Consider the following 55,904-nt stretch of genomic DNA (forward strand, 5'->3'; position numbering starts at 1 on the left):
CGCGGCTGGAGCAGCGGCGCGGCCCGCAGCCCAGTGAGCACATGCTGGCCTCGCTCGCCCGCGCGCTGCGGCTCACGAACGACGAGCGGGACTATCTGTACCGGGTCGCCGGGCACAACGCGCCGGCGTCGCTGTCGGCTCCGGACCACGTCGCCCCGGCGCTGCTGCGGGTGCTGGACCGGCTCGACGACACTCCGGCGCTGATCCTGAACGACCTGGGCGAGACACTGGTGCAGAACAGGATGGCCGCCGCCCTGTACGGGGACGCGTCGGCGTACACGGGCTGGGCCCGCAGCGCGGTCTACCGCTGGTTCACCGACCCCGCGGCGCGTTCGGTCTACCCCGAGTCCGACCGGGACCGGCAGAGCCGCGCCCAGGTCGCGAACCTGCGCGCCGCCCACGGGCTGCGCGGCCCGCGGTCGCAGGCCGGTGAACTCGTCCGGCGGCTGCAGCGGGTGAGCGAGGAGTTCGCCGAGTTGTGGGCGCGGCACGAGGTCGCCCAGCGGTTCGAGGACCACAAGACGCTCGTCCATCCCGAACTCGGGGAGATCGAACTGGACTGCCAGGCGCTCTTCACCGAGGACCGCCTCCAGACCCTGCTCGTCCTCACCGCTCCCCCGCGGACCGAGGCCCACGAGAAGCTGCGTCTGCTGTCCGTCCTCGGACTCAACCGCTTCACCGGGGCGGAACGCAGCGACACGCGGGGCTAGGGCCTGCCGTCACATTCCCGTCGTCCGCCCGAAGGGCGGGCCAGGCGGCGTCAGGTGCGTGCTCTGGGGGTCCCCCCCGGCCGGAGGCTGGGGGAGTGCCGGGCGTCGACCGACGTACTGGTTGTACGTGGTCGGCGCCCGGTGCGGCGAGTGGGGGCACCTCCCACGCCCTTAAGGCAGTGGGGGAGCGTGCATGGCGCCGCCGGGCAGACGGGAATGTGACGGCGGGCCCTAGGGGGCGTCGGGCGCGGGGAACAGGCAGAACTCGTTGCCCTCGGGGTCGGTCAGCACCAGGTGGTCCGGGTGGGAGCCGCGGACGGTCGCGCCGAGGGCGGTCAGGCGCCGGGCCTCCGCCTGGAGATCCGCGGCGAACAGGTCGGGGTGCACGCGGTTCTTGACGGTCTTCGCCTCCGGCACGAGCTGGAACCACAGGCGCGGCCCCGGGCCCGCCGGTTCGACGAGCACGGTGGGGTCGCCCTCGGTGCTCGTGATTCCGAGCGAGCGCAGCCGGGCCAGTTCCGCGTCGTCGTAGGGGGCGACGGCGTAGCCGTCCACTGCCGCCGCCCAGAAACGGGCCGTGGCCGCGGGACGGGCGCAGTCGAAGACGAGGTCGCCGAGTCGTGCCATCCGCCCATGCTTCCCGGCCGGGCCGGCGGTGTCACGGGTCCGCCGGGGCCTCGCGAAATGGCCTCGCCCGGCGCGGGTCAGGTGGGGCAGCCTGCCTGCATGACCACACCGCCGTTCGTCCCCGGCCTGGAGTTGTCCCGCCGTTTCCACCTCGAAGCCGTCCGTCTCCGGCGCGGGGAAACGTCCCGGCTGCCGCCCCCTTTGCGGCTGCCCGCCTCCTTCTCACGTTTGTCGAAACGGGCCGCGGCATCGTGACCTTCTCCGGGTGCCGGGCGCGGTGGATGTCCCGGCGCGCAGGGGGACGGTCCGCCGCAGGTGTGCGGGCCTCGGGCGGCGGCCGTCGGCGGCACCGGGCGCGCCATGCGCGACCCGCCGGTGCTCCGCGGCTGGTATGCATGGGGCGCATGGATGTGACCAGTACGGGCCTGCGGGTCCTGCGGCAGATCGCCGAGTCGGGCAGCTTCACCGCGGCGGCGGCCCGCCTCGGGTACACGCAGTCGGCGGTGTCGCGCCAGGCCGCGTCGCTCGAACGGAGCGCGGGCGTCGTGCTGTTCGAGAGGCACCCGGACGGCGTCCGGCTCACCGCCGCGGGGCTGGCCCTGCTGCGGCACGCGCGCACCATCCTGGAGTCCGTCGCGGCGGCCGAACGCGACATCGGCGGCGCCGACGCACCGCCCGAACCCGTACGGCTCGGGGTGTTCCTGAGCGCCGGCGCCCTGCTGCTGCCCGCGGCGCTGGCCCGGCTCGCGGCGACCGACCCGCAGGTCGCGGTCACGACACGCGAGGGCACCACACCCGGTCTGATCCGGGCCCTGCGGGCGGGCTCCGTCGACCTCGCGGTGCTGACGTCCCGTCCGCCGCACCGTCCCACGGACGGCGAGTCGCCGCGCCTGCACCTCGAAACCGTCGAGGAGACCGAACTGGTCGTGGCGGTCCCGGCGACCGGGGCCTTCGCCGGCCGTACCGAGGTGTCCGCGGACGAACTCGTCGGCGCGCCCTGGATCGCCACCCCCTCGTCCGGTGCCGAGCCGCTGCTCGGCGTCTGGCCGGGGCTGCCGGGACGGCCGCGCGTCGCCCACCGGGCCCGCGACTGGCTGACCAAGCTGCACCTCGTCGCGGGCGGCTTCGGCGTCACGACCGTACCGCTGCGGATGGCGCCGCTGCTGCCGCCCGGGGTCGGCCTCGTGCACGTCGGGGGCGTACCCAGGGAGATCCGCCGGATCCTGGTGGCGCGACTTCCCGGCCGTCCCGCCCCGGCCGTCACGGCCGTCGCCCGGGCGATCGCCTCGGCCCGGTGAGGGGCTAACGGCCCACGATGCCCTCGACGATGCTCATCAGGCGCTCCCCCGCCCGGTCGATGCTGCCGTTCTGCGTGCTGACCTGCGCGCCTTCCAGGACGAACGTGATCTGCGCCGCGGCCTGTTCGGGGTCGGGCAGTGCGGCCCGTACGCACATGCCGGTGAGCCGGCGGGTCTGACGGGCCTTGTGCTCCTCGATCACCTGCCGGGCGGGGTGGGAGCGGTCGGGCAGTTCGGCCAGGGAGTTGATGAAGGGGCAGCCGCGGTGCGAGATCGCCGGCAGCCCTTCGGCGATGAAGCGCGCCAGGCCGAGGATCTGCTCCCGGGGGCGGTCCGGGAAGTCGGCCTCGACCCGGTCGAAGGCTGCCTGGTAGTCGGCGGCGACGATGCGCAGCCACTCGGCGACGAGCTCGTCCTTGGTCCCGAAGTGCCGGTAGATCGCCATCTTGGTGGTCCCGGCCCGCTCGGCGATCGCCTGGACGCCCACCCCCCGGATCCCCTCGCTCCGGAAGAGCTCCTCGGCCGCGTCGAGGATGCGCTCGCGCGGTGGCAGCTTGGCCACCCTGCTCGGCCTTCTGACGGGCGCTGTCATCGACTCCTCCGTGGCGTCCGGTTCCGTGGCGCCCGGTCGGCCGGGGCGCCCGCACCCCTGTTACGGTACCAGTCCGTCCCACACAATACCGAGCGGTATCGTGTGGGACTGATAGGTATCACCGAGTGGTGTGTTCCCGTCTCTGAGGAGTGGCAGTGGAAGTGACCGAGTACGTACGCCAGGACGCGGTCGGCCTGGCGCGGCTGGTGGCCGACGGCGAGGTGAGCGCGGCGGAGGTGGAGTCGGCCGCCCGGGAGGCCGCGGCGGAGGTCGCGGGGCGGGTCAACGCCGTGGTGGAGACCTGGCCGTCCGACGACGCGCCCGTGCCGGGCAGTTCCCCGCTGGCCGGGGTCCCCTTCCTGGTCAAGGACATCGGAGTCGCCGTGGCCGGGCGGCGGACGGAACTCGGCAGCCGCCTCGCGGCCGGGCTCGTCGCCCCGGCCGACTCCTTCCTGACGCGGCGGCTGCGCCGCGCCGGACTCGTGACGTTCGGGCGGACGGCCACCCCCGAGCTGGCCTACAGCATCACCACGGAACCGGCGCTGTACGGGCCGGTGCGCAATCCGTGGGACCCGACGCGCAGTGCGGGCGGGTCCAGCGGGGGCTCGGGCGCGGCCGTCGCCGCCGGGGTGGTCCCGCTCGCCCATGCCACCGACGCCGCCGGTTCACTGCGCGTCCCCGCCTCCTGCAACGGGCTCTTCGGGCTGAAGCCCAGCCGCGGCCGCGTCTCCATGGGCCCCGACGCGGACGAGGTCTTCAGCGGCCTGGCCGTGCAGGGCGGCCTCAGCCGCACCGTGCGCGACAGCGCGGCGCTGCTCGACGTCATCGGGGGCCCGGAGCCGGGCGACCCCTACGCGGCACCGCGGCCCGACCGTCCCTACCTGGAGGAGGTCACCCGCCCTCCGGGGGTCCTGCGCGTCGGGGTCCTCGCCCAGGCCTGGGGCGGGCGCCGCACCACCGCCCCGGTGGCCGACGCCCTGACCCGTACCGTGCGGCTGCTCGAATCCCTCGGTCACCGGGTGGAGGAGACCGCCGTCGGTCTCGGGACCGACTGGGAGGGGTTCGTACGGGCCCATGCCCGTGTGTTCACCGCGAACCTCACCGCCACGGTGGACGCGCTGGCCGCCGCGCTGGGCCGGCCCGTCGACTCCTCCACCCTGGAAGCCCCGACCCTGGCCGCGTACCGCTACGGGCAGGAGGTGACCGGACCCGGGCTCCTGGCCGCGCTCACCGTCCGCAACACCGTCGCCCGGAGCCTCGCGGAGTACTTCGGCACGTACGACGTCCTGCTCACCCCGACCCTCCCGGAGCTGCCGATGCCGCTCGGGGCCTACACCGAGGGCGGAGAGGCGCTGGACGGCGCCGGCTGGATCGAGCGCCTCCTCGACCGCTCGCCGTTCACGACGGTGTGCAACGTGGCGGGCACGCCGGCCATGTCCGTGCCGGTGACGGCCGACGCGGCGACCGGGCTGCCTGCGGGCATGCAGTTCGCCGCCGGCTACGGGCGCGAGGACCTCCTCTTCCGCCTCGCCGGCCAGCTCGAACGCGCGCTGCCCTGGGCGGGCCGCACCCCCGGCGTCCGGGCCGGCGCGGACTCGGGCCGGTAGGAGGCCGCCACGGCGCGGCGCGGCAGCAGCAGGGGCGTCGCCAGCAGGAGGGCACCGGCCAGGCCGACGGCCGTGCGCGGGCCCAGTACACCGCCCAGCACACCCCAGCCGGCGGTGAGGAACGCGGTCGACGCCTTGGTCGTCACCGACCATGCGGTCAGCGTGCGGGCGACCCGGTCGGCCGGGGTGCGCCGGAGGCGGCAGGTGGCCTGCACCGGGTTGAAGACCGCGCAGCAGAAGATCAGCCCCAGCTCGACGCCCATCACCAGCAGCAGCCCGGCGGTCCCCGGCCCCACGAAGACCAGTCCCACGGGCCAGACCGCGCGCAGCGCCCCGGCCCCGACCAGTACCCGGTGCTGTCCGTACCGGGTCACGAGGGGACCGGCCAGCCGCGCGCCGAGCAGCCCGGCGAGGGAGGGCGCGGCGAAGGCCAGGCCGTACTGCCACGGCGCGAAGCCGAACCGCCCCAGCATCAGTACCGCCAGCAGGGGTGTGGTCGCCATCAGCAGGCCGTTGAACAGGGCGGTGTTGAGGAACAGGGGGCGCAGCACCGGGTCGGCGACGAGGTGCCGCCAGCCGTCAGTCAGGTCCCCGGCCCGCAGGCGCTCGCCCATCGGTCGGGCGGGCGACGGCTCCTGCCCGCCCGTCGTCCCGACGGCCAGCGCCGAGAGCAGGTGGCTGAACGCGTCGGCCGCCACCGTCACCACCGGCCCGAGGAGCCCGATCGCCGCGCCGCCCAGCGGCGGTCCGACGACCGTGGTGGTCCAGGTGGTGGTCTCGAAGCGGGAGTTGGCGACGAGCAGGTCCTCGGCCGGCAGCAGCGTCTTCAGGTACGCGCCGGAGGCGGCGCGGAAGGCGATGTCGCAGGCGGCCACGACGACCGAGACCAGCAGGAGCTGTACGTAGGTGAGCACGCCGAGCAGGTGGGCGGCGGGGACCGTCAGCAGCGCGGCGAAGCGCGCCAGGTCCGTCCCGACGAGCACCCGCCGCTTGCGGCGGAACTCCACCCACGGGCCGAGCGGCACCGCCACGGCAGCGCCCACCGCGGCTCCGGCCGAGGAAATGGCCGCGACCCCGGCGGGTCCGGCGTGCAGCACCTCGATGGCGATCAGCGGGAACGCCCCGAAGGCCAGCCACGTGCCGAGCGCACTGGTCCCGTACGCCGCCCAGAGCCGGTCGAAGGGCCGCCCCAGGCGGTGCCCGTCCCCCATGTTCCACCCCTTGTGTCCGCCGCCTCGTACAACCGGTCCGCGACCGGAAGCATCAAAGCGAGCGCCCCGCCCCGAGATCAAACAACCGCAGCGCCGCCGAGCCACAACCGGAGGTTGTACCGCTAGGGTGCCGCCATGGATCTCGACACCGTCCGGACCTTCGTCGCCGCCGCCGACGCGGGGCAGTTCCGGGAGGCCGCCGCCGAGCTGGGGGTCACCCAGCAGGCCGTGTCCAAGCGGGTCGCCGCGCTGGAGCACGGTCTCGGGGTACGCCTGTTCGCCCGCACGCCCCGCGGCGCCGAACTCACCATCGACGGCCAGGCATTCCTGCCGCACGCCCGGGAACTGCTGCGCGTCGCCGAACGCGCGGTCGCCTCCGTGCGCGCCGGCCGCCGACCGCTGCGCGTCGACGTGATCGCCTCCCGCGGTGCGGCGACGGGACTGATGCGCGACTTCCACCGCGCGTACCCCGGCACCGACCTCGACGTGGTGATGCTCTTCGGCATCGAGACGGCGCTCGCCGCCCTCCGGTCGGGCACGATCGACGCCTCCTTCCGGGCCGTCGCCATGCCGGGCCGGCCGCTTCCCGAGGACATCGAGTCGGTCAGGGTGCTGGACGAGCCGCTCCAGCTCCTCACCGGCCCCGGCCACGCCCTGGCGGCCGCCCGGTCGGTGACCGTCGCCCAGCTGGCCGGGCACCGGATCTGGATGCCCGGCATCGCGCCGGGGACCGAGTGGGGCGCGTACTACGACGACCTCGTGGCCGAGTTCGGCCTCACCATCGAGGCGACCGGGCCCAACTTCGGTTCCGACGTGCTCATCGACACGGTCGCCGACACCCCGGCCCTGGCCACCTTCATGAGCGAGCGGACCCGGCTCGTCTGGCCCGCCGGTCACGGGCTGCGCCGCATTCCGGTGACGGACCCGATGCCCGTCTACCCGCACTCGCTCCTGTGGCACCGCGACAACCCGCACCCCGCGCTGGCCACGCTCCGTGCCCACCTGGCCGCCACCGGCGCCGGGCACGACGCGGCCGGGACCTGGCGACCGGGCTGGGTGCTTCCGCGCTGATCACCACCGGTCGCCGCCGGTACGCGCCGGTGGGCGCCGTCCACGCGCCTCTTGCCGGGCCGGGTCGCGCACGTAGGTACCGAGTAGGTACCATCGCGGGTATGCCATCGCTCAATGTGACCTTCACCGAGGACGAGATGGAAGGCGTGCGCGCGGCCGCGGCGGCCGAGGGCAAGAGCCTGAAGCAGTACATGCACGACCTCGGTGTCCGTGAGATGCAGCGCAAGCGGTTCGTCGTCGGCGCCGCCTCGTGGGCGGACCGGCTGCGCGCCGAGTTCGACGAGGCGTTCCCCGACGAGATCCCCCCGTCCCAGCGCGGTGGAGGAGTCAGCGCCGCCTGATGAGCGAGCCACTGCACATCGACGTCCCCTGGCTCCTGGACGTCCAGGACGCCGCCCTGGGCAGCGAGGACGTGTCGGTCACCGACTACTCGGCACTCGTGGCGGCCGTCGCGCGGCACAAGACCCGGATGCCGACGCTGGCCACGTCCAACCCCGACCCCGCGTGGCGGGCGGCCGCCCTGCTGCACACCGTCGTGCGCCTCGAACCGCTCCCCCACCGCAACAGCCTGTTCGCGGCCTTCGTCACCGGCCAGTACATGGACCAGTCCGGCGAGGGCATCGACCCGCCCTACGGGGCCCTTTCCGAGCTGATCAGGAAGGTCCGTGAGACCCGGCTGAGCATCTACGCCATCGCCGACGTGCTCCGCTCCTGGCGGATCTGACTCCCCGGACTCCCCGGACTCCACGGACGGCCCGGCGGGCTATCCGGGGACGGCGGTCCGGTCGCGTTCCGCGGCGTGGCGGAGGCAGGAGGCGGCGACCACCAGGGGCCACAGGGACTGCACGAACGTCACCACCCGTTCCGCGATCCCGGCGTCCCCGTGCCGGCCCATCGCGACCAGGAACCATGCTCCGCCCGCCGCCATCAGGGCCGTCACCGCGAGCGAGGGTGCGAGCCGCAGCGCCCAGGGAGCCGCGGAACCGCCGTTGACGGCCAGGACCGGCCACACGGCCAGGAGCGTGAACCCGACCACCGTCACCGCACCGTGGCGCAACGACCCCCCGCTGCTCGGCGCGGGCAGCACCGCCACGGCCAGCGCCGCGAGTCCGCCGCCCGCCAGCGCGGCACGGCCGGCGGTGGCGGCGGCCCGCAGCCCCCAGGCGGTCAGCAGGTGGCAGAGGCCCAGAGCGACGAACGCCAGTGTCATGACCCAGAAGCCGGGAGCTCCGTACGCCCCCAGGACGCTGATGGTCTGGGTGACGGGATCGTAGGACGGTCCTTCGAACAGAGCGGCGCCCGTCCAGCCTCCGACCAGCACGACGGGCGCGCACCCCGACGAGAGCAGGGCCCATTTGGGGACAAGTCGCATCGGGCCACAGTAGATCGCCCGGTCGCCTCCCCCAGCGCCCCCACGCGGGGCGCCGGCGTCAGGGGTCCCGGCGCCGGTCGCGAGTCTCGGGCTGCTGCTCGAACCCGGCCGAGCGGTAGGTGGCGACTGCGGCGGTGTTGGAGCTCGGGGTACTCACGACGGCGCTCGACGCACCCATCCGCCGCAGTGCGCCGGCCGCGGCGACGGTGATCGCCCTGCCGTACCCGTGGCCGCGGTGTTCCCGGGCGACGCCCATGGGTTCGAGCAGTCCGGGCCTGCCCGGGCCCGCGGACCAGACCGTGACGACCGCCACCGCCTCGCCCCGGGCGTCCCGGGCGACCAGGCAGCGGGCGTCGGTGTAGAGCGGTCCCGCCGCCATGGCGTGCCAACGGTCCGGTGTGAAGGACGAGTTGTCGAACGCCGCCCGCTGCACGGCGGCCCGTACCTCCGCGTGTTCCGGGCCGGCCACCTCGACGCGCACGCCCGGATCCCCGACCGGCTCCGTGAGGTCGCGGCGCAGCGGGGTCCACGACTCGTCGGTGCCCCAGCCGTTCCCGGTCAGCGTGTCGTGGAGCAGCGCGTCCGCGGGAACCTCGGCGTACGCCGCCCCCTCCGGCAGGACGCCGCGTCCCGGGTCACCGAGGTCCTCGGCGAGCACCCGGGCCAGCTCCTCGTCCCGGCGGGCGTCCGGCGCGGTCGTCAGGCGCAACAGCCGGGGGCCGTCCAGCAGTCCGACGGCGAGGATCCGGCCGTCCCGGCCCCAGGTGCGGACCGCGGCGGCCGTCGCCTCGGCTCCGAACCGCCGGAACCAGCCGATGTCCCCGGGGTGCAGCTGCCAGGGCACCCCTTCGTCCTGCCACGCGCGCAGCGCGCCCGCGGCCGCGTCCAGTCCGTCGACTCCGGGTCTGCTCAGCGTGGTCCGCATCGCTCCATTGCACCAGGAACTCCGGGCGCCGTCACGCCTGTTTACATCGATGTACATCCGGCTCTAACCTGACGCGGATCCCTCCCCCCCCCAGCGTCCTCCCAGGAAGGAAGGCCGTGGTGATCTCCCGCCTGCACCACCTCTTCAGACGTGTGTCCGCACGTGCCGCGCTGTGCGGTCTGACCGGCGCCCTGTGCGTCGCACTGGCCGTGCCGGCGACGGCCGCCGGTGCCCCGCAGGCCGCGCCCGCCGAGGCCGCCCCCGCGGCCACCGCGGCCACCGGAACGCCGTTGCGCGACGACACGGGCTTGTACCCGCGCGCCGTTCGGCTGGAGCACAACGGCGCGGCCGACGGACGTGTCCTCGCGAGCGTCGTGACGTTCGACGGCGACAACGGCATCGGCGCCATCCACGAGAGCACCGACTCCGGCGCGACCTTCCGCGAGGTCGGCCGGGTCGCCGACCCCGACTCGGCGGCCGGCCAGGGGCTGTGCTGCGCCACGCTGTTCGAACTGCCCCGGCAGGTGGGCGCGTTGCGGGCCGGGACCCTGCTGTGGGCGTCGTCGGCCGGACAGAGCGAGCAGGAGCGCCGGATGGCGCTGCGGATCTGGCGCAGCGACGACGTGGGGCGCACCTGGTCGTACCTGTCCTCGTGCGCCGTCGCGAACGGCACGGGCGGCCTGTGGGAACCGGAGTTCTCGGTCGCCGCGGACGGCGCGCTGGTCTGCCACTACGCCGACGAGACGGACGCCGGACACAGTCAGAAACTGGTCGCGGCGCGCAGCTACGACGGCGTCCACTGGCAGGACCACCACGACACCGTGGCGAGCGGCTGGTCGGAGGACCGGCCGGGCATGCCGGTGGTGCGTGAACTGCCGGACGGCACCTACTTCATGAGCTACGAGATCTGCAACCCCGGCGGCCAGTACCAGTGCGTCGTGCACTTCAGGACCTCGGCCGACGGCTGGAACTGGGGAGACCCCACCTTCCTCGGGTACCGTCCGGAGACCGTGGACGGCAAGTACTTCCGCGCCGCGCCGACCATCGCCTGGGCGCCGTCGCCGGACGGCGCTCCGAACGGCCGACTGCTGCTGATCGGCCAGCGGCTCCTCAACAAGGACGGCACGGTCGCGGCGGACAGCGGACGCACGATCCTCGCCAACACGGAGGGCGGCAGCGGTCCCTGGTACGAGATCGAGGCACCGGTGACGGTCCCCGCGCCCGAGGTGAACCCCTGCCAGAACTACAGCTCCCCGCTGCTGCCGTCGGCCGACGGCAGCAGCGTCCTGGAGATCGCCACCGACTACGACGGCACGGTGTGCAAGGCGTACTTCGCGACGGGGAGCGTCACCGGGAGCGGGAACGCGGCGGGTGTCGCCGACGGCGCCGGGTACCGGCTGGTGAACGCGGGCAGCGGGCAGTGCCTGGACGTCGCCGCCGACTCGCGGGACGCCGGGGGCAACGTCCAGCAGTGGACGTGCAACGGGCTCGCCCCGCAGGAGTGGACGCTGCGGGCCCGCGACGGCGGCCACTTCACGCTGACCGGCCGGAACAGCGGGCACTGCCTGGACGTCGAGAACGGCTCCGCCGCGCCCGGTGCGAACGTCCGGCAGTGGTACTGCAACCAACTGGCGGCGCAGGACTGGCGGCTGGAGAACGTGGGACGGGGCTACTACCGGCTCGTCGCCCGTTCCAGTGGGCAGTGCCTCGACGTCGCGCAGGGATCGCGGGAGCCGGGCGCGAACGTCCAGCAGTGGACGTGCAACGGGCTGCAGCCGCAGGTCTGGCGGCTGCAGCAGGCCTGACCCGGACTGCGAGACTGTGTGGATGACCGTCAGACTCGCCGGGGAGCAGGACGTACCGGGTTTCCTCTCACTGGCCGCGCAGGTCGAGCACTGGTTCGGCCCCATGGTCGAGGACGCCGGCTTCCACGCGGCGTTGGCGGACCACCTCCGCCGGTCGCAGGCGCTGGTGGCCGCCGCCGCGGGAGGAGGTCTCGCCGGCGGTCTGCTCTTCGGCACGGGGACGCGGACGCACCACGTCCACTGGCTGGTCGTCGGCGAGCAGTCGCGCGGTACGGGTGTCGGCCGCGCACTCATGGACGACGCGATCCGCAGATGGGTGCGCGGCCCGGCCGCCGTCGAGGTGGTCACCTTCGGCGCCGATCATCCCGGAGCGTCCGCGAGCGGAGCACGCGCGTTCTACGAGCGCCTCGGCTTCGTCGCGGGCGAGGCCGCGGCCCCAGGACCGGAGGGCGGTTCCCGGCAGGTCTTCCGCCGCACGATCGGCTGAACCGCGAAGAGGCAGGAGCGGGACCGTCGCAGCGGCGCAGCCGCCCCTCCCCCCCCTCAGCTCTCAGGCCCCGTCACCGGGTCCGCCGCCGTGCTCGACCCGTGCCAGCCAGGCGGTGAGCAGGGCCTCCAGGGCGGCGGCCTCGTCCCGGCTCAGGGCGCTCATCAGCCGGTGCTCGTTGTGCATGTGCTCGGTGAAGGCCCGGTCGATGAGTTCCCTCCCGGCCGGGGTGAGCGCGACGACGCGGCCCCGTCCGTCCCCGGTGGCACGGCGCCGTGTGACCAGACCGGCCCGTTCCAGCCGGTCGATCCGCTTGGTCATCGCCCCCGTGGTGACCATGGTGTGGGCCGCCAGCTCGCCCGGTGCCCGCTCGAAGGGGTCACCGGCCCTGCGCAGGGCCGCCAGGACGTCGAAGTCGCCCTCGCCGAGTCCATGGCGGCGGTAGACGACACACAACTCCTCGGTGAGCAGCGCGGCCAGCCGGTGCAGCCGGCCGATGACGGCCTGGGGAGCGACGTCGAGGTCGGGCCGCTCCCGCCGCCAGGCGGCCTGGACGGAAGCGATGCGGTCGGGCGCCGGAAGGCCGGCCGGAGTACTGGTCTCTGCCACGACGGCCAATATACCTTCTACGGAAGCTATATTGACTTCCATGGAAGGTTCTTTTCGCTGGGCGGCGCTGACCGCCGTGGCCCCCGTCGCCTGGGGCGCCAACTACTACGTCACCCGGCAGTTCCTCCCGGCCGACCAGCCTCTCTGGGGCGCGGCGCTGCGCGCGCTGCCCGCCGGGTGCCTGCTGCTCCTCGCCGCCCGGCAACGGCCGCGAGGCGTCTGGTGGGGCCGCTCGGCGGCCCTCGGAATCCTCAACACCAGCGCCTTCTTCGTGTTCGTCTACGTAGCCTCGCAGACCCTGGCCACGAGCACGGCGTCCATGGTCATGGCCCTGTCGCCGCTTGCTCTGACGCTCGGCGCCTGGCTCCTGCTCGCCGAACGGCCCAGCCCGGCGCACCTGGTGGCGGCGGCGGTCGGACCGGCGGGAGTGGTGCTCATGCTGGGCGGGCCCGGTGCGCAGACGCGACCGGCCGGGATCCTGGCGTCCGTGGCGGCCATGCTCGTCTCGACCGCCGGCTACCTGCTGAGCAAGCGGTGGGACTCCGGGCCGGGCGTCCTGTCCGTCACGGCCTGGCAGCTCACCTGCGGGGGCCTGGTCCTGCTGGTCCTGGCGGCGGCCACCGAGGGAGCGCCGCCCCCTGTCGGCGGTGCCGCCGTGGCGGCGTACGCCTACACCTCGCTGGTCGCCACCGCCCTCGCCTTCCTCGCCTGGTTCACCGGCCTGCGCCGCCTTTCCGCGGGGACCGTGGGACTCCTGGGCCTGCTCAACCCGGTCACCGGGGTCCTGCTCGGCCTCTCACTCGCCGACGAGCGACTCGGCGTGCCGCAGGTGGCCGGCATGGTGCTGGTCCTGGCCGCCGTCCTCTGCGGCCGCCCGCGGACCGCCGCACCCGGCGGGAGGACGGGGAAGGCGCCGCAGACCCGGGCGGCGGGCCGGCCGGGCGGCCTCGCGGACTGATGACGAGCGGAACCTGGTGCGGCACGCACGGGAGATCCGCCTGGACGTGAATGTGTTCCGGCGGGACCTGGCGCGTCGGCGGGGTGCCCGCAGGAACGCCGGGGACGTGGACTTTGCCGGCCTCGGCGGGGTGTCGGGCACGCCGGCCTTCTTCGTCAGCGGCAGACGGCACCACGGCGCCCGCGACGTCACTGCCCCGACCGGGCCGTGGAGCAGGCCCGCCGCCGCGCCCCGGCCGGCCGGGCGGCGGTGCGCCGGGGCGTCAGGTCCCGGACCGGGCGCGGCGGGTAGGGCGCCGGCGGCGCTGCACGGCTCCGTAGGTCGCTTCGAGCGCGTCGGTCGCCGCGTCGTAGGAGCGCTGGGCGACGCCGACGAAGAGGCAGTCGACGACGGCGAGCTGGGCGATGCGGCTGACGGTGGCGCCGGACCGGAACGGGGTCTCGCGGGCGCAGGTCGTCAGGACCAGGTCGGCGGCCGCGGCGAGGGTGGAGGCGGCGTCGTTGGTGAGGGCGATGGTGGTGGCACCGCGTTCGGCGGCGGCCTGGAGGGGTTCGGTGGTGTCCTCGGTCTCCCCGGAGTGGGAGACGGCCACGGCCACGTCGCCGGGACCCAGCAGGGCCGTCGCGGTGAGGGCCGCGTGCCGGTCGCTCCAGACGAAGGCGAGGTGGCCTATGCGGTGCAGCTTCTGGTGCAGGTCCTGGCCGACGAAGGCGCTGGCGCCGACGCCGAAGATGTCGATCCTGCGGGCCTTCGCCACCGCGTCGACCGCCCGGCCCAGCGCCTCGACGTCGAGGGCGGCACCGGAGTCCTCCAGCGCCCGGACCTCGTTGTAGATGATCTTGTCGACTATCCGGTCCAGCGGGTCCGTCGGGCTGATGTCGGCGCCCTGCGTGGCGCGTTCGCCGCCCCGGGCGTGCTCGCGGGCTGCGGCAGCGGCCAGCGCCAGGCGCAGCTGCGGGTAGTTGCCGGTGCCGATGGTGCGGCAGAACCTCATCACGGTCGCCGCCGACGTGCTCGCCCGCTCCCCCAGCGCGTTGATGGACAGCTCCGCGACCTGCCCGGGGTCGGCCAGCACGGCGTCGGCGACCCGGCGTTCCGAGGGGGCGAGGGAGGGCCGGGCGGCCCGGACGCGCGCCAGGATGTCGGCGGGCGGGGCGTCGTGGGCGGACTGGTCCGGCGGACCGGACGGCGGCTGACGGACCATGGCCCCTCCTGGGTGTGGTGCGCACACGTTAACGGGGCGACCCTGGTTGGTCAAAAATTTACGTACCGCCTCACCGCACGTCACTTGTTGACATCCGGAGGAGGGCGTTCCCATACTCGGACCGCCTCTCCCCACGCCGGCGACCCCACCGGCCCGTGACTAGGAGCAAGTGTGCGCCAGCTCGACCTCGTGGTCATCGTGGTCTATCTGATCGGGATCGCCTGGATCGGCCTGCGGAAGGCAGGCCGGCAGAAGTCGTCGAAGGACTACTTCGTCGGCGAGGGCCACATGCCGTGGTGGACCGTCTCCTTCTCGGTCGTCGCCACGGAGACGAGTGTGCTGACGGTGATCAGCGTTCCCGGCGGCGCCTACAGCGGCCAGGCCTTCGGCAACGTCGAACTCGCCCTCGGCTACGTCGTCGGACGCGTCGTCGTCGCCACGGTCCTGATCCCGCTCTACAAGCGCGGCGGATTCGTCAGCGCCTACCAGTACCTCGGCGACCGCTTCGGGCTGAAGCTGCAGGGACTCGCCTCGGTGACCTTCGTCTTCACCCGGCTCCTGGCCGAGGGTGTCCGGCTGTTCGCGTCGGCCATCCCGATCAAGCTGCTGCTGGACGAGTTCGGCGTGCACGCGAGCTACCGGGTGATCATCATCGTGCTCACGCTGATCACCGTGGTGTACACCTACCTGGGCGGCATCAAGGCGGTCATCTGGACCGACGCCATCCAGATGGTGCTCTACCTGGGCGGCGCGGTCCTGGCCGTCGCGGTGCTGTCCGCGCACGTCGGCGGGGAGGGCTACGCGCGCGCCCTGGACGCCGGACGGTTCGCGCTCTTCGACACCGACTTCGACCCGGCCCACATCCTCACCAGCCCGTTCGCCCTCCCCACCGCCATCGTCGGCGGCGCCATCTTCGCCATGGCCTCGCACGGCTCCGACCAGCTGATCGTCCAGCGTGTGCTGGCGACCCGGACGCTGCGCGAGGGCCAGAAGGCCATGATCGCCTCCGGTGTCTTCGTGACCATCCAGTTCGCGGCCTTCTCCCTGGTCGGCGCGCTGCTGTGGTCGTACAACCAGGGCAAGTCCTTCTCGGAGCTGGGGCTGTCCAGCTCGGACAACCTCTACCCGGACTTCATCCTGCACGGGCTGCCCGTCGTGGTGTCGGGACTGCTGGTGGCAGGCATCCTGGGCGCCGCGATGGGCTCGCTGTCGTCGGCGCTGAACTCCATGTCGAACTCGACGGTCGCCGACATCATCCACAGCTTCTTCCGCACCACGCCGTCCGAGGAGTTCCTGCTCAGGCTCGCCCGCTGGACGACCCTGGTGTGGGCGACGCTCATGGCGGTCTTCGCCTGCGCGTTCAGCGAGAGCACGGGCAACGTGTACCTGACCGGTCTGACCATCGCCGGCTACACCTACGGAGCCCTGCTCGGCGCCTTCCTCCTCGGGCGGCTGGTGAGCCGCGCGAACGAGACCGACTCGATCGTGGCCTTCCTGGTCACCCTCGGGGTGATGACCTACATCGTGCGCGCGGTGAAGATCGACGTCACGAGCGGCGGGACCGCGGTGCCGCAGGCGATCGCGGCGCAGTGGCTGGTGCCCATCGGTGTGCTGATCACCCTCGTGGTCGGCGGGGTGCTGAGCCTGTTCCACCGGGCGCCCGAACCGCGGGACGCCGCTCCGCGGGACGAGGAACCGACTGTTGGGCCGGACCGGCTGTCGGCCTCGTCGGCCGACGGGAAGTGACCAGGCCCCCGCCCGACCTCCGGCAGGAGAAGCCATTGCGTGTGATCGGCCTGATGTCAGGCACCTCCTACGACGCCGTCGAGGCGGCCGCCGCGGACCTCGTGCTCGCGGGCGACGTCCTGCGGATGCGCCCGCTCGGCCACCTCTCCGCGCCCTACCCGGGCCGCCTGCGCGACCTGATCGCGGGCGCTCTGCCGCCGTCCGCCACGACGGTCCGGGCCGTCACCGAGCTGGACACCGGCGTCGGGCAGGCCTTCGCCGAGGTGGCGGTGCGGGCCGTGCGGGAACTGTGCGACGGCACCGCCGACCTGGTGGTCTCCCACGGGCAGACCCTGTACCACTGGGTCGAGGAGGGCACCGTCCGCGGCACCCTGCAACTCGGCCGGCCCGCGTGGATCGCGGAGGCGACCGGTCTGCCCGTCGTCTCCGACCTGCGCAGCGCCGACGTCGCGGCCGGCGGCCAGGGTGCTCCGCTGGTGGCCATGACCGACGTGCTGGCCCTGTCCGCGCTGCCCGGCGTCCCCGCGGCCCTCAACCTGGGCGGCATCGCCAACGTCACCGTCGTCGCCCCCGGCACGGCGCCGTCGGCGTTCGACACCGGGCCCGCCAACGCCCTGATGGACGCCGCCGTACGGCACTTCACCGGCGGTGCCTGCGAGTACGACGAGGGCGGGCGCCGGGCCGCGGCGGGCCGGGTGGACCAGGCGCTGCTGCGGGTGTTGCTGGCCGACCCGTACTACCGCAGGCCGGCGCCCAAGAGCACCGGCAAGGAACTCTTCCACCTGCCCTACCTGTTGGACGCGCTCGCCGCGGCGCCCGTACCCGAGCCCGACGACGTGCTGGCGACCCTGGCGCGCCTCACGGCCGTCACGGTGGCCGACGCCTGTCGTGCGCACGGAGTCACGCGGCTCGTCGTCTCCGGCGGCGGCGCGCACAATCCCGTGCTGATGAACATGCTCGCCGGGGAACTGCCCGGCGTACCGCTCGGATCCAGCGACGCGCTCGGGCTGCCCCCGGATGCGAAGGAGGCGCTGGCCTTCGCCCTGCTGGGCTTCCTGACGGTCAACGGGCTGCCCGGCGCGGTCCCTTCGGGGACGGGGGCGCGCCGGGCGACACTGCTCGGCTCCCTCACCCCGGGCCACGCGCCCCTGCTCCTGCCCGAACCCGCCGCCGCACCGCCCCGGCTGCTCCACGTCACCGACGAGCCCCTGGTGTGACGGTGTCACCGGGCCCGTGCGGCGCGGGCCGGCCGCCGGCCGCGCCGAACCACCGCGCCAGCCCTTCGTCCAGCCCCTCGTCCAGCTCCCGTTGGCCGTCGCCGGCCCAGGCCACGTGGCCGTCCGGCCGCAGCAGCAGCGCGGGCACGGCCGCCTCCGGGTCCTCGTCGACGACGTGGTCGACCCGGTCCGACCACCCCGTCACCGACAGCCGGCCGGTGCGGTCCAGGAGCAGTCCCCGGCCGGAGTGCATCCGGTCGTACAGGCGTCCCCGGCCCAGTTCGACGTCGCGCATCCTGCGGCCCAGCAGTGCGTGTCCGGCACCGAAGTCGTAACGGACGTCCAGCGCGGTGACCTTCTCGGTCAGGTGGCGGCTGACGTCCTCGAACCGCATCAGTTCCGCCAGCAGCCGGCGCACCGCACGGGGGCCGGGCCCGGTGGACAGCAGCTCCATCTGGGCCCGGGTGTTCTCCAGCACGTCGGCGGCGACCGGGTGCCGTTCCGCGTGGTAGGTGTCCAGCAGTCCCCCGGGCGCCCAGCCGTTCACCTCGGCGGCCAGCTTCCAGCCGAGGTTGAAGGCGTCCTGGACGCCGAGGTTGAGACCCTGTCCGCCGACGGGCGGGTGGGTGTGCGCGGCGTCTCCGGCCAGCAGCACCCGGCCGGTCCGGTACCGCTCCGCCAGCCGGGTGCCGTCGCCGAACCGGGACAGCCAGCGCGGCGAGTGCACGCCGAAGTCGGTGCCCGCGCAGGCCCTCAGCTGCCGTTTGAACTCCGCGAGGGCCGGCGGGGCCGACCGGTCCTCGGCGACGCCGTCGGCGGGCACGACCACGCGGTACACGTCGTCCCCGACGGGCCCGACACCGAACCTCTTGTGGGTCCGGCGGATCTCGGTCACCAGCGCGGCCACCGTCTCCCGGTCCGCGCTCACGCGCATCTCGCCGATCAGCGTGTCGGTGCCCGAGGGTTCGCCGGGGAAGCCGACGCCGAGCAGTCCGCGCACCGTGCTGCGGCCGCCGTCGCAGCCCACGAGGTAGCGGGAGCGCAGCCGGGTCCCGTCGGCGAGTCCGGCGGTCACCCCCTCGTCGTCCTGGCCGAGCGCGACCAGCTCGCGGCCGCGGGCGAGTTCGGCGCCGAGTCCGGTGGCGCGCTCGGCGAGCAGGCGCTCGGTGGTGGGCTGCGGGATGCCGAGGACGTAGCCGTGCGCGGTGTCCAGTTCCCGCGGCGCGGGCTTGTCGATCGCGGCGAAGGACCCGCCGACGGGGTGTCGCCGGCCGTGGGCGAGGAAGCGCTCCAGCAGGCCGCGCTGGTCCATCACCTCGATGCTGCGCACGTGCAGGCCCAGTGAGCGCACCACCCGCGTCGGCTCGGTCTCCTTGTCCAGCACCCGAACCCGTACGCCGTGCAGGCGCAGTTCACCGGCGAGCATCAGGCCGGTCGGTCCGGCGCCGACGACGAGCACGTCGATCATGAGTCCCCCATGGTGCGGAATCGTCAGGTGCGGCCGCCCGCCGTGCGCGGGCGGCGGCCGAGGGCGACGATTCTGCGCCACGGACGGGCCCTTGCCGCAAGGCCCCCCGTGCGCTATAGGTTGAGAGTGGCGGGAGGAGAGTGTTCCTTCTGCCTTCTCTGTTGCCGTTCCTGTCGCCGGCTCACGTTGGTCGTTCCTGCTGCCCGCTCCTGCTGTCGCTGGTCAGGGCCGCGCCAGAACGAGGGAGGAGCCGCCGGCCCGGATGCCCTCCGCCGCGGCATCCGTCAGGTCGGCGTCGGTGACGATGGTGTCGAAGGCCGTCAGCGGCGCGACACGGTAGCGGCCGAAGGTGCCGTACTTGGAGGAGCCGGCCACCAGCACCGAGTGCGCGGCGGAGGCCATGGCCGCCTGTTTGACGTCCACCTTGGACTCCGAGGGAGTGGTCGTGCCCCGCAGCAGGTCCCAGGAGCTGGTGCTGATGAAGGCGACGTCCAGGGCGAGCCGGCGCAGGGTGTCGGCGGCGAGGCGGCCCACGCTGGAGCGGTTGGAGACGTCGACGCGGCCGCCGACGTGCACGAGTTCCAGGTTCTCGGCGTCCATCAGCCGGCCGATGGTGGTGAAGTCGTTGGTGACCACGGTGAGGTGCGGCAGCCGGGCGAGTGCGGGCGCCATGGCGAGCAGAGTGGTGCCGGCGTCGAGGTAGACGGTCATGCCGTCCTGGACCAGGCGCGCGGCCTCCGCCGCCATCGCCTGCTTCTGCGGCTGCTCGACCTCCGACTTGTCGAGGAAGCCCGGTTCGCTGCTGATGGTGCTGGCGATGCGGACTCCGCCGGGGACGGAGAACACCAGGCCGCCGCGTTCGAGTTCGGCGATGTCGCGGCGCACGGTCATGTGGGAGACGCCGAGCAGCCGGGTGATCTGCTGCACGCTGAGCACGCCGTCGCGCCTGAGGTGCTTGAGCAGCTGTTCGCGGCGCTGATCGGGGATCAGCGGGGGGTGCTCGCCGTCCGAGGTCATGGTCCGGTCTCCCTTCGACCGTGTTGACGTTAGCCGATGATCATGCCGGTGGTGGCCCCGGACGGACCACCACCGGCACGCGGGGTCAGCCGTGCACGACGGTGCTGAGCAGCAGCACGCCGCCGAGGCTGATCAGCGACTGGATGGACAGCATCAGCGTCCAGGTGCGGAAGGTCTGCGCCACCGACAGCTGGAAGTACTCCTTGAAGAGCCAGAACCCGGAGTCGTTGACGTGGGAGAGCATCACCGCTCCCGACGCCGTGGCCAGCACCATGAGTTCCGGCGAGGTGCCGGGCGAGGCGCTGAGCAGCGGCGCGACGATGGCGGTGGCCGCGGCGGTGGCGACGGTCGCCGAGCCGAGGCAGATCCGCAGCAGGGCGGCGACCAGCCAGCCGAGCAGCAGCGGGGGTATCGCCCAGTCCACCGCGTAGTCGGAGATGAGCTGGTCGATCCCGGTCTCCGTCAGCATCGCCTTGAAACCGCCGCCGGCGCCGAGGATCAGGATGATCGCGCCGACCGGAGCCAGTCCCTTGGACGCCATCTTCTGCAGTTGGCCGAGGCCGAAGCCGGACCGTACGCCGAGGGCGAAGAAGGCGAAGATCACGGCCGCCAGCAGGGACAGCACGGAGGAGTTGCAGGCGTCGAAGAACTGGTACGGCAGCGTGCCCTCGGCCGTGTTGGCGGTGCCCAGGGTGCCGATGAGCATCAGGCCCGGCGGGAGCAGCACGGTGATGAGCGCGAGGGTGAAGGAGGCCGGCTTGCGCCGGTGCTCCGGCTCGGTGCTGACGGACTGGACCGGGCCGCGGTCGAGGTCGGGCGCGGGGCCGAACCAGCGGCTGATGACCTTGGTCAGCACCGGTCCGGTGAGCACGGCCATCGGGATGCCGATGACCAGGCCCCACAGGATGGTGAGGCCGGTGTTGGCACCGTAGGCGGAGACGGCCAGGGTCGGCGAGGGGTGGGGCGGCAGCAGGCCGTGCGAGACGTACAGGCCGGCGGCCATCGGCAGGCCCACCCAGAGCAGGTGGGTGTTGCTGCGCTTGGCGACGGTGTACACCAGCGGCACCAGCATGACGAAGCTGACGTCGAACAGGTGCGGCATGCCGATCAGCAGGGCCGCGGCGGTGATGGCCGCCGGGATCCACTTCACCGGCCGGGAGCCGATGAACACGGTGGCGATGCGGTCGGCGCCGCCGGAGCCGAGCAGTATGCCGCCCAGCAGGGTGCCAAGACCGATGGTGGGACCGCTGCCGCCCAGCGTGTCGCCGAAGCCGTCCTGGAAGGCCTCGACGGCACGCACCGGGGCGATGCCGGACGCGACGCCGAGCCCGAGGGCGGAGAGGGCGAGCGCGAGGAAGGGGTGCAGCTTGGTCTTGGTGATCAGCAGGACCAGGACGACGACGGCCGCGGCCCCGAGCAGGAGGTGCTGGAGGTCGGTACTCATGCGGCGGGTGTTCCTTCCGTGCCGGCCGGGAAGCCGCGCGAGGCGCGTCCGGCCCGCCAGGCGCCCAGCAGCCCCGGGTCCGGGTCGGCCAGGTCGGCCACCCGGATCGGCTCGCCGGCGGCGACCGGCCGGGCGAGCGTGGCGTGGGCGGCGAGGTAGAGGGGCGCGATGTCGTCGGGCGCCTCCTCGCCGCGCAGCAGGACGGCCTGGACGCCGGTGACGTCGTGGTGGTGGCCGCCCATGGCGAGGGCGGTCCCGGCGGGCAGGTCGGTGCGGGCACGGCCGGCGAGCACAGCGTACGAGCGGGGGTCGGTGCCGCCGGAGGGGCGGTGGTGCAGCACCGCGGACAGCAGGCTGACCGGGGTCTCGACGCCCATCAGGTGGTAGGGCAGGTAGATCGCGGCGTACTTGCCGTCCTTGCTGAGGACGTGGCCCTTCTCGCGCAGGGTCTCCCAGGTCACCGGGTCGTCGGTGCGCACGACGACGAAGACGCCGCCGGCGAAGGAGGCCTCGCCGGGCAGGCGCAGGGCGCTGAAGACGTCCACGACTCCGTCGCGGGCGAGCAGGCCGCCCTCCTCGCGGGGGCGGTAGACGTCGGCGAGTTCGGCGATGCGGGCGACGGGGTAGTGCAGGCGTTCGGTGTCCGGGCCGAAGCCGGTGTTGTTGGCGACGACGGCCATCTCGCAGTAGTCGGCGGTGGCTCCGGTGGGCAGGTCGGCGACGGCCGCGGCCCGCGCGTCGAGGGTGGCGCGCACGTCGTCGCCGAGGGTGAGCAGCCCGGCGAGCTGAGGGGCGGGCACCGTGGTGTCCAGCTGCGTGACGGTCCCGGCCTCGGGGTCGAGGACGAGGTCGTACTCGGTGGACTTGCCGATCGCCACGATGTCGAGCCCGAGCAGCTCGGCCCAGGTCACCAGGCCGATGAGGTTGGCGGGCTGGTCGCCGTCGGCGGTGGTGTAGACGAGGCCGCGGGCGGCGGCGAGGTCGGCGAGGTGGAGCCCGGCGACGGAGTCGACCTCCTTGCTCACCATCGCGACATGGCGGTCGGCGGCCAGCGCCGCCTCGGCCATGGCGAGACCGTCCGCGGGGCTGCCGGTCGCTTCCACGAGGATGTCCCAGGGCGCCGCGGTCAGCAGGGCGGCGTCGGCGACGAGGGCGATGCCGCCGCGCGCGACGGTCTCCGCGACGGCGGTGGCGTCGGGGCACTCGGCCGGCAGCGCGGCGTCGTATCCCAGTCCGTCCAGCATCGCGCGCAGCCTGGGCAGGTCGCGGTCGCACAGGACCGCCGGGACGAGCCCGGGCAGCCGGCGGCTCTGGGCCAGGAGGGTGCGCGCGAATCCGCCACCGGCCCCGGACAGTGCGTACCGCACCGTCCGGCCGCCGCTGTCGGCGAACAAGTGATGCAGGTTCATGAGGCCCTCCTGAATGAGCGCGCAAGGTCGTGACTGGGGCTTCTCACGCGGTCGACGGGCGACTGGAGTGCTGTGGGACGCGCGTTCTAGAAGCAGCGAATGAACAACGTGTATCACCAGATCCCATCTGGGTAAAGTCTGGTAACATAATTTCACAGATCATCACGGGTGGCCGTCGGCCGCACCAGGAACCCGGACAGCAACGCAGGAGCACTTGATGCCGACCCTCGGGGCCATCGCAGACGATTTCACCGGCGCGACCGACCTTGCGACGATGCTGGTCGCCCGCGGTTTCCGGACCGTGGTCGCGGTCGGCGCCGACGCGGTCTCCTCCCCCGCGGACTCCGACTCACCTGCGGGCTCCGACTCCGCCGCGGAGTCGGACGCGTCCGGCAGGTGGGCGGACACGGACGCCGTCGTGGTGGCCCTGAAGTCGAGAACGGCGCCCGTGCCGGAGGCGGTGGAGGACTCGGTGAGGGCACTGCGCGCCCTGCGGGCGATCGGCTGCCGGCGCTTCTACTTCAAGTACTGCTCGACGTTCGACTCCACACCCCGCGGCAACATCGGACCGGTGACCGACGCCCTGCTGGCGGAGCTCGGCGAGCGGCGCACGGTGGTCGTGCCGTCCTTCCCGGCAACCGGGCGGACGGTGTACCGGGGGCGGCTCTTCGTCCACGACGACCTGCTCGACGAGAGCCCCATGCGCCACCATCCGCTCACGCCGATGCTCGACTCCCGCGTCGACCGGCTGCTGCGCCCGCAGACGGACCACGCGGTCACCCGTGTCGGCCTGGACGCGGTGCGGGCCGGCACGGACGCCCTCCGCGCGGCCCTGGGCGAAGCGGCCCACGCCGACGCGCTCACCGTCGTGGACGCCGTCGACGACGAGGACCTGCGCACCGTCTCCGCCGCCACCGAGGACTTCGGCCTGGTGACCGGCGCCGCCGGGCTCGCCGTGGGCCTGACCGGCCCGCATCCCGACCAGGCCCGCGCCCGTCCCGCGTCGCGTCCGGGGGACGCGGGGGTGGTCCTCGCGGGCAGCGCCTCCGCCGCCACGCGCGCGCAGGTCGCCGACGCGCTGGGCAGCCTGCCGCACCGGCGGCTCGACCTGGCCCGGCTGCGCGCCGACTTCGACAGTGCGGTGGACGGCCTGACCGCGTTCGTGCGCGAGTGCTGGGAGGGCGACCCCGCCACACCGCCCCTGATCTACGCCGTCGCCACGCCCGAGGACGTCGAGACCGACACCCCGCCCGGAACGGAGCCGCCCTCGTCACTGGTGGAACGGGCTCTCGCCGCCTGCGCGACGGCACTCGTGGACGCCGGGGCGCGCCGGCTCCTGGTGGCGGGCGGAGAGACGTCCGGTGCGGTCGTCACGGCACTGCGGGCCCGCACGCTCGCCATCGGGGCGCCCATCGCCCCGGGCGTCGCCTGGGCCCGTACCGAGGTGTGCCCGACCGGCACCGCCCACACCGTCGACCTCGCCCTCAAGTCGGGCAACTTCGGCGGCACCGACATCTTCACGCAGGCATGGGAGCAGCTCGTATGACCGCCCTCGAACACGAACTCGTCGCGGCGGCGGCCCACCTGGCCGGGCTCGGGCTGAGCCCCGGCTCCTCGGGCAACATCAGCGCCCGGGACGGCAACCGCGTCCTGGTCACCCCGACCGGCACGGACCTCGCGGCGCTGGACCCCGCCGGCCTGTCGGTGCTCGACCTCGACGGCAACCACCTCGACGGCCCGGCGCCGTCCAAGGAGTACCCGCTCCACCTGGCCTTCTACCGGCGTGAGCACGCCACCCGCGCGGTCGTCCACCTGCACTCCCGGCACGCCGCCGCGGTCTCCTGCCGCGCCCCCTGGTCCGAGCGCAGCGCACTGCCGCCGATCACGCCGTACTTCGTCATGCGGGTGGGCCAGATACCGATGCTCCCCTACGCCCCGCCCGGCGACCCCGCCCAGGCCTCGGACCTGGAGCTGCTCACCTTCCCGTGCCGCGCCGCGCTGCTGCAGAACCACGGTCCGGTCGTCGCGGGCACGTCCCTGCGGGCGGCGACCGAGGCCGCGATCGAGGTGGAGGAGGCCTCGGCGCTCCTTTTGCTCCTGGGAGAGCAGCCGGTACGCCATCTCACACCGGCCGAGGCCACCGCGCTGGCGCGGAAGTACGGCACCCCCTGGCAGCCGGCGCACTGACCCGGTCCCGTGCGGGCGGGCCGCCGGGGTTCAGGTCGAGATGCTGGTGACCGCCTCGACCCCGTAGGTGCGCGCGTAGCCGTTCTCGGTGCCGACGAGAAGGTCGACGACCTCGAAGTACCGGTCCCAGAACGGGGTTTCGCGCAGGGCGTCGACGAGGAGCTGGTAGGCGCGGTGGTCCTCCGCCTCCCAGACCCAGACGTCGGTGACCCGGGCGGAGTAGAACTCCGTGTCGTAGAAGCGCGACCGGACACCGGTGGTCCCGGCCTCGACGGCGGGGACGACCTCGGTGGTGAAGGCGCGCACTCGCTCCTCGACCGTCATGGCGAGCCATTCGGGCGTGGTCTTGACGAGCATGAACGCGGTGACCGGTGCTTGGGCGGTCTCTGCGGGCATGGTTGCTTCCTGTCCTGGGTGGAGGGGGGCCGGCGCAGTGGGGCTGTCCGGACGGGGCTTCATCGGGTCCCGGCGAGGACCGCGGGCCTGAGGGTTGCGGCGGCCCAGTGCGCGAAGGTGGTCGGGGTGGCGGTGTCCGGGGTCCGGGCGACACCCGCGTCGAGGCCGTCGTCCTTGGCTCGCTTCATGTCGACGACGCCTTCCACGAACGTCTTGTCGAGGCCGTGGCCGGCGAGGGCCGCACGCAGGTCGGCGAGCGCCTGGCGCTCGTAGCGGACGGGGCGTCCGAGCTGTTCGGTCATGATGCGGGCCAGGTCGTTGGGCGACAGGTCCTGCGGGCCGAGGACCGGGACGCTGCCGGTGCCCTTCCAGGACCGGTCGAGCAGGAGCCCGGCGGCGACGGCGGCGATGTCCGCGACGGCCACGAGGGGGGCCTTGCGGTCGGCGTCGACGGTGTCGGTGAACCGGCCCTCGTCCCGGATGGCGTCGGCGTCCTCCAGGAGGTTCTCGAAGAACGACGGGCAGGCCAGCGCGCGGAAGGCGACGCCGGAGCGCGCCAGGAGGTCGTCCATGGCGAGTGAGGCGGTGACGAGTCCGGCGCGGCCGGCGACCGGGGTGCCGCGGCCGAGGGCGGAGACGCCGACCACGTGGCCGACGCCGTGCGCGGCCAGCGCGTTCGCGGCGGGGCGGGTGAATTCCAGGTACGCCTCGTCCGGGGTCCGGGAGGAGTCCGGCGGGACCAGCCAGAAGACGGCGTCGGCGCCGTCGAAGGCCCGGTCGACGACCGCGGGGTCGCCGTGCGAGCCGGTGACCACCTCGACGCGCTCGCGCACCGCGTCGGGGAGCCGTGCCGGGTCGCGCACGATCACGCGCAGTGCCTCGCCGCGGGCGGGGGCGGAGTCCAGGAGCAGCGGCAGCAGCCGACGGCCGACGTTCCCGGTCGGAGCAGTGATGACGATCATGAACACCTCGTTGGTCCGTGCCGTTTCGATGAGCCCTCATCCTGTGGAGCCGCGAGGTGTTGCCACAATGGGAACTTCAGCAAGGGATTGTTGTCACGAATGGAATGATGCTGGTGAACAGCGTGGAACCGGTGTCGCCGGTCATCGACGCCAACCTCGTCGTCGCTCTCGACGTGCTGCTCGCCGAGCAGAGCGTCACCCGGGCCGCCGCCCGCCTGCACACCTCCCCCGCGGCCATGAGCCGCACCCTGGGCCGGCTGCGCCGTCTTCTCCAGGACCCCTTGCTGGTCCGGGCCGGGCAGCGCATGGTGCCGACCCCGCGTGCCCTCGCCCTGCGGGACGAGGCGGCCTCCGTGGTGCGCAGGCTCGGCGCCCTCCTGACGCCGGCCGCCGGCGTGGACCCCGCCACGCTGCGCTCCACCTTCACACTCCAGACCGCCGACCTGGTCGGCGCCGCCCTCGCCGCCGGTCTGCTGGCCCTGGCCGCACGCGAGGCGCCCGGGGTGTCGCTGCGGTTCCGGGCCGAGGAGCTGGAGGCCGGACCGGCCCTGCGGGACGGCCGGGTCGACCTCGAAGTCGGGGCGATCGACCACGTGGATCCGGAGACCCGGGTCGAGGACCTCGTCGCCCTGCGGATGACGGCGGCCGTCCGGCCCGGCCACCCGCTCACCGAGGGGCCCATGACCCCGGCCCGGTTCGCGGCAGCCGAGCACGTCGCGGTCAGCCGTCGCGGGAGGTTCGACGGCCCCGTCGACGTCGCTCTGGCCGAACACGGCCTGAGCCGCCGGGTCGCCGTCGTCCTGCCGGGCCACCTGGCCGCGCTGTCCCTCGCCGCCCGCACCGATGCCGTCGCCCTGGTCCCGGCCGTGCCGGAGGGCGCGGGGGCCCCGCCGAGTCCGCTCACCGAGCAGGCCTCGGCCCTGGGCCTGCGCCTCCTCGACATCCCGCTGGCGCTGCCGCCCGTGGCCATCGGCATGGCCTGGCACCCCCGGCACACCGCCGACGGCGCACACCACTGGCTGCGCGGCGCCGTCCGCAGGGTGCTGTGCGACTGACTCTCGCTCCGACACAGGCAACATGTTCGCTCACGATGGGTCTATGAACTGTCCCGCGTGGATGGCTCACCACCATAAAGAACAGTCAGCGCAGCGCGTTTCGGCTTGCAGCGCAACACACATCCATCCATCCCACTCAGAAATAGGCGACACCATTATTGACGGTCGACTCACCTGAAGACCATTCTGTTGCGGGCGTTCCACGCCTGAGACCCGCACCGGTTCTCGGCGTCCCCGACAGAGAGGTCGGACAGTGCGACTGAAACGTGTGACGACTGTGCTCGCGGCGCTCCTGATCACCGCCACGGCCGGAGGGCCGGCCGCGGCCGGTGGATCCGGCGGACCCGAACGGGTGTCGCGGCCCGGGGAGTACGCGGGCTACTCGCCCGTGCTCTACGACGAGTGGGTGCGCACCTCGCAGTACCTGCCCACGCGCGACGGCACCCGCCTCGCCGTCGATCTCTACCGCCCGGCCGTCGACGGCAAGGCGGTCGAGCGGCCCTTCCCCGTCGTCTGGGAGCACCAGCTCAGCCGGGCCTCGCGGGCCGGGGACGGCGCGGTCGACCTGCGTGGTGTCACCAGCGGCATGGCCGAACTCACCAGGTACGGCTACACGGTGGCCTTCGTCGACCGCCGCGGCAACGGCGCCTCCTTCGGCACGATGACGGGTTACCACTCCCGCACGGAGGCCTCCGACGCGTACGACGTCACCGAGTGGCTGGCCGCGCAGTCCTGGAGCGACGGCCAGGTCGGCGTGTTCGGCTGCTCCAACACGGGCGACGCCGCGATGCAGGCGGCGACCGTGGGGGCGCCCCACCTCAAGGCCGTCTTCGCGGGCAACTACTCGTTCCACAAGTACGACGCCTTCCAGCGCGGCGGCATCCGGGCCAACTGGGGCGTCGGCCCCAACCGCACCCGCGAGGAGGACCTGCGCAACCTCCCCGTCGACGCGGACGCCGACGGCGCCCTGCTGCGGCAGGCGGTGGAGCAGCACCAGGCCAACACCTCGCTGCGGGACATGTGGCGCAAGGCGCCCTACCGGGACAGCGAGGTCGCCTCGGTCGGTACACAGCCGTGGCCCGAGTACAGCGTCGCCACCTACAAGGACGCCATCGAGCGCTCCGGCGTCCCCATCTACAGCTACGACGGCTGGGACGACGACTTCCGCAAGGAGAGCCTGGTCAGCGCGGCGACGCTCAGCAACCCGCACAAGGTCCTCGTCGGCCCGTGGCTGCACTGCGAGAACCAGGGCTTCGACATCGTCGCCGAGCGGCACCGGTTCTTCGACCACTGGCTCAAGGGCGTGGACAACGGCATCATGCGGGAGCCCGAGGTGCACTACTACACCGGCTCCTCCGACGGCACGGGGCAGTGGCGCGACGCCCGGCAGTGGCCGCCGAAGCCGTCCGCCCGCCCGACGCGTTACTACCTCGGCGGCGGCACGAGCGGCACGGTCGACTCGGTCAACGACGGCACTCTGGGCCGCTCCCGGCCGCACGGGAAGGGCGGCGGCGACGCCTACCCCGTCGACTACTCGGTGAGCTGCCCCGGTCCGATCGACCAGGAACAGACCTGCCCGCAGGACGAGAAGGGGCTGACCTGGACGACGGCTCCGCTGAAGGACGACGTCGAACTCACCGGCCATCCCGAGGTCTCGCTGCGCCTGTCCTCCACCGCGCCCGACGGCAACGTCTTCGCCTACCTGTCCGACGTCGCCCCGGACGGCACCGTGCGCATCCTCACCGACGGCCGGCTCCGGCTGGCGCTGCGCGGCACGCAGCGGGCGCCCTACGACGTGCTCGACACGCCGTGGCACCGGGGCAACGCCGAGGACGCCGAGGCGATGCCCGAGGGCCGCGCGGAGCGTGTCGACTTCGACATGCTGCCCCTGTCCTCGGTCGTGCCCGCCGGGCACCGGCTGCGGGTGACCGTCACCGGGGCCGACGTGCGCGAGAGCGACCGCACCGAGGTGAGCCCGGCTCCCGTGTACACCGTGCACCGCGAGCCGGCCCGGGCGTCGTCGGTCGTCCTCCCGGTCGCGCGGTGAGCGCCGTGCCGACGAGGAGGACGGGACGGACGGGACGGACCGGGCGGACACGAGTACTGCGCGATGCCGTCGCGGTGTGCCTCGCGGTCGTCGGGGTGGCGGCGCTCGCCGCCCCGGCGGCGGGTGCCGCGCCGCGCGGCACCGGACCGTGCCCCGAAGGGAGCCCTGTTCACGTGACCTGCACCGGCGGCGAGTTGGCCGACGGCACGCCGTACCGGTTCGTGGTGCCCGACCGCTGGAACGGCATCGTGGTCGTCGACCTCGACTTCGTGAGCCGCGCCGCCGACGAGCCGCTGACCGCGGAACTCACCGGGCGGGGTTACGCCGTGGGCGGCACCACCCGCGACGTCACGGGCTGGCGCATCGCCGACGCCATCGACAACCAGGCATCCGCGCTGGGGAAGTTCGAGGAGGCCGTCGGACCTGCCCGGTGGGCCATCGCCTCCGGACGCTCGATGGGCGGTTTCGTGTCGGCGGGCGTCGCGCAGGTCCACCCGGACGCCTTCGACGCCGCCGTGCCCTTCTGCGGCGGCCTCGGCGGCGCCGTGGGGCAGTGGAACCAGAAACTCGACACGGTCTTCACGCTGAAGAACCTGCTCTTCCCCGACAGCGCGCTGCCCGTCACGGATATCCCCGCGGACACCGAACGGGCCACCGCGGACTGGAGGTCGGCGCTGGCCTCGGCGCAGGCCACCCCCGCGGGCCGGGCCCGGATCGGGCTGGCCGCGGCGATCGGCCAGCTGCCGGGCTGGGGCCTGGCCCCGGACGGCGCGGCGACGCCCGTGCCCGACCCGGACGACGCGGACGCCGTGCAGGAGGGCATGTACCTCGCCCTCTCCGGCGGCTCGCAGCCGTACATCGGCCAGGCCATGAGCAGCCGGCGGTCCATCGAGACGCTGGCGGGCGGCAACCCCTCCTGGAACACGGGCGTCGACTACGCCCGCCAGTTCGCGGCGGCGGCCCCGGAACAGCGGCGGACGGTCCGGGAGCTGTACGCCCGTGCGGGCCTGGACGTCCGTGCCGACCTGGGGGCGCTGTCCCGCGCGCCGAGGATCGAGGCCGATCCGCACTCGGTGGCGTACCTGGAGAGGGGCATCGTCTTCGACGGCGACCTGGAGATCCCGGTGCTCACGGTCAGTCCGGTCGGCGACCAGATCTCCACCGTCGCCCAGCAGCAGGCGTACGGGGAGGCGGTGCGTACGGCCGGCAAGGCGGCGCTGCTGCGCCAGAGTTACCTGCGGACGGTCGGGCACTGCACGTTCACGCCCGCCGAGCAGATCGCGGCGCTCACGGCGATGACCGAGCGGCTCACGACCGGACGCTGGTCGGACTCGACCACGCCGGCCGGCCTGAACCGGCTGGCGGACGGGGCCGGGAAGGACCCCGGCCGTTACGTGCGCTACCGGCCGCCCGTCTTCAACCGGCCGTACTCCGGCTGAGCCGCACGCACCGAAGGGCCCGCCGGACGAGCGGGCCCTTTGCGCACTGCCGGCAAGGCTACCGGCGCGTGTCGAGCGGGGTCTCGCGGGTCAGCGTGACCGCGGCGAGGGCGGCCGCCGCGAGGGGGACGGCCACCAGGAAGACGGACGCGAGACCCGCGGTGTAGGAGGTCCGTACGGAGTCGGCGAGTTGAGCGGGCAGTTCGGCGACGCGCTCCGGGGTGCCGAGCAGAGTGTCGGGATCCTGGCCGGAGGGGAGTCCGGAACGCAGCCGGGCCGAGATCATCGCGCCGAACGCGGCCACGCCGACCGCACCGCCGAGCGTGCGGCTGAAGGTGGCCGCCGCTCCCGCCACTCCGACGTCGCCGGCGCCGACGGCGTTCTGCGCCACCAGCACCAGCACCTGCTGGGTCAGCCCCGTGCCCAGGCCCAGGACGGCCATGGCCCCGGCGAGCCACCACGCGGAGGTGTCCGGCGCGAGCGGCGACAGCAGGACGGCGCCGGCGGTCACCAGGGCGCAGCCGACGACCGGGAACACCTTCCAGCGGCCGGTCCGGTTGATGAGGTACCCGGAGAGGGTGGAGGCCGCGATCATCGTGCCGACCTGGGGCAGCATCAGCAGTCCGGCCCCGGTGGCCCCGTGGCCCCGCACCACCTGGAGGTACTGGGGCAGGTAGATGACGCCGCCGAACATGACCGCGCCGACCAGGAAGCTCGTCGCGCAGGCCACGGCGAGTCCGGGCCGGGCGAACAGGCTGGGCGGCAGGATCGGGTCGGCGGCGCGGCGTTCGCGGTGCACGCATCCCGCTGCCAGCACGAGCACCGCGCCGCCGAGCGCGGCCGTGGGCCAGGACGGCCACGGCCACGCCCGGCCACCTGCCGACAGCAGCAGCACGAGAGTGGACGCGCAGGCCGCGAGCAGGGCGCCGCCGAGGACGTCGACGCCGCCGCGAGGGGCGTCGGGGACGCGGTGCGGTGCGAGCCGCACCAGCAGGGCGGCGGCCAGGGCGACGGGGATGACGCCGAGGAAGCACCAGCGCCAGCCGAGCCCGGGCACGCCGACGAGGAGCCCGCCGACCAGGGGTCCGGCGACGGAGGCGGTGCCGAACGCCACGCCGAACCAGCCGGTGTAGAGGCCGCGTCGGCGTGCCGGGACGAGTCCGGCGACGAGGGCGTTGGTGAGCGCGAGGACGCCGCCCGCGCCGACGCCCTGCAGTGCGCGCCCGGCGATCAGCACGCTCATCTCCGGTGCGCAGCCGGCCACCAGTGAGCCCGCGACGAAGACGCCGAGCGCGGCCAGGAGCAGCGGCCTGGGTCCCTTGCGGTCGGCGGCCTTCCCCCACAGCGGCGTCGCGACCGTCATGGTGAGCAGGGCCGCGCTCGCCACCCACGGCACCTGATCCTGGCCGCCCAGCTCGCCGGCGATCGTCGGCAGCGCGATGCCGACGATCGTGTTGGTGAGCGAGCCGACGAACAGTGCGGCCAGTGCCCCGGAGAGCACCGTCCGCATGGCGGGCGCCGGGTCGGCGGGCGGCGAGGACGCGTCGGCCGGGTCAGTCACCGGCGCGCACGCGCCGGTCGAGCCAGTCGCCGACCGTGCGGGTGAGGGCGTCGCCGTCGGCGCTGCGCGCGTCCACGTTGTCGGCGTGCAGTTCCAGCACCGGGATGCCGGCGGCCTCCAGGGCGCGGGTCGTGAAGTAACTGCCGCGCGCGTCCTCGGAGACCAGGTGCACGACCCCGTCGACGCCGTGGTGGCGGGCCTCCTTCACGTACCACTCGGCCGACCAGGGCGGGGTGTAGAGCTGGTCGGAGAAGGCGGCGAAGCGGGCGGCGAGGGCGCGCAGCGGGTCGCCGCCGTAGCGCAGGTAGCCGTCGGCGGCGATCGCGAGGTACATGGACCAGACGAACACCGCGCCGTGGCTCTGCTCGAAGCGCCGGTAGAAGTCGAGGTCGAACCAGAGCCCGCGGCCGATCCACATGAGCCTGGCCCGTTCTTCGGGGCAGACGGCCGCCCCGGTGGAGACGCGCTCGGCGACCTCGTCGTGGAAGGCGCGGGCGGCGTCGCGTGCCCAGGTGGTGCCGCGGTGCCACTGCGGGATCATCACGCTGGGGATGCTGTCGTTGACCGGCAGCGGGCAGGGGCGGGCGCGGGCGATCAGGTCGCGGGTGCGGCGGTTCCACTCCTGCTGCTCGTTGACGAGGTCCATGACCTCGGCGAAGCGGGTCTCGGAGAACACCCGGCCGGTGGTCTGCTCCAGGAACCGGATGAGTCCTTCGAGTTCACCGGTCATCAGGTCCAGGCGGTCGCTGCCGACGGCCCGTTCCCAGTCGCGCGGCATCAGTTCCCACCAGCGGGCGGGGACGTCGTTCTCGGCGGCGCTCTCCAACGGGTAGAAGGAGACGCCCGGTTGGGTGTCCCAGATGTCGAAGATCTTGCGGGAGGCGTCGCCGGTGGTCTCCGTGAGCACGATGGTGGGCCGGGGCAGGCCGCCCCAGGGCGCGTTCGCCGGGTCGGGGTCGAAGGCCGAGGCCAGGGGGATGGAGCTGTACTGCTCGCTGTCGTCGGGGTAGCCGCGCTCGCGCAGGAGCCCGAGGTAGTCCTGGGCGCGTCGTTTGGCCGTGACGATCGAGGACCACCACTGGTTGACGACGTACGGGATGCCCATGGCGCGGAAGATCTCCTGCGGGGCGTCGGCGTTGACCAGGGCGAGGTCCCCGCCGGCGGCCACTTCCTGGTGCAGGTCGGCGAACCACTGCCGCTGGTGGGCGGTGGCCGCCGACGCGGAGGCCAGTCGGGCGGCGCTCATCGGGCCGGCTCCGCGGGGACCCGCAGGGGTCCCGCCAGTGCGGCCAGCGCCTCGGCCGCCTCGTCGCCGAGCGCGCCGTACGGCTGCCGGCTCAGCCGCACGGACGGCAGCCCGGTCGCCTCCCGCTGGGCCGGGTAGTCCCAGCCCGGGGCGTCGTCGCGTATCCGGGCGTAACTGACGAGGGCCTGCGCGCCGCACTCCCGGGCCGCACGCCGGGTGTGCGCGGCGCGGGCGCGGATCGAGGCGCGGGGCGCGGCGGGGCCGTTGTACTGGTAGCGCTCGGCGAGCGCGGCCTCGGTGGGGGCGGCGGTGCGGCGCAGGAAGAGCAGGTCGCCCCAGTCGTGGTCCTCGCCGACGACGAGCAGGCCGCTGTCCTCCAGGGCGGTGTAGACGTGGTCCGTGTCGTGCGGGCTTCCGGTGAGGAACACTCTGAGTCCTTCGTGCTCGGGCAGCTGGTCCGCCTCGGTGAGCAGTGCTTCGAGGAGCGCGGTGGCGCGGTCGACGGGCAGTGCGGTGGTCGCGGCCACGACGGTCAGTGCCTGGGTGCCGGTGAGGCGGGCCGGGTGCGACCGCCGCAGGGCGGCGGCTCCGGTGAGCAGTTCGCGGAGCCTGTCGTGGGCGGTGATGGCGTCGGCGAGCGCGCTGTCGCCGATCGACCGGCCGGCCCAGGTCTCGACGGTGGCGCGCAACTGGCCGAGTTTGGCCCGCACATAGCGGGTGGTCGTGCGGTGCGGCAGGTGCAGTACGTCGACCAGGTGCACCGGTGGCAGGGCCAGGGCCGGGTCGACGCGGCGCAGTTCGCGCAGTGCGTAGAACAGCCGCAGGGACGCCTCGCAGTCACGGGAGACGACGACGCCGTCCAGGGGTCCGAAGTCGCCGTCGAGCAGGCGGGTGAGGACCGAGCGGGCCGCGGGGTCGAGCCCGGTGCCGAGGCAGCGGTCGCCGGCCGCGCTCGGGGCGCCCGGGGTGCCGGACAGGCGCAGGGGCAGCAGGCCGGCCGCGGTGATGTACTCCACGGGCACGTCGGCGCCGACGTAGCCGATCACCCCGCCGTGGTGGCGCGCTCTGAACTCGTCGGCGGCCGCGCGGCGGTCGGTGCCGTGGGAGGTGAGCCGCGCGAGGGCAGCGGACATGGGGTTCCTCCAGGTGGTACGGGTGTGCGGTGGGGCGGCGACCCGGGTGCGGCGGGATCAGATCACCGACTCGGCGGCCAGCTCGGCGATCTCCTCGGGGCTGTAGCCGAGCTTCTCGCGGTACACCGCGTCGTTGTGCTCGCCGAGCGCCGGGGCGGGCCGGTCGAAGCCCGCGCGGGCGGCGGAGAACCGGATGGGGACGCCGGTGGTGGCCAGGCCCTCGACGGGGCCGTGCGTCGGGTGGACCACCGGAACGACCTCCTCGCGCCGCTGCACGAGCGGGTCCCGTACGGCGTCCCGGGGTTCGCGCACCTCGGCCGCCGGCACGCCGTGCTCGGTGAACGCGTCGAGCGCCTCGGCCGTGGGGCGGGCGCTGCTCCACTCCCGGATCAGGGCGTGGATCTCGTCGGCGTGCCGGACCCGCTGGTCACGGCTGTGGAAGCGGGTGTCCTCGATCAGGTCGGGGCGGCCGACGGCGCGCAGGGCGCCGTGGGCGAAGGCGTCGGTGGGCGCGGAGAGCGCGATGTGCCCGTCGGCGGTCGGCAGGATGCCGAAGGGGGCGAGGCGGGGCACCATGGCGCCGGTGCGCTGGGGCATGCCGACTGCGGCGAAGGCGTCGAAGGGCTCGCACGCCACCAGGGAGGTGAGGGCGCCCAGCATCGACACGTCGACATGCTGGCCTTCGCCGCTCTGGTCGGCCTGCATGAGGGCCGACAGGGTGCCGATCACCGCGAAGAGCGGGGCGAGCATGTCGCCGACGGGCAGGCCGAAGCGCACCGGTCCCTCGTCCGGTTCGCCCGCGGTGAGCATGACGCCGGACAGCGCCTGGATGATGGAGTCCATCGCCTTGCCGGAGCCGGGGCCGCCCTGGCTGCCGAAGCCGGTGATGGACGTGTAGACGAGGCGCGGGTTCAGCTCGTGGACGGCGGCGTAGTCGATGCCGAGCCGCCCGGTCACGCCGGGGCTGTAGTTCTCGACGAGGACGTCGGCGTCGCGCACCAGGTCGGCGAAGACCCGCCGGGAGCGCTCGTCCTTGAGGTTGAGGGTGACGCTCTGCTTGTTGCGGCCGCGGGCCAGCATGGAGACCGACATGTCGTCGGGGTTCTGCCGGGAGACGGAGAGGCCGTCCCCGCCCACGTAGGGCGCGTTGTTGCGCGAGGAGTCGCCGCCGGTGGCCGGGTTCTCGACCTTGATGACGGTGGCGCCGAGCCCGGCGAGGAGCAGGGTGGCGTAGGGGCCGGCCAGCGCGGTGGTCAGGTCGATGACGGTCCGTCCGGCCAGTGGCTGGTCGCTCATGATGCCCTCTCGGTGTTCAGCTCGATCAGTACGCGGCCGTCCTCGCGGACGAACCGGCCGTTGAGTCCCGCGGTGCGGGTGATGTGCTCGATGTAGTCGGTGACCCGCCGGCCCTCCTCGGTGCCGCCGCAGGGCACGGGGCGACCCCGGTCGTCGATCCAGCAGGGTTCGAGGGCCGCCTCGACGAGTCCGTCGGCGTCGAAGCGGCACACGGCGATCGCGGTGTTGCGGCTCTCCGGGTGGAAGGGGTAGGCGGGCATGCCGGGGTCCGGGGCGAAGCCGTACAGCTCCTTGCGGCGCCGGGCCCAGGCGGTCAGCTCGGCGCTGGAGCGGCTGCTCGCGTCCGGGGTCAGCGCGCGGGTGACGGTGACGAAGTTGCCGAGGCCGTGGAAGATCGGGCGGCCCCGGTAGGTCTCGATGCCGCGCATGATGTGGGCGTGGTGGCCGAAGACCGCGTCGGCGCCGGCGTCGACGGCGGCCCGGGCCACCGGTGACTCGTACATGGCGACGGCGGCGGGGGTGTGGCCGACGCCCTTGTGGAGGCCGACGAGGACGACGTCGGCCCGTTCGCGCAGGCGGGACACGTCGTCCTGGAGGGCGGCGAGGCTGTCCGGGTCGGCGAAGGTGTAGATCTTCGGCGGTCCGCCGGGGCTGGCGTGGTCGAGTTCGTAGTGGGTGAGGACGTGGACGTAGGCGCAGCCGGCCTTGCGGGAGGTGGCCCAGGACTCGCGCGGGCCCACGCAGTTGTAGGAGAGGACGCCGATCCGCAGTCCGCCGCGTTCGACGACGGCCGGTGTCCTGGCCTCGTCGAGGTCGGCGCCCGCGCCGGCGGTGGCGAGGCCCGCCCGGCGGGCGTGGGCGACGGTGTCGGCGACGCCCTCGGCGCCCGCGTCGTTGATGTGGTTGCCGGCGAGCGTGACGACGTCGAAGCCGGCCTCGGCGAGGGCGGTGAGGGCGGCGGGGTCGGCCGGGGGCGCGGGGACGTCGGTGCTCTGCTGGACGGTGGTGGTCGAGTGCGGGACCTCGACGTGCCCGACGGTGACGTCCGCGGCGCTCAGCAGGGCTGCCGAGGGGGCCAGGAACGAGGCGGGGTCGGGCTCGTCGAGGATGAGGTCCCCGACCGAGGCAACGGTGATCACGTGACGGTCTCCTGAGGGGTGGCGGGGCTGTCGCCGTGCCGGGGATCGGGGTGGCGGGGGTCGTGGCGGGGGTCGCGCCGGCGGGAGTCGTGGTGCCGGGAGAGGAACGAACGCAGGCGCGCGGTGCGGGGGTTGGTGAGCATCTCGTCGGGCGTTCCGCTCTCGACGATGCGGCCGGCCTCCATGAACACGCAGCGGTCGGCGACCTCGCGGGCGAAGGCGATCTCGTGGGTGACCACGACCATCGTCATGCCGTCGGCGGCCAACTGCCGCATCACGCCCAGTACTTCCTCGACCAGCTCGGGATCGAGGGCGCTGGTGGGCTCGTCGAAGAGCATGACGCGGGGCCGGGCGGCGACGGCCCGGGCGATCGCGACCCGCTGCTGCTGGCCGCCGGAGAGCTGGCGCGGGTAGTGGCCGGCGCGGTCGGCGAGGCCGACGCGTTCGAGCAGGGCGCGGGCCTCGGTCTCGGCCTCCTCGCGGGAGCGGCCGTGGACGCGCACCGGCGCCTCGGTGATGTTGCGCAGCACGGTGAAGTGCGGGATGAGGTGGAACTGCTGGAAGACCATGCTCATCCGCCCGCGCTGGGCGGCGACCCTGCGGGCGCTCAGCGGGCGCAGGGCGCCGCGGTGGCGTTCGTGGCCGAGCAGTTCGTCGTCGAGGTGGATGGCGCCGGAGTCGATGGTCTCCAGCTGGTGCACGCACCGGATGAGGGTCGACTTGCCGGAGCCGGAGGGCCCGATGACGGTGACGACCTCCCCGTCGGCGACGTCGAGGTCGACCCCGTCGAGGGCGGCGTGGTCGCCGAAGTTCTTGCGGATGCCCCGCACGCGCAGGGCGGGTTCAGTGGTCATGCGGACGCTCCGTCAGAGGTCTTCTTCGGACGGCGGGCTGCGCCGCCGGTGGTGTGGCCCCGGGAGAAGTGCCGCTCCAGCCAGCGCTGTCCGACGGTGAACAGCGTGACCACGGCGAGGTACCAGAGGCAGGCCACGATGAGCATGGGGACGATCTCGTAGGTGCGGTTGTAGACGACCTGGACCGAGTGCAGCAGATCGGCCATGGCGATCACCGAGACCAGCGCTGTTCCCTTGAGCACGCTGATGAACTGGCTGCCGCCCGGCGGGATGATCACGCGCATCGCCTGCGGGAGCACCACGCGGAAGAAGGTCTGGCCCGGGGTGAAACCCATGGCGCGGGCCGCGTCGCGCTGCCCCTGCTCCACGCCGAGGAGCCCGCCGCGGATGATCTCCGCCATGTACGCGGACTCGACGAGCGACAGTCCGACGACGGCGGCCGTCACCGGGGTGATCACCTCGTTGGCGTCCCAGGAGGCGAACTCGGGACCGAAGGGGACCCCGATGGAGATGCGCGGCAGGAGGTAGGCGAGGTTGAACCAGAAGATGAGCTGCACCAGCGGCGGAATGCCGCGGAACACGCCGATGTAGAGGGTGGCGGCCCAGCGGACGGGCGGGAACCCGGACATCTGCGCCGCCGCCAGGATCGCGCCGATCACGGCGCCGATCACGGTGGCCGCGACGGCGAGCCACACCGTGGTGCCGAGTCCGGAGAGCACCGAGGGTTCGAGGAGGTACTCCGCGACGACGTCCCACTCCAGGCGCGGGTTGGTCACCAGGAAGTGGACGAGGAGCACGGCCACGAGCGCGAGGAGCACGCCGGCCACCACCCGCCAGGGGCGTACGCGCCGCCTGGACAGGGCGACGTCGTCGGTCCGCGGGTCGGTGGAACTCTTGCTCACCGTCGGTGAGATGGGTCCGGCCACGGTTCAGCTCTCTTCGCCGGCGATGTTCAGGACGGGTCGGTCGACCATCACGTCCTTCAGCCCCCAGTGCTCCATGACGCGCCGGTACTCACCGTTGTCGACGAGCTTCTGGAACGCCTTCTGGACCACCGGCCCGAGCCCGCCCTCCTTGGGCACGAGGAGGGCGAGGTTGTCGGTGGTGGCGCCCTGCTCCTCGGTCTGGGTGACGTACTCGTACTTGTCCGACTGGGACTCGGTGACGTCGATGGCGGCGGCCTGGGTCATCCCGGCGGCGTCGGCGCGGCCGGACTGCGCGGCGAGCAGGGTGGCGTTGGTGTCGTCGAGCCCGATCGACTCGGCGGCCGGCCTGCCCTGCCCGGTGCAGAACTTGGACAGCTTCTCCAACTGGCCCTCGACGATGCTCGCCTTCACCACGGCGACCTGCTTGCCGCACAGGTCGGCGGCGGAGGAGATCCCGGCCTTGCCCGTCCTGGGCACGACGTAGGACGTGCGGCTGGTCATCCAGGTGACGGTGTCGAACTGGCGCTCGCGTTCGGCGGTGGCCTGCACGGGTCCGTTGAAGCCGTTGTAGCGCCCGCTGAGCATGCCCTGGAGCGCGGCGGGGAGGTTGTTCACGATTCTGATCTCGGTGCGTACTCCGAGTACCTGCCCGAGTGCTTCCTGCAGGTCCGTGTCGATGCCCGTCACGGTGCCGTCGGCGCCGACCGAGCGGAAGGGCGGGTGCGAGTCACCCGCGAACCGCAGGACGCCGGCGTCCTTGACCGACTGCGGCAGGGCGTCGTGGAGTGCCTTCACCTCGGGAACGGAGGGCTTGGAGACGCCTTCCTCCTCGTCCGCGGCGCAGCCGGCGAGAATCACGGCGGAGACGAGCGCGGTCGTGAGGGTGCAACATGTTCGCCACCGACGGTGGCCTCGAAAGTTACGCATGAAGGTGTTCCCTTGCATGGGGAGAGATCCGCGTCATTGTCGGTATCGATGCCGAGCGTCGCATGAGGTGTCGCCTATGACAAGAGTCGTGCGATACTTTCGATGCGACGCGAAGGCCACCGAAGGAACCGAGGTGCCATGGGCAAGGACCTGTTGAAGGCCGAGCTGCCCCGGGCTCAGAACGGGGCGGAGCCCCAACTCCTGCTGACCTCCCTGCTGGGCGACTTCTGGTACTGGCGCGACGAACACATCCCCGCCACCGCCCTGGTGAGGCTGCTCGCCGACTTCGACGTGACGTCCGACGGCGCGCGGGCCGCGATGCGCCGTCTCGTGGCCCGCGGACTCCTGGACACCTCGCGCAGCGGACGCACCACGGCGTACGGCATCCCGGCGCGCACCTCCGAGGTGATCGTCGAGCGCGCGCACCGAATGCTGACCTTCGGCGCGACCGCGCCCGAGTGGGACGGGCGGTGGACGGTCGTCGCGTTCTCCGTCCCCGAACAGGCCCGGGGACTGCGCACCGCGCTGCGCTCCCGGCTGCGGCTGCTGCGGTTCGCGGCGCTGTACGACGGCGTGTGGGTGTCGCCGCACGACCTCGGCGCGGACGCGCAGGCCCTGCTGCGGGAGCTGGGCATCGAGACGGCGACCGTGCTGCGCTCGGCCGCGGTACCCGGGGGGACGCGGCAGGGCGATCCGGTCTCGGCGTTCGACCTGACGGCGCTGGGCAAGGAGTACCGCGCCTTCACCGAACGCTACGAGCCGGTCCTCGAAAGCCTCGCCGCGGGTCTGATCAGCCCGGCCGAGGCGCTGCGTATCCGCACCGAACTCCGGGTGGCCTGGCGGCGGTTCCCGGAGACCGACCCGGACCTGCCGGCCGAGCTGCTGCCTCCCGACTGGGACCGGCCCCGCGCCCAGCGGGTCTTCCTGGAGATCTACGACCGCCTGGGACCGCTGGCCGAACTGCGGTTCCGGCAGATTCTCGGCACGGTCTCACCCGAACTGGCCGACCTGGCCTCCCACCACGACTCCGCGGCCATCGCCGACCTGTACGCCTCGCTGGGCGACCGCAGGGCGCACGGGGACACTCCGTTCGAGCAGGCCACCGCGGCCCGGCGGCTGGACGAGGTGACGCGCTCCAGGTCGTGACCCCGGTGGCCGGTCCCCGGCGACCGGCCCCCTCCGGCGCGGCTCAGGACAGCGCGCGGTGCGCACTCTTCAGCGCCTCCCGGAAACGCTCGACGTCGGCGGCACCGAGGTCCGCCACCATCCGCCGCTCAAGGAGCCGGGCGGGCTCGGCGTGGTCGGCGAGCAGCCGCCGCCCGGCGTCGGCGAGCAGGATCACCTTCTCCCGCCGGTTGCCGGGGTTGGGCTCGCGCCGCACCAGGCCCCGGCTCTCCAGGGCGCGCACCATGTCCGCCATCGACTGCGCCGTGACGAACGAGTCGCGGGCCAACTGCGCGGCGGAGATGCCGTCGTGCCGCTCCAGCACGGTCAGCGCGGTGTACTGCAGCGCGGTGACGCCCGCCGGCTTGAGCAGCTCCTCCAGACGGGCGCGGACCACGAGTTCGGTCCGCTTGAGCAGGTAGAGCAGCGACGGCCCCGCCTCGTCCGCCGCCTCGGCGTCCCCTGCGGGCCACTCATGCGCTCGCGTCATCCCGTGCCTCCGCCGACTGCCGATTCGCGTCTCACAGCGGACCACCCTAAGCCATTGACAGGATTCCTGTTGAAAGAGAACACTGAAGTCGAACGACAGGATTCCTGTCGATCAGTCACGGGTGACGGCCCGGTCGGCCTCGCCGCCCCTCAGGAACCCCACCGCCATCAGGAAGAGGCACAGCCATGGATCTGCAGGGCAAGGTCGCCGTCGTCACCGGGAGCGGGCGCGGTCTGGGACTCGCGTACGCCAGGGCCCTGGCCGCCGCGGGCGCCTCCGTCGTGGTCAACGACGTCGACGCCGACGTGGTCGACGAGGCGGTCGGCACCATCACCGCGGCCGGCGGCAGGGCCACGGGCGTCGTCGCCGCCGTGGGCGACAGCGAGGCCGCCGAGCAGCTCACCGAGGCGGCGGTGCGGGAGTTCGGCCGGCTGGACGTCCTGGTCACCAACGCGGGCATCCTCCGCGACCGGGTGCTGTGGAAGATGACGGACGACGACTTCGACTCCGTGGTCAAGGTCCACCTGCGCGGCACGTTCACCTGCGCCCGGGCGGCGGCGGTGCGGATGCGCGAGCAGGGCGAAGGCGGGCGGCTGATCCTGATCTCCTCCCCCGCCGGCCAGCGCGGCAACTTCGGCCAGACCAACTACGCCGCCGCCAAGGCCGGCATCGTGGCGATGGCCCGGACCTGGGCGATGGAGCTGGGCCGGGCGGGCATCACCGTGAACGCGGTCGTCCCCGTCGCCGCCACCGAGATGACCAGGACGATCCCGGCCTTCGCGCCCGCCATCGAGGAGGCCGAGCGCACCGGCACGCCGCTGCCGGACTGGCTGCGCAAGGACGAGGGCCTCGGCACCGTCGAGGACGTGGCGGGCCTGATCACCTTCCTCGCGTCGGACGGCGCCAAGGACGTCACCGGGCAGGCCATCGGCATCGGCGGCGACCGGCTGGCCCTGTGGGCCCACCCCAAGGAGGGCGCGGTCGCCTTCGCCGACGGCGGCTGGAGCGCCGACGCGATCGGCGAGCGCTGGCACGACGGCGTAGGCGCCGAGCCCGAGACGTACGGCATCCCGGCTCCCACGGCACCGGGGGCCTGACATGAGCGACTCGGCCATCGACGTCGACGCCCTCACCGCCATCGACGTCCACACCCACGCGGAGGTCTCCCGCTCCGGTCACGGCGCGCTGAGCCCGGAGCTCTTCGGGGCGTCCGAGGAGTACTTCAAGGCGCACGGCCACCGGCAGCCGACCATCGACGAGATGGCGGCGCACTACCGGGAGCGGCGGATGGCCGCCGTGGTGTTCACCGTGGACGCCGAGCACGCCACCGGCCATCCCCGGATCGCCAACGAGGAGGTCGCCGAGAACTGCGCCGCCCACGCCGACGTGCTCATCCCGTTCGCCAGTGTCGACCCGCACAAGGGCCGGGCGGGGGTCCGGGAGGCACGCCGCCTGGTCGAGGAACACGGGGTGCGCGGCTTCAAGTTCCACCCGAGCATCCAGGCGTTCTCGCCGAACGACCGGCTGGCGTACCCGCTCTACGAGGCGATCGAGGAACTGGGCGTGCCCGCGCTGTTCCACACCGGGCAGACCGGGATCGGCGCCGGGGTGCCCGGGGGCGGCGGCATCCGGCTGAAGTACTCCGATCCCATGCTCGTCGACGACGTGGCCGTGGACTTCCCCGAGTTGCGGATCATCCTGGCGCACCCCTCCTTCCCCTGGCAGGACGAGGCGCTGGCCGTCGCCACGCACAAGCCGTACGTGCACATCGACCTGTCGGGCTGGTCGCCGAAGTACTTCCCGCCGCAGCTGGTCCGGTACGCCAACACGCTCCTCAAGGACAAGGTGCTCTTCGGGTCCGACTACCCGGTCATCACCCCGGACCGCTGGCTCGCCGACTTCGACAAGCTCGACATCAAGCCCGAGGTCCGGCCCAGGATCCTCAAGGACAACGCCGCCCGCCTGCTCGGCCTGCGCAAGGACTGAGGGAGGACGCCGTGCTGAACCAGGGCATCGGCTCCTGGCCCGCCCGCCGCGCCCGCAGGACACCCGCGCGTACGGCGGTGGTCCACCGGGGCACCGGGACCACCTACCGCGAGCTGCACGAACGGGTCCTGCGCCTGGCGCACGCGCTGCGCGCCCTCGGCGTCGTCCGCGGCGACCGGGTCGCCCACCTGGGCCCCAACCAGCCGGCCTTCCTGGAGACGCTGTTCGCCGCGGGCGCCCTCGGCGCCGTCCTCGTCCCGCTCAACACCCGTCTCGCCGCACCGGAGTTGGCGTACAGCCTCGTCGACAGCGGCAGCACGGTACTGGTGCACGGCGCGGAGCAGGCGGAGACGGCCACCGCTGCCGCCGCGGACACCGGCGTCCGGCACCGCGTCACGCTCGGCGCACCCGGCGGCGGGGCCCTCGGCTACGAGGACCTGATCGCGGGCGGCTCCACCGAGCCGCTCGACGAGGCCGTCGCCCCGGACGATCCGTGCCTGATCATGTACACCTCCGGGACGACGGGCCGCCCCAAGGGCGCGGTGCTCTCGCACGCCAACATCACCTGGAACAGTCTCAACGTCCTCGTCGACACCGACCTGACCGGCGACGAGGTCACCCTGGTCGTCGCCCCGCTGTTCCACACCGCCGGGCTCAACATGACCTGCCTGCCGACCCTGCTCAAGGGCGGCCGGGTCGTACTGCTGGAGGCCTTCGACGCGGGGACCGTGCTGGAGGCGGTCGAGCGCGAACGCGTGACGTACATGTTCGGCGTGCCCACGATGTACGACGCGATGGCCGCCCACCCGCGCTGGGAGACGGCCGACCTGTCCAGCCTGCGCTCCCTGAACTGCGGCGGCGCACCGGTACCGGCCCGCACCATCGAGCGGTACCTCGCCCGCGGCCTGGCCTTCAGCCAGGGGTACGGCATGACGGAGGCGTCCCCCGGCGTGCTCCTCCTGGACCGGGAGCAGACCTCGGCCAAGGCGGGTTCCGCGGGCGTCCCGCACTTCTTCACCGACGCCCGGGTGGCCCTCCCCGACGGCAGCACCGCCGGTGCAGGGCAGCGCGGCGAGATCCTCGTCCAGGGGCCCAACGTGATGTCCGGCTACTGGAACCGCCCCGAGGACACCGCGGCGGCCGTCACCGACGACGGCTGGCTGCGCACGGGCGACGTCGCCCGCACGGACGAGGACGGTTACGCCTACATCGTCGACCGGGTCAAGGACATGTTCGTCTCCGGCGGGGAGAACGTGTACCCGGCCGAGGTGGAGGACGCCCTGCTGAGCCATCCGGCCGTGCGCGAGTGCGCGGTCGTCGGAGTGCCGGACCAGGTCTGGGGCGAGGTCGGCCACGCCGTCGTCGTCCTGGCGGACGGCGGCCGGGCCGACGGGCCGGAGCTCCTCGCGCACCTGCGGGGCCGGCTGGCCAAGTACAAGATCCCGAAGACGGTCGTGTTCGCCGCGGACCTGCCCCGCACGGCCTCCGGCAAGATCCTCAAACCGGCCGTGCGGAAGGCTCACCCGGCACCGTCCGCCGGACCCGCCGTCCCCGAGAGTTCCACCTCCCCCTCACCGAAAGGCAGTACGCCATGAGCACCACCGCCCGGGGCATCGAGGGCCTCACCTCCCTCGCCGGCCGCGACCTCGGCCGCACCGACTGGCTGGAGATCACACAGGAGCGCGTCAACACCTTCGCCGACGCCACCGACGACCACCAGTGGATCCACACCGACCCAAAGAAGGCCAAGGAGGGCCCGTTCAAGGGGCCCATCGCCCACGGCTACCTGACCCTGTCCCTGATCATCCCGATGTTCGGCGACCTCCTGGAGATCTCCGGCATCTCCATGAGCGTCAACTACGGCCTGGAGAAGGTCCGTTTCCCGAGCCCCGTGCCGGTCGGCGCGAAGATCCGCCTGCACGGGGTGGTCGACTCGGTCGAGGAGGTCAAGGGCGACGGCGTGCAGATGGGCGTGGCCTTCACCGTCGAGGTGGAGGGCGTGGAGAAGCCCGCCTGCGTGGCGCAGGCCGTGTACCGGCACTACGCCTGACCGCGGCGCCGGATCAGCTCTCCCGCACCGGGAGCGCGTACAGCTGCGGCAGGTTGACCACGATCGCCTCCTGCGTGCTGCGCGCGATGACGACCACCGCCTCCTCCGCGGGGTCGGGGTTCTCCTCCCGGTGCGGGACGAACGGCGGGACGAAGATGTAGTCGCCGGGAGAGGTGCGCAGCCGCACCTCCTCCTCGCGGCCCTCCGCCTCGTCCAGGAAGACGAACTCCGGGTGCCCGCCGACCACGTAGATGGCGGTCTCCGACTCGCCGTGGTGGTGGTCGGAGGAGGACGTGCCGGGGGCGACGTGCGTCTGGCCCATCCACAGCTTCTCGGAGCCCACCGCGCGTCCGCTGACGGCCGCGAACCTGCGCATCCCGCCCGTCTGCGCGGTGTCCCCGTCCAGGGCGTCGGCCCGGATGTGGTGCAGCCGGCCGCGCAGGGGGGTGACCGGCTGCCCGGGGGCGTCGTGGAGGTGCGGGTGGAAGCCCTCACCGGGGGCTGTCAGCGGCTCGCTCATGGCGGGGACGCTAGAAGGCCGCGGGAAAAGATGTCAAGAGGTGTCCTTTGCCGTTCACCTGCGGCAACGTTCCCGCAACGGAGGCGGGGGATCCGTCGCGGGACCTTGGCACGGCGGCCGGCTCGGGCATCATGGGCGCATGCATATCTCCGCGAAGGCGGACTACGCCACGCGGGCCCTGTTGGAGCTCGCCCGTACCCCCGCCCGCCCGCTGACCTGCGAGGCCATCGCCGACTCGCAGCAGATCCCGTTCCGTTTCCTGAAGTCCGTCGTGGGCGAGTTACGCAGGGCCGGGCTGGTCCGCAGCCAGCGCGGCTGCGAGGGCGGCTACTGGCTCGGCCGGCCCGCCGACGAGATCACCCTGCTCGACGTCTCCCGTGTCGTGGACGGCGAGTTGCTCACCCTGCGCGGCGAGGCGCTCGCCGCGCTGGACTATCCCGGCGCCGCCGGCCGGCTGCCCGACCTGTGGCGCCGGATCGAGAGCGACGCGGCGGCAGTCCTGGGCGGGGTGACCGTGGCCTCGCTGCTGCCGGCCGAGGACGCGCTCACCGCGGCGGCGGGCCGGGCCCCGGCCGGGAAGGGCGCCGCGTGAGTGCGGCACCCGACGGGCACCGGGCGGAGGTGGTCGAGTACACCGATCCGCTGTGCCCCTGGGCATGGGGCTCGGAGCCCGTCTTCCGCCGGCTGCGCGCCGCCCTGCCCGACGGGGTCCGCTGGCGCCGCGTGTTCTGCATCCTCTTAGACGAGGACGACGACCCCGCCCCCGATCCCGCGGCGGAGACCGCCTGGTACGCGCGGTACGTCGAGGACGTCGCCCGCCACACCGGTGCCCCTCGGGCGGCGCGGCTGAGCCGGGTGGCGGCGAGTTCGTGGCCCGCGTCGCTCGTCGCCAAGGCCGCCGAGGCGCAGGGGCCGGACGTGGCCGAGCGGGTGCTGCGCCGGCTGCGGGAGACGGTCTTCGTGCTCGGCGAACCGGCCGACACCCACGAGCTGGCGCTGTCGGCGGTACGGGGCACACCGGGACTCGACCCGGACCGGCTGTCCGCCGACGCGCTGTCCGACGCCGTGCGGGAGCGGGTGCTGGCCGACCGGAGCGAGGCGCGCCGCCCGGTGCCCGAGGCGCGCTCCGCGCCGGGCGGTTCACCGCATCCGGGCGCCGCCAAGGAGACCGAGGACGGCGGCCGCCGGTACGCGCTGCCGACCGTGCTGGTGCGGTCGCGGTCCGGGCACCGCGTGGTCCCGGGACTCCGCCCCCTCCAGGCGTACGAGGCCGCGGTCGGCGAGCTGTGCCCCGGGGCGGTGTTCCGGACCGTGCGGCAGTCGCCGGACGAGGCGTTGCTGTGCCACCGGACCCTGACGGGGCCGGAGCTGGAGCTGCTGGCGGACGGGCACGAGCCACCGGCGTGGGCGGTCCGCGCCGAGACGGGCAACGGCCCGCTGTGGCTGCACCCCGAAGAGGCGGCGACGCACCCGGCGACCAGGCCCGGCGCCCCCGACCGACCGTGACAAGGCTCTGAACTGCGACGGAAGCTCGTCCCGCCCAATGAGACACCAATTGGTGTCCATTGACAGCCCCTCATGACTGGCCCCAGGATGTGCAACATGCTCACGACGCACCCCGCCGTGGTGTGCCGCTACGTGGACCTGCGGCGCACCTGCAGCGCTCTCTGTCGCTGACCGACCGCCGCCCGCGGCCCGGCGGCGCCCGGCCTCCCGGCCGGCACCGGCCGCCGCCCACCTCTCGTCCGAGCCGGCCCGGCACCCGCGACGCCCACCGCCGTGCGTCGCGCCGTCCGATCCTCGCCGCTCCCCCGCCCGGCCCGCGTCCGGACAGCGGCCGACGCCGATGCGATCCCCGCGTGACGTGCGCCGACACGGGCGCCGGCCCGCCCAGGACAACCGCCCCCGCAGTACACCCCGCCGCACCCAGCCGTGCCCCGCCGCACCCTCGTCGCCCTTGCCGTGACCCGGGCCGGCGCCGGACGCGGACGGGCGACCGCCCCCTGCCCCGTCCCGCTCCGGCCCGCCCGGACCGGACCCGGGGCCGTCACAGAAAGTACGACATGCCCGGACGAATCACGCCCCGCCGCCCCGGACCGCACCGCCGATCCGGCCGCCCGCGTGCCACCGCGCTCGGCGCCGCCCTCGCCATCGTGCTCGTCCCCGCCCTCAGCGCGTGCGGCGGCGACGCGGCCTCCGCGAGCGGCGACGCCACCCTCAAGTGGACCTCCACCTACTTCCCCGCCCACTGGGACCCCGTGGTCGGCGGAAGTGGCGCCCAGTTCCGCGAACTCTCCCTCGTGTACGCCTCGTTGACCCGCACCGACGAGTCCGGCAAGGCCGTTCCCGACCTCGCCGAGAGCTGGGAGTACAACGACGAGGGCGACCGGATCACCTTCCACCTCCGCCCCGGACTGAAGTTCAGCGACGGCGAACCGGTGGACGGCGCCGCCGTCAAGGCGGCCGTCGAACGGGCCCAGAAGCAGAAGAACTCGGCGCTCTTCGGCGACCTGACATCGATCGAGTCGGTGGACGCGAAGGGCCTGGACGCCACCGTGAACCTCAACCAGGTCGACTACCAGATACCCCAGTTGCTCGGCCAGCGGGTCCTGCAGATCGCCAGCCCGAAGGCAGCCGCCGCGCCCGAGAAGCTGGACCAGAACCCGGTCGGCGCGGGCCCGTTCACCGTCACCCAGATCGTCCCCGGCACCAAGGCGGTGCTGAAGAAGAACCCGGAGTACTGGGACGCGGACAACATCCACATCGACAACGTCGAACTGACCTCGGCGCCCGACGCCTCCACGGTCGTCTCCGGACTGCAGACCGGCGTGTACAACTTCGCCGACATCGCCCCGAGTCAGGCGGACGCCGCCAAGAAGGCCGGCCTCGACGTCTTCGTCCAGCCCGGGTTCAACGCCTCCAACATCAGCCTGAACGTCAACAAGGCGCCCTTCGACAACGACAAGGTCGTCGACGCGGTGCGGCACGCGGTCAACCGCCAGGAGTTCGTCGACAAGCTGACCTTCGGCTACGGCGAGGCGACCAATCAGCCCTTCCCCAAGGGCTACGTGGCCTACGACCCCGAGTCCGAGGACGCCTACCCCTACGACCCGGCCAAGTCGAAGAAGCTGCTGGCCGAGGCCGGTTACCGGTCGGGGGACATCAAGCTCGACCTGGTGATCCCGGAGGAGGACCCGCAGGCGGAGATCGTGCAGTCGCAGTTGGCCGCGGTCGGCATCACCGTCGACATCAAGATCGACAAGAACTGGTCCACGCCGTTCTTCGCCAAGGACCTCACCTTCTCGCTCTACGGCACCACCGGCCGGGACTCCGCCGCCCAGACGCTCACCGCCCACTTCGGGCCGGACGGGCCACTCAACCTGAGCACCCCCTACGAGCCGGAGGGCTTCGAGGCGGCGATCGCCAAGGTGCGGCAGACCCCGCTGGACGCGCCGGAGTACCCGCAGGTGCTGCGGGAGGCGACGCGGGCCGGCCTGGACAGCAAGGCGCTGGTCTTCACGTACTCCCAGCCCAACCTGATCGCCAAGAGCAAGTCGGTCTCCGGGCTGCCGAAGAACCCCGCCCACCTCGACTGGACCGGCGTGACCATCGGCGGCAAGGGGGCGGCCTCGTGACGGCCACCGAGGCGCCGCCGGAACCTGCCCCGGCCGGCGGACCCGCGCCCGAGCCCTCCGGCGGGCTCACCGCCAAGCGTGCGCGGCACGCGCTGGGCCGGGTCCTGGTCGTCCTCGCCCGGTCGGTCGCCGTCTTCGTGCCGGTCTTCCTGGTGGCGACGTTCGTGACCTTCGCGCTGCGCTCGCTGAGCGGTCTCAGCCCCGCCCGCATCCAGCTGGGCGAGCAGGCCACACCCGAGGCCGTCGCCCGGGTCGAGGCCGAGTGGGGCCTGGACCGGCCCTTCCTGGTCCAGTACGGCGACTGGATCGGCGGTGTCCTGCACGGACAGCTCGGTTCGAGCTGGACCAACGGCGCGGACATCTCCACGCTCATCGGCCTCGGTCTGGGCGTCAGTCTCTCCGTCGCCACGTTCGCGCTGGTCATCGGCGTGGTGCTGGGCTTCGCGCTCGGCACGCTCGCGGCCCTGCGCCGCACCACGTGGGTGGACCGCGCGGTCACCGGGTTCGTCACGGTGATCTCGGTGATGCCCGCGTTCGTGGTCGGCATCGTGCTGGTCGCCGTGCTCGCCGTACAGCTGCACCTGTTCCCCTCCGCCGGGTACGTCCCGGCGGAGCAGGGCTTCGGGCCGTGGCTCGCGCACATCACGCTTCCGGCGCTGGCGCTGAGCCTCGACGTCGTCGCCGACGTCGCGCGGCAACTGCGCTCCAGCCTCGTCGCCGCGTACCGGGAGAACTACGTGACGGGCGCGGTCGTACGGGGACTCGGCCCGCGGCGGATCTTCTTCGTGCACGTGCTGCGCAACGGCCTGGGCCCGACGCTCGCCACCCTCGGGCTGAAGTTCCCGTCGCTGGTCGGCGCCTCGGTGGTCACCGAGTGGATCTTCGGGCTGCAGGGCTTCGGCCGGTTCGCCAACGACTCCGCCCAGGCCGGCGACGTGCCGGCCGTGCAAGGCGTCCTCGTGGTGTCGATCGCGCTGGTCGTCGCCTTCAACCTCGTCGTCAACCTGCTGCTGGCGCGCGTCACGCCGGCCTCGCAGAGGGGGGTGTGAGACATGGTGCGTCGCGTGCTCTCCCTCACCTCGGGCCGCATCGCGGTCGCGATCCTGGCGGTCGTCGCGCTGCTCGCGGTCCTCGGACCGCTGCTCGCCCCGCAGGATCCGCTGGCCACCAGCGACAACACGCTCGCCGCCGTGTCCGGCAGCCACTGGCTGGGCACGGACTACCTCGGCCGGGACGTGCTCAGCCGCCTGCTCGACGGCTCCCGGGTCAGCGTGCTCGGCGCGCTCGAGGTGGCGCTCACGGCACTGGCCGTGGGGGCGGTCCCCGGCATCCTGTCGGTGTACCTGGGCCGCGTCTTCGAATGGGTCACCCTGCGGCTGGCCGACACGCTCGTGGCCCTGCCGTTCCTGCTCTTCGCCGTCGCCGTGATCGCACTGCTCGGCAACGGGCTGACGCAGGCGATGCTGGTGACCGGCGTGCTGGTGTCGCCGCTGTTCTACCGGGTCTCCCGCGCCGCCACCCTGGCCGTGGCACGCTCGCAGTACGTCGAGGCCGCGCTGATCTGCGGCGCCTCGGTCGGCTGGGTCGTGCGGCGCCACGTCTGGGCCAAGGTGCTCCCGCCGATCGCGGTGGCCTTCGCCCAGACCATCGGCACCGGCTTCGTCATCGTCTCCAGTCTGACCTTCCTCGGCATCGGCGTGCAGCCCCCGGAGCCGACCTGGGGCGGCCTGCTCGCCTCCGACCTCGGCTACCTCAGCCACCGGCCGTGGGCACCGCTGGTCCCGGCGGTGCTGATCATGATCACGGTCTGGGCCGGCAACCTGCTCGCGGACGCGATCCGCGACGTGTCCGGCGAGGCGGGGCGCGCCCTGCTCAAGGGCCGGGGAGCCCGCACCGGCCGGCCCGAACGAACCGAACCCGCCCCCGCAGGAGGTGCGTGATGACGACGGTCTCCGAGAAACTTCTCACCCGGGCCGAGGAGACCGGCACACCCGGTCCGGCCGAACCGCCCGACCGCGCCGTGCCCCTGCTCTCGCTGCGCGGCGTGCGGATCGCCGACGGCAGCGACGGCCGCGAGATCGTGCACGGCGTGAGCTTCGAGCTGACCCCCGGGAAGGTGGTCGGCATCGTCGGCGAGTCCGGCAGCGGCAAGACCCTCACCTGCCGGGCCGCCCTGGGCATCCTGCCGCCCCACTTCGAGGTCACCGGCGGTTCGGTCGAGATCGAGGGCACCGACATCTCCACGCTCACGCCGGCGCGGTGGACCGCGCTGCGCGGGGCCACGATCAGCGCGGTCTTCCAGGACCCGGCGTCCTATCTCAACCCGTCGCTGCGGATCGGCAGGCAGATCGCGGAGGTCGTCCGGGTCAAGAAGGGCCTCGGGCGCCGTGCGGCGCGGGAGCGGGTCCTCGCCCTGCTGCGCGCGGTGCATCTGCGGGACCCGGAACTCGTGCACGACCAGTACCCCTTCGAGCTGTCCGGCGGCATGCTCCAGCGCGTGCTGATCGCCGCCGCGATCGCCGCGGACCCGCGGATACTCGTCGCCGACGAGGCCACCACCGCCCTGGACGTCACCGTGCAGGCGGAGATCCTCGACCTCCTCGCCGACCTGCGCGAACGGGCCGGACTCGCCCTCGTCGTCGTCTCCCACGACCTGGCGGTGGTGGCCCAGTTGTGCGACGAGGTCCTGGTGATGCGGCGGGGCGAGGTGGTCGAGCAGGGCCCGACCCGCGCGGTCCTGGACGACCCGCGCCACGACTACACGCGGCTGCTGATCAGCGAGCACGAGCAGTACGGCCTGGAGAAGTTCCTCGGCCGGCCCGGGGAGGAGTCGTGACCGCCGGCCGGCCGTACCTCGACGGCGCCGACGACAGCACCGGTACCGGCGTCCGCCCCGTCCTGGAGGTCACCGGGCTCGACGTCCACTACGGCGCGCGGCGCAGGCGCCGAAAGGCCCTGCACGGTGTCTCGTTGAGCGTCGCGCCCGGTGAGACGGTCGGCCTCATCGGCGAGACGGGCTCGGGCAAGTCCACGCTCGCCCGTACCGTGCTCGGGCTGGTGCGGCCCACCGCCGGGTCCGTGGTCGTCGACGGCGAGGACGTCACCGCCCACAGCGCCCGCCAGTGGCGCGACCTGCGCAGGCGCGGGGTGATCCAGTACGTCTTCCAGGACCCCCTGCGCAGTCTCGACCCGGACCTCACCGTCGAGGCGTCGCTGGCCGAGCCGCTGCTCGTGCGCGGCGTCGCCCGGCAGGAGGCGGCGGCGCGGGTGCGGGCCTTCCTGCCCCGCGTGCGGCTCTCCGAGGAGTTGCTCGGCCGGCTGCCGGGCGAACTCTCCGGCGGACAGCGGCAGCGGATCGCGGTGGCCCGCGCCCTGGTCACCGAACCCCGGCTCGTCGTCCTCGACGAGCCCGTCAGCGCCCTCGACTCCGCCAACCGGGTCCAGGTCCTGGAGATCCTCAAGGACCTGCGCGCGAGCGGCGTGGCCCTCGTCTTCATCTCGCACGACCTCGGGTCCGTGGCGGGGGTCGCCGACCGCATCGCCGTGCTGTACCGGGGCGAGCTGGTCGAGGTCGGCGCCGCCCGCGACGTCGTGGGCGGGCCGGAGCACCCGTACACGCGGCTGCTGGTGGGCTCCGCGCCCACGCTGCGCGGTGCCCCCGCCGACCGCTCCGAGCGCGCGGCCCTGCGCGCCCTGCTGCCCGCCTGACCCCGCCCGCGCGATCCCGGCCAGAGACCGCTCACGCAACCCCTCACCGCATCGCCTTCACCGCAGACAGGAAGAACCCATGTCCCGAAGGATCCATCTCGCCCTGCACCCCTACGGCGTCGGCGGCCCCGGCCAGCACGGCCTGTGGAAGGACCCCCGCGTCGCGAAGAACGCCAGCATCGACATCGACTACTACATCAAGCAGGCCCAGGCGGCCGAACACGCGCTGTTCGACGCGCTGTTCATCGTCGACAGCCAGTTCATCAACGCCACCTACCCGGCGCACTACCTCAACCGGCTGGAACCGCTGACCCTGCTGTCCGCCGTCGCCACCCACACCCGGCACATCGGCCTGGTGGGCACGGCCAGTTCGACGTACAACTCGCCCTTCAACCTGGCCCGCCGCTTCGCCTCGCTCGACCTCATCAGCGGTGGCCGGGCCGGCTGGAACGTCGTGACCAGCTTCGACACCGGCACCTCGCGCAACTACGGGCTGGACGAGCACCTCGACTACGCCACCCGGTACGGCCGCGCCCTGGAGTTCGTGGAGGTCGCCCGCGGCCTGTGGGACTCCTACGAGGACGACGCCTTCCCGGCGGACGTGGCGCGCAACGTCTTCCTCGACCCGTCCCGGCTGCACGAACTGAACCACGAGGGCGAGCACTTCAAGGTCGCCGGTCCGCTGAACATCTCGCGCTCCGCGCAGGGCCAGCCGGTCGTCTTCCAGGCCGGCGTGTCCGAGGAAGGGCGTGACCTGGCCGCGCGGGTGGCCGAGGGCATCTACGCGCCGGGCGGGTCGCTGGAGCAGGCCCGCGACTACTACGCCGACATCAAGAGGCGGACCGCCGCCTACGGCCGGGACCCCGACCACATCAAGATCTTCATCCACGGCGGTCCCGTCGTCGCCGCCACCGACGAGGCGGCCCGGCGCCGCGAGCGGGAGATCTTCGAGGAGGACAACGACTTCGACCGCCACCTGGCGCTGCTCGGCCGCTCCTTCGGCGCCTACGACTTCAGCGTGCACGACCTGGACGCGCCGTTCCCGGACGTCGCCCACCTCGCCGAGAAGGGGGGCCGCACGGGCGCCGCGAAGATCATCGAACGGGCCCGGCAGGAAAACCTGACCCTGCGTCAGGTGGCGCAGTCGGTGGCCGAGTTCCGCCGCTCCCCCTTCGTCGGGTCGCCGGAGACGGTGGCCGACACGATCGAGCGGTGGTTCGGCGCCGGCACGTTCGACGGCATCAACCTCGCCTTCCGCACCCAGGAGGAGCTCGACTACTTCGTGGACGGCGTGGTGCCGATCCTGCAGAAGCGCGACCTGTTCCGCACCGAGTACGAGGCCGACACGCTGCGCGGCAACCTGGGCCTGCCGGTGCCGGCCAACCGGCACAGCGGCCGGCGTTCTTCCGTGAACGGCTGAGAGGCCCGCGATGACCAGCGAGCGGCCCCGCTTCAGACTGGGTTTCCTCACCCACGTCCAGGGGCGCGGCACCGACCCCGCCCTCACCTACCGCAACGCCCAGGAACTCTTCGTCGCCGACGAACTCGGCTTCGACGTCGGCTGGGTGGCCCAGCACCACGTGCCGCTCGGCGGCGGCGGGCTGTCCTCCGTGTGGACCTTCCTCGCGCACGCCGCCGCCCGCACCACCCGGATCCGGCTCGGCACCGCCGTCACGGTGCTCCCGCTGGAGGACCCGGTACGCCTCGCCGAGGACGTCGCGACCGTCGACGTGCTCAGCGGCGGGCGGGTGGAACTGGGCGTGGGCAGCGGCTCCGGCGACCTGGAGTACGCCGCCTTCGGCCGGGACGCGGCCCGCAGGCGCGAACTGACCAGCGAGCACCTGGACGTCCTGCGCCGGGCCCTGCGGGGCGAGGAGGTGGGCGCCCCCGGCTTCCGCGTCCAGCCGGCCCCCGGCGACTTCACCGACCGGATCTGGCAGGGCGTCTTCAGCGGGGGCGGGGCGGCGTACGCGGCGAGCGGCGGCTCCAACCTGCTGCTCAACCGGGCCGCCTACGGCCACGACGCGCCCACCGACGAGGTGCAGCGGCCCTGGGCCGACGCCTTCCTCGCCGCGTGGGACCGGCCGCGCAGGCCCCGCGTCGGCCTGTCCAGGCTGGTCTTCCCGGCGAAGGACCGCCGTACGGCGCTGCGGCACATCGGGGACGACGTGCATCGCGCGGCCCTGCGGATGGCGGAGCACGGGGCGTTCCCCAAGGGACTCGACGCGGACGAGGCGCTGCGCCGCTTCCACGCGTTCCACGGCTCCCCCGAGGAGATCGTCGCGGCCCTCCGGCAGGAGCGGGTCCTCCCGCTCGCCACCGACCTGATCACCCAGTTCAACCCCGCCGTACCCGACCACGACGCCACGATCCGCGCGCTGGAGCTCATCGCGACCGAGGTGGCAC

At 73.4% G+C, this 55,904-nt stretch carries 53 protein-coding genes (2 of these 53 running past the window's edge); 30 read left to right on the forward strand and 23 right to left on the reverse strand.

The window, feature by feature from the left end; genetic code table 11:
* Positions 1-710 carry the 3' portion of a helix-turn-helix transcriptional regulator gene (locus tag IG94_RS0106595; RefSeq protein ID WP_031032367.1) on the forward strand. 154 nt of this gene lie to the left of the window's left edge, so only the last 710 of its 864 coding nucleotides appear in the window; its start codon lies beyond the left edge, outside the window; its stop codon occupies positions 708-710.
* Positions 711-941: 231 nt separating this feature from the next.
* On the opposite strand, the gene IG94_RS0106600 is transcribed toward IG94_RS0106595, so the two are convergent.
* On the reverse strand, positions 942-1,337 hold the full coding sequence (locus tag IG94_RS0106600) for a VOC family protein (protein ID WP_031032370.1): 396 nt from the start codon (positions 1,335-1,337) through the stop codon (positions 942-944).
* Between the two features lie 404 nt (positions 1,338-1,741).
* Between IG94_RS0106600 and IG94_RS0106605 the strand changes: the two genes are divergently transcribed.
* Positions 1,742-2,635, forward strand: a complete 894-nt coding sequence (locus IG94_RS0106605; protein ID WP_031032372.1) for a LysR family transcriptional regulator — start codon at positions 1,742-1,744, stop codon at positions 2,633-2,635.
* A 4-nt stretch (positions 2,636-2,639) separates the two neighbouring features.
* Here IG94_RS0106605 and IG94_RS0106610 read toward each other — a convergent pair whose 3' ends face one another.
* A complete protein-coding gene (locus tag IG94_RS0106610; protein ID WP_031032375.1) occupies positions 2,640-3,227 on the reverse strand; it encodes a TetR/AcrR family transcriptional regulator in 588 nt (195 codons plus the stop codon).
* A gap of 155 nt (positions 3,228-3,382) precedes the next feature.
* Here IG94_RS0106610 and IG94_RS0106615 point away from each other — a divergent pair, with 155 nt between their 5' ends.
* Positions 3,383-4,834 carry an amidase gene (locus IG94_RS0106615; RefSeq protein ID WP_031032377.1) on the forward strand — a complete coding sequence of 484 codons (1,452 nt, stop codon included), beginning with the start codon at positions 3,383-3,385 and terminating at the stop codon, positions 4,832-4,834.
* On the opposite strand, the gene IG94_RS0106620 is transcribed toward IG94_RS0106615, so the two are convergent.
* Positions 4,726-6,045 (reverse strand): MFS transporter, encoded by a 1,320-nt coding sequence (locus IG94_RS0106620; RefSeq protein ID WP_078892186.1) that lies wholly within the window; start codon positions 6,043-6,045, stop codon positions 4,726-4,728. The genes IG94_RS0106615 and IG94_RS0106620 overlap by 109 nt on opposite strands.
* 135 nt (positions 6,046-6,180) lie before the next feature.
* On the opposite strand from IG94_RS0106620, the gene IG94_RS0106625 reads away from it, so the two are divergent.
* From IG94_RS0106625 to IG94_RS0106635, 3 genes are all read left to right on the forward strand, one after another.
* Entirely contained in the window at positions 6,181-7,116 is a 936-nt protein-coding gene (locus tag IG94_RS0106625) for a LysR family transcriptional regulator (RefSeq protein WP_031032381.1), read from the forward strand.
* A gap of 101 nt (positions 7,117-7,217) precedes the next feature.
* Positions 7,218-7,457, forward strand: coding sequence for a hypothetical protein (locus IG94_RS0106630; protein ID WP_031032382.1), 240 nt, complete (start codon positions 7,218-7,220; stop codon positions 7,455-7,457).
* Complete coding sequence (locus IG94_RS0106635) at positions 7,457-7,840, forward strand: hypothetical protein (protein WP_031032383.1); 384 nt, start codon at positions 7,457-7,459, stop codon at positions 7,838-7,840. The genes IG94_RS0106630 and IG94_RS0106635 overlap by 1 nt, the downstream gene beginning before the upstream one ends.
* Positions 7,841-7,879: 39 nt before the next feature.
* Here the strand turns inward: IG94_RS0106635 and IG94_RS0106640 are convergent, their stop codons facing one another.
* On the reverse strand, positions 7,880-8,488 hold the full coding sequence (locus tag IG94_RS0106640) for a DUF998 domain-containing protein (RefSeq protein WP_031032385.1): 609 nt from the start codon (positions 8,486-8,488) through the stop codon (positions 7,880-7,882).
* 58 nt (positions 8,489-8,546) lie between these two features.
* Entirely contained in the window at positions 8,547-9,413 is an 867-nt protein-coding gene (locus IG94_RS0106645) for a GNAT family N-acetyltransferase (RefSeq protein ID WP_031032386.1), read from the reverse strand.
* 119 nt (positions 9,414-9,532) lie between these two features.
* Between IG94_RS0106645 and IG94_RS0106650 the strand changes: the two genes are divergently transcribed.
* Together IG94_RS0106650 and IG94_RS0106655 are read left to right on the forward strand one after the other, a co-directional pair.
* Positions 9,533-11,218 carry an RICIN domain-containing protein gene (locus IG94_RS0106650; protein ID WP_031032387.1) on the forward strand — a complete coding sequence of 562 codons (1,686 nt, stop codon included), beginning with the start codon at positions 9,533-9,535 and terminating at the stop codon, positions 11,216-11,218.
* 22 nt (positions 11,219-11,240) lie between these two features.
* On the forward strand, positions 11,241-11,705 hold the full coding sequence (locus tag IG94_RS0106655; RefSeq protein WP_031032389.1) for a GNAT family N-acetyltransferase: 465 nt from the start codon (positions 11,241-11,243) through the stop codon (positions 11,703-11,705).
* A 63-nt stretch (positions 11,706-11,768) separates the two neighbouring features.
* Here IG94_RS0106655 and IG94_RS0106660 read toward each other — a convergent pair whose 3' ends face one another.
* Complete coding sequence (locus tag IG94_RS0106660) at positions 11,769-12,269, reverse strand: MarR family winged helix-turn-helix transcriptional regulator (RefSeq protein WP_372459471.1); 501 nt, start codon at positions 12,267-12,269, stop codon at positions 11,769-11,771.
* An 85-nt stretch (positions 12,270-12,354) separates the two neighbouring features.
* Here IG94_RS0106660 and IG94_RS0106665 point away from each other — a divergent pair, with 85 nt between their 5' ends.
* The gene (locus IG94_RS0106665) at positions 12,355-13,272 is read left to right on the forward strand and encodes a DMT family transporter (protein ID WP_043483036.1); all 918 of its coding nucleotides are present in this window, start codon (positions 12,355-12,357) and stop codon (positions 13,270-13,272) included.
* A 262-nt stretch (positions 13,273-13,534) separates the two neighbouring features.
* Here the strand turns inward: IG94_RS0106665 and IG94_RS0106670 are convergent, their stop codons facing one another.
* Positions 13,535-14,476, reverse strand: coding sequence for a MurR/RpiR family transcriptional regulator (locus IG94_RS0106670; RefSeq protein WP_031032397.1), 942 nt, complete (start codon positions 14,474-14,476; stop codon positions 13,535-13,537).
* Positions 14,477-14,647: 171 nt separating this feature from the next.
* On the opposite strand from IG94_RS0106670, the gene IG94_RS0106675 reads away from it, so the two are divergent.
* Positions 14,648-16,222, forward strand: coding sequence for a sodium:solute symporter (locus IG94_RS0106675; RefSeq protein ID WP_031032399.1), 1,575 nt, complete (start codon positions 14,648-14,650; stop codon positions 16,220-16,222).
* A gap of 35 nt (positions 16,223-16,257) precedes the next feature.
* Positions 16,258-17,439, forward strand: coding sequence for an anhydro-N-acetylmuramic acid kinase (locus tag IG94_RS0106680; protein WP_031032401.1), 1,182 nt, complete (start codon positions 16,258-16,260; stop codon positions 17,437-17,439).
* Here IG94_RS0106680 and rox read toward each other — a convergent pair.
* The 4 genes from rox to IG94_RS0106700 form a co-directional block, all read right to left on the reverse strand.
* Positions 17,417-18,907, reverse strand: a complete 1,491-nt coding sequence (gene rox / locus IG94_RS0106685; protein ID WP_052410573.1) for a rifampin monooxygenase — start codon at positions 18,905-18,907, stop codon at positions 17,417-17,419. The genes IG94_RS0106680 and rox overlap by 23 nt on opposite strands.
* Before the next feature lie 222 nt (positions 18,908-19,129).
* Positions 19,130-19,924, reverse strand: coding sequence for a DeoR/GlpR family DNA-binding transcription regulator (locus IG94_RS0106690; RefSeq protein WP_031032406.1), 795 nt, complete (start codon positions 19,922-19,924; stop codon positions 19,130-19,132).
* 85 nt (positions 19,925-20,009) lie between these two features.
* A complete protein-coding gene (locus tag IG94_RS0106695) occupies positions 20,010-21,368 on the reverse strand; it encodes a GntT/GntP/DsdX family permease (RefSeq protein ID WP_031032407.1) in 1,359 nt (452 codons plus the stop codon).
* Positions 21,365-22,777 carry a homoserine dehydrogenase gene (locus IG94_RS0106700; protein WP_031032410.1) on the reverse strand — a complete coding sequence of 471 codons (1,413 nt, stop codon included), beginning with the start codon at positions 22,775-22,777 and terminating at the stop codon, positions 21,365-21,367. Before IG94_RS0106700 ends, IG94_RS0106695 begins: the two co-directional genes overlap by 4 nt.
* 217 nt (positions 22,778-22,994) lie before the next feature.
* Between IG94_RS0106700 and otnK the strand changes: the two genes are divergently transcribed.
* Positions 22,995-24,323: a 3-oxo-tetronate kinase gene (gene otnK, locus IG94_RS0106705; protein WP_031032412.1), complete on the forward strand. Its 1,329-nt coding sequence runs from the start codon at positions 22,995-22,997 to the stop codon at positions 24,321-24,323.
* Positions 24,320-24,964, forward strand: coding sequence for a class II aldolase/adducin family protein (locus IG94_RS0106710; RefSeq protein WP_031032415.1), 645 nt, complete (start codon positions 24,320-24,322; stop codon positions 24,962-24,964). The genes otnK and IG94_RS0106710 overlap by 4 nt, the downstream gene beginning before the upstream one ends.
* A 30-nt stretch (positions 24,965-24,994) precedes the next feature.
* On the opposite strand, the gene IG94_RS0106715 is transcribed toward IG94_RS0106710, so the two are convergent.
* Positions 24,995-25,360 (reverse strand): darcynin family protein, encoded by a 366-nt coding sequence (locus IG94_RS0106715; protein ID WP_031032417.1) that lies wholly within the window; start codon positions 25,358-25,360, stop codon positions 24,995-24,997.
* 59 nt (positions 25,361-25,419) lie between these two features.
* Positions 25,420-26,322, reverse strand: coding sequence for an NAD(P)H-binding protein (locus tag IG94_RS0106720; protein WP_031032420.1), 903 nt, complete (start codon positions 26,320-26,322; stop codon positions 25,420-25,422).
* A gap of 104 nt (positions 26,323-26,426) precedes the next feature.
* Here IG94_RS0106720 and IG94_RS0106725 point away from each other — a divergent pair, with 104 nt between their 5' ends.
* The 3 genes from IG94_RS0106725 to IG94_RS0106735 all read left to right on the forward strand — a co-directional run bounded on the left by IG94_RS0106725 (position 26,427) and on the right by IG94_RS0106735 (position 30,863).
* Complete coding sequence (locus tag IG94_RS0106725; RefSeq protein WP_031032422.1) at positions 26,427-27,377, forward strand: LysR family transcriptional regulator; 951 nt, start codon at positions 26,427-26,429, stop codon at positions 27,375-27,377.
* 268 nt (positions 27,378-27,645) lie between these two features.
* A complete protein-coding gene (locus tag IG94_RS0106730; protein ID WP_157852221.1) occupies positions 27,646-29,424 on the forward strand; it encodes a CocE/NonD family hydrolase in 1,779 nt (592 codons plus the stop codon).
* Between the two features lie 173 nt (positions 29,425-29,597).
* The gene (locus IG94_RS0106735) at positions 29,598-30,863 is read left to right on the forward strand and encodes an alpha/beta hydrolase family protein (protein WP_043483039.1); all 1,266 of its coding nucleotides are present in this window, start codon (positions 29,598-29,600) and stop codon (positions 30,861-30,863) included.
* A 58-nt stretch (positions 30,864-30,921) separates the two neighbouring features.
* Here IG94_RS0106735 and IG94_RS0106740 read toward each other — a convergent pair whose 3' ends face one another.
* From IG94_RS0106740 to IG94_RS0106775, 8 genes are read right to left on the reverse strand one after another with little or no spacing between them, the layout of a single operon-like run.
* A complete protein-coding gene (locus tag IG94_RS0106740) occupies positions 30,922-32,424 on the reverse strand; it encodes an MDR family MFS transporter (protein WP_031032428.1) in 1,503 nt (500 codons plus the stop codon).
* The gene (locus IG94_RS0106745; RefSeq protein WP_031032431.1) at positions 32,417-33,670 is read right to left on the reverse strand and encodes a 2-hydroxyacyl-CoA dehydratase family protein; all 1,254 of its coding nucleotides are present in this window, start codon (positions 33,668-33,670) and stop codon (positions 32,417-32,419) included. The genes IG94_RS0106740 and IG94_RS0106745 overlap by 8 nt, the downstream gene beginning before the upstream one ends.
* Positions 33,667-34,803 (reverse strand): 2-hydroxyacyl-CoA dehydratase family protein, encoded by a 1,137-nt coding sequence (locus tag IG94_RS0106750; RefSeq protein WP_031032433.1) that lies wholly within the window; start codon positions 34,801-34,803, stop codon positions 33,667-33,669. Before IG94_RS0106750 ends, IG94_RS0106745 begins: the two co-directional genes overlap by 4 nt.
* 57 nt (positions 34,804-34,860) lie before the next feature.
* On the reverse strand, positions 34,861-36,099 hold the full coding sequence (locus IG94_RS0106755) for a CaiB/BaiF CoA transferase family protein (protein WP_031032436.1): 1,239 nt from the start codon (positions 36,097-36,099) through the stop codon (positions 34,861-34,863).
* Positions 36,096-37,238: a CapA family protein gene (locus IG94_RS0106760; RefSeq protein ID WP_031032438.1), complete on the reverse strand. Its 1,143-nt coding sequence runs from the start codon at positions 37,236-37,238 to the stop codon at positions 36,096-36,098. The genes IG94_RS0106755 and IG94_RS0106760 overlap by 4 nt, the downstream gene beginning before the upstream one ends.
* A complete protein-coding gene (locus IG94_RS0106765; RefSeq protein ID WP_078892189.1) occupies positions 37,235-38,092 on the reverse strand; it encodes an amino acid ABC transporter ATP-binding protein in 858 nt (285 codons plus the stop codon). Before IG94_RS0106765 ends, IG94_RS0106760 begins: the two co-directional genes overlap by 4 nt.
* On the reverse strand, positions 38,089-38,994 hold the full coding sequence (locus tag IG94_RS0106770; RefSeq protein WP_031032443.1) for an amino acid ABC transporter permease: 906 nt from the start codon (positions 38,992-38,994) through the stop codon (positions 38,089-38,091). The genes IG94_RS0106765 and IG94_RS0106770 overlap by 4 nt, the downstream gene beginning before the upstream one ends.
* A 27-nt stretch (positions 38,995-39,021) precedes the next feature.
* Positions 39,022-39,945, reverse strand: a complete 924-nt coding sequence (locus tag IG94_RS0106775) for a transporter substrate-binding domain-containing protein (RefSeq protein ID WP_078892190.1) — start codon at positions 39,943-39,945, stop codon at positions 39,022-39,024.
* Positions 39,946-40,083: 138 nt separating this feature from the next.
* On the opposite strand from IG94_RS0106775, the gene IG94_RS0106780 reads away from it, so the two are divergent.
* Positions 40,084-41,091: a PaaX family transcriptional regulator gene (locus IG94_RS0106780; RefSeq protein WP_031032448.1), complete on the forward strand. Its 1,008-nt coding sequence runs from the start codon at positions 40,084-40,086 to the stop codon at positions 41,089-41,091.
* Between the two features lie 43 nt (positions 41,092-41,134).
* On the opposite strand, the gene IG94_RS0106785 is transcribed toward IG94_RS0106780, so the two are convergent.
* Positions 41,135-41,599, reverse strand: coding sequence for a MarR family winged helix-turn-helix transcriptional regulator (locus tag IG94_RS0106785; RefSeq protein WP_052410575.1), 465 nt, complete (start codon positions 41,597-41,599; stop codon positions 41,135-41,137).
* A 185-nt stretch (positions 41,600-41,784) separates the two neighbouring features.
* Between IG94_RS0106785 and IG94_RS0106790 the strand changes: the two genes are divergently transcribed.
* Genes IG94_RS0106790 through IG94_RS0106805 form a run of 4 tightly spaced genes read left to right on the forward strand, consistent with a single transcriptional unit; the run spans position 41,785 to position 45,635 of the window.
* Complete coding sequence (locus IG94_RS0106790; RefSeq protein ID WP_031032451.1) at positions 41,785-42,696, forward strand: SDR family oxidoreductase; 912 nt, start codon at positions 41,785-41,787, stop codon at positions 42,694-42,696.
* 16 nt (positions 42,697-42,712) lie between these two features.
* Positions 42,713-43,585 carry an amidohydrolase family protein gene (locus tag IG94_RS0106795; protein ID WP_157852223.1) on the forward strand — a complete coding sequence of 291 codons (873 nt, stop codon included), beginning with the start codon at positions 42,713-42,715 and terminating at the stop codon, positions 43,583-43,585.
* An 11-nt stretch (positions 43,586-43,596) separates the two neighbouring features.
* Positions 43,597-45,180, forward strand: a complete 1,584-nt coding sequence (locus IG94_RS0106800) for an acyl-CoA synthetase (RefSeq protein WP_052410576.1) — start codon at positions 43,597-43,599, stop codon at positions 45,178-45,180.
* On the forward strand, positions 45,177-45,635 hold the full coding sequence (locus IG94_RS0106805) for a MaoC family dehydratase (protein ID WP_031032459.1): 459 nt from the start codon (positions 45,177-45,179) through the stop codon (positions 45,633-45,635). The genes IG94_RS0106800 and IG94_RS0106805 overlap by 4 nt, the downstream gene beginning before the upstream one ends.
* A gap of 13 nt (positions 45,636-45,648) precedes the next feature.
* Here the strand turns inward: IG94_RS0106805 and IG94_RS0106810 are convergent, their stop codons facing one another.
* Positions 45,649-46,155, reverse strand: coding sequence for a cupin domain-containing protein (locus tag IG94_RS0106810; RefSeq protein ID WP_031032461.1), 507 nt, complete (start codon positions 46,153-46,155; stop codon positions 45,649-45,651).
* 139 nt (positions 46,156-46,294) lie between these two features.
* Here IG94_RS0106810 and IG94_RS0106815 point away from each other — a divergent pair, with 139 nt between their 5' ends.
* The 9 genes from IG94_RS0106815 to IG94_RS0106855 form a co-directional block, all read left to right on the forward strand.
* Complete coding sequence (locus IG94_RS0106815; protein ID WP_031032462.1) at positions 46,295-46,747, forward strand: RrF2 family transcriptional regulator; 453 nt, start codon at positions 46,295-46,297, stop codon at positions 46,745-46,747.
* Positions 46,744-47,661, forward strand: coding sequence for a DsbA family oxidoreductase (locus tag IG94_RS0106820; RefSeq protein ID WP_031032463.1), 918 nt, complete (start codon positions 46,744-46,746; stop codon positions 47,659-47,661). Before IG94_RS0106815 ends, IG94_RS0106820 begins: the two co-directional genes overlap by 4 nt.
* Before the next feature lie 557 nt (positions 47,662-48,218).
* Positions 48,219-49,790 carry an ABC transporter substrate-binding protein gene (locus tag IG94_RS0106825; protein ID WP_031032465.1) on the forward strand — a complete coding sequence of 524 codons (1,572 nt, stop codon included), beginning with the start codon at positions 48,219-48,221 and terminating at the stop codon, positions 49,788-49,790.
* Positions 49,787-50,839 carry an ABC transporter permease gene (locus IG94_RS0106830; protein WP_052410577.1) on the forward strand — a complete coding sequence of 351 codons (1,053 nt, stop codon included), beginning with the start codon at positions 49,787-49,789 and terminating at the stop codon, positions 50,837-50,839. The genes IG94_RS0106825 and IG94_RS0106830 overlap by 4 nt, the downstream gene beginning before the upstream one ends.
* A gap of 3 nt (positions 50,840-50,842) precedes the next feature.
* Positions 50,843-51,730 (forward strand): ABC transporter permease, encoded by an 888-nt coding sequence (locus IG94_RS0106835; RefSeq protein WP_031032467.1) that lies wholly within the window; start codon positions 50,843-50,845, stop codon positions 51,728-51,730.
* A complete protein-coding gene (locus IG94_RS0106840; protein WP_031032469.1) occupies positions 51,730-52,626 on the forward strand; it encodes an ABC transporter ATP-binding protein in 897 nt (298 codons plus the stop codon). Before IG94_RS0106835 ends, IG94_RS0106840 begins: the two co-directional genes overlap by 1 nt.
* On the forward strand, positions 52,623-53,498 hold the full coding sequence (locus IG94_RS0106845; protein ID WP_031032471.1) for an ABC transporter ATP-binding protein: 876 nt from the start codon (positions 52,623-52,625) through the stop codon (positions 53,496-53,498). Before IG94_RS0106840 ends, IG94_RS0106845 begins: the two co-directional genes overlap by 4 nt.
* A gap of 79 nt (positions 53,499-53,577) precedes the next feature.
* Positions 53,578-54,918 carry an LLM class flavin-dependent oxidoreductase gene (locus tag IG94_RS0106850; protein WP_031032473.1) on the forward strand — a complete coding sequence of 447 codons (1,341 nt, stop codon included), beginning with the start codon at positions 53,578-53,580 and terminating at the stop codon, positions 54,916-54,918.
* 10 nt (positions 54,919-54,928) lie between these two features.
* On the forward strand, positions 54,929-55,904 hold the 5' portion of the coding sequence (locus IG94_RS0106855; protein WP_031032480.1) for an LLM class flavin-dependent oxidoreductase. 56 nt of this gene lie beyond the right edge of the window; only the first 976 of its 1,032 coding nucleotides appear in the window; it begins with the start codon at positions 54,929-54,931; its stop codon lies off the right edge, out of view.

The sequence above is a fragment of the Streptomyces olivaceus genome, assembly GCF_000721235.1.
Classification (GTDB): Bacteria; Actinomycetota; Actinomycetes; order Streptomycetales; family Streptomycetaceae; genus Streptomyces; species Streptomyces olivaceus.

Excerpts from the sequence above, each read along its gene's own strand:
- IG94_RS0106600 (WP_031032370.1), bottom strand. The coding sequence starts at position 1,337 with ATGGCACGACTCGGCGACCTCGTCTTCGACTGCGCCCGTCCCGCGGCC.
- IG94_RS0106605 (WP_031032372.1), top strand. The coding sequence starts at position 1,742 with ATGGATGTGACCAGTACGGGCCTGCGGGTCCTGCGGCAGATCGCCGAG.
- IG94_RS0106610 (WP_031032375.1), bottom strand. The coding sequence starts at position 3,227 with ATGACAGCGCCCGTCAGAAGGCCGAGCAGGGTGGCCAAGCTGCCACCG.
- IG94_RS0106620 (WP_078892186.1), bottom strand. The coding sequence starts at position 6,045 with ATGGGGGACGGGCACCGCCTGGGGCGGCCCTTCGACCGGCTCTGGGCG.
- IG94_RS0106625 (WP_031032381.1), top strand. The coding sequence starts at position 6,181 with ATGGATCTCGACACCGTCCGGACCTTCGTCGCCGCCGCCGACGCGGGG.
- IG94_RS0106630 (WP_031032382.1), top strand. The coding sequence starts at position 7,218 with ATGCCATCGCTCAATGTGACCTTCACCGAGGACGAGATGGAAGGCGTG.
- IG94_RS0106635 (WP_031032383.1), top strand. The coding sequence starts at position 7,457 with ATGAGCGAGCCACTGCACATCGACGTCCCCTGGCTCCTGGACGTCCAG.
- IG94_RS0106640 (WP_031032385.1), bottom strand. The coding sequence starts at position 8,488 with ATGCGACTTGTCCCCAAATGGGCCCTGCTCTCGTCGGGGTGCGCGCCC.
- IG94_RS0106645 (WP_031032386.1), bottom strand. The coding sequence starts at position 9,413 with ATGCGGACCACGCTGAGCAGACCCGGAGTCGACGGACTGGACGCGGCC.
- IG94_RS0106655 (WP_031032389.1), top strand. The coding sequence starts at position 11,241 with ATGACCGTCAGACTCGCCGGGGAGCAGGACGTACCGGGTTTCCTCTCA.
- IG94_RS0106665 (WP_043483036.1), top strand. The coding sequence starts at position 12,355 with ATGGAAGGTTCTTTTCGCTGGGCGGCGCTGACCGCCGTGGCCCCCGTC.
- IG94_RS0106670 (WP_031032397.1), bottom strand. The coding sequence starts at position 14,476 with ATGGTCCGTCAGCCGCCGTCCGGTCCGCCGGACCAGTCCGCCCACGAC.
- rox (WP_052410573.1), bottom strand. The coding sequence starts at position 18,907 with ATGATCGACGTGCTCGTCGTCGGCGCCGGACCGACCGGCCTGATGCTC.
- IG94_RS0106690 (WP_031032406.1), bottom strand. The coding sequence starts at position 19,924 with ATGACCTCGGACGGCGAGCACCCCCCGCTGATCCCCGATCAGCGCCGC.
- IG94_RS0106695 (WP_031032407.1), bottom strand. The coding sequence starts at position 21,368 with ATGAGTACCGACCTCCAGCACCTCCTGCTCGGGGCCGCGGCCGTCGTC.
- IG94_RS0106700 (WP_031032410.1), bottom strand. The coding sequence starts at position 22,777 with ATGAACCTGCATCACTTGTTCGCCGACAGCGGCGGCCGGACGGTGCGG.
- otnK (WP_031032412.1), top strand. The coding sequence starts at position 22,995 with ATGCCGACCCTCGGGGCCATCGCAGACGATTTCACCGGCGCGACCGAC.
- IG94_RS0106710 (WP_031032415.1), top strand. The coding sequence starts at position 24,320 with ATGACCGCCCTCGAACACGAACTCGTCGCGGCGGCGGCCCACCTGGCC.
- IG94_RS0106715 (WP_031032417.1), bottom strand. The coding sequence starts at position 25,360 with ATGCCCGCAGAGACCGCCCAAGCACCGGTCACCGCGTTCATGCTCGTC.
- IG94_RS0106720 (WP_031032420.1), bottom strand. The coding sequence starts at position 26,322 with ATGATCGTCATCACTGCTCCGACCGGGAACGTCGGCCGTCGGCTGCTG.
- IG94_RS0106725 (WP_031032422.1), top strand. The coding sequence starts at position 26,427 with ATGATGCTGGTGAACAGCGTGGAACCGGTGTCGCCGGTCATCGACGCC.
- IG94_RS0106745 (WP_031032431.1), bottom strand. The coding sequence starts at position 33,670 with ATGAGCGCCGCCCGACTGGCCTCCGCGTCGGCGGCCACCGCCCACCAG.
- IG94_RS0106750 (WP_031032433.1), bottom strand. The coding sequence starts at position 34,803 with ATGTCCGCTGCCCTCGCGCGGCTCACCTCCCACGGCACCGACCGCCGC.
- IG94_RS0106755 (WP_031032436.1), bottom strand. The coding sequence starts at position 36,099 with ATGAGCGACCAGCCACTGGCCGGACGGACCGTCATCGACCTGACCACC.
- IG94_RS0106765 (WP_078892189.1), bottom strand. The coding sequence starts at position 38,092 with ATGACCACTGAACCCGCCCTGCGCGTGCGGGGCATCCGCAAGAACTTC.
- IG94_RS0106775 (WP_078892190.1), bottom strand. The coding sequence starts at position 39,945 with ATGCGTAACTTTCGAGGCCACCGTCGGTGGCGAACATGTTGCACCCTC.
- IG94_RS0106780 (WP_031032448.1), top strand. The coding sequence starts at position 40,084 with ATGGGCAAGGACCTGTTGAAGGCCGAGCTGCCCCGGGCTCAGAACGGG.
- IG94_RS0106785 (WP_052410575.1), bottom strand. The coding sequence starts at position 41,599 with ATGACGCGAGCGCATGAGTGGCCCGCAGGGGACGCCGAGGCGGCGGAC.
- IG94_RS0106790 (WP_031032451.1), top strand. The coding sequence starts at position 41,785 with ATGGATCTGCAGGGCAAGGTCGCCGTCGTCACCGGGAGCGGGCGCGGT.
- IG94_RS0106805 (WP_031032459.1), top strand. The coding sequence starts at position 45,177 with ATGAGCACCACCGCCCGGGGCATCGAGGGCCTCACCTCCCTCGCCGGC.
- IG94_RS0106810 (WP_031032461.1), bottom strand. The coding sequence starts at position 46,155 with ATGAGCGAGCCGCTGACAGCCCCCGGTGAGGGCTTCCACCCGCACCTC.
- IG94_RS0106815 (WP_031032462.1), top strand. The coding sequence starts at position 46,295 with ATGCATATCTCCGCGAAGGCGGACTACGCCACGCGGGCCCTGTTGGAG.
- IG94_RS0106825 (WP_031032465.1), top strand. The coding sequence starts at position 48,219 with ATGCCCGGACGAATCACGCCCCGCCGCCCCGGACCGCACCGCCGATCC.
- IG94_RS0106835 (WP_031032467.1), top strand. The coding sequence starts at position 50,843 with ATGGTGCGTCGCGTGCTCTCCCTCACCTCGGGCCGCATCGCGGTCGCG.
- IG94_RS0106840 (WP_031032469.1), top strand. The coding sequence starts at position 51,730 with ATGACGACGGTCTCCGAGAAACTTCTCACCCGGGCCGAGGAGACCGGC.
- IG94_RS0106850 (WP_031032473.1), top strand. The coding sequence starts at position 53,578 with ATGTCCCGAAGGATCCATCTCGCCCTGCACCCCTACGGCGTCGGCGGC.